Origin of the sequence: Yinghuangia sp. YIM S09857 (genome assembly GCF_051388915.1) — a bacterium.
GTDB lineage: Bacteria > Actinomycetota > Actinomycetes > Streptomycetales > Streptomycetaceae > Yinghuangia.
In genome coordinates this window covers 73739-129739 of record NZ_JBPKBH010000016.1, presented here as the reverse complement: position 1 = coordinate 129739, position 56001 = coordinate 73739, and the positions used below count along the sequence as shown (strand labels likewise).

At 67.6% G+C, this 56001-nt stretch carries 61 protein-coding genes and 2 pseudogenes; 38 read left to right on the top strand and 25 right to left on the bottom strand.

Going from position 1 to position 56001, the window contains the following annotated elements:
• Positions 1-204 precede the first annotated feature (204 nt).
• Entirely contained in the window at positions 205-624 is a 420-nt protein-coding gene (locus ACRX5S_RS29050; protein WP_436776100.1) for a DUF4307 domain-containing protein, read from the bottom strand.
• A 143-nt stretch (positions 625-767) separates the two neighbouring features.
• Between ACRX5S_RS29050 and mca the strand changes: the two genes are divergently transcribed.
• From mca to ACRX5S_RS29030, 4 genes are all read left to right on the top strand, one after another.
• The gene (gene mca, locus ACRX5S_RS29045) at positions 768-1643 is read left to right on the top strand and encodes a mycothiol conjugate amidase Mca (protein ID WP_436776099.1); all 876 of its coding nucleotides are present in this window, start codon (positions 768-770) and stop codon (positions 1641-1643) included.
• 161 nt (positions 1644-1804) lie between these two features.
• Complete coding sequence (locus ACRX5S_RS29040) at positions 1805-2089, top strand: hypothetical protein (RefSeq protein WP_436776098.1); 285 nt, start codon at positions 1805-1807, stop codon at positions 2087-2089.
• A 29-nt stretch (positions 2090-2118) separates the two neighbouring features.
• Positions 2119-4257: a thioredoxin domain-containing protein gene (locus ACRX5S_RS29035; RefSeq protein ID WP_436776097.1), complete on the top strand. Its 2139-nt coding sequence runs from the start codon at positions 2119-2121 to the stop codon at positions 4255-4257.
• Between the two features lie 120 nt (positions 4258-4377).
• The gene (locus ACRX5S_RS29030) at positions 4378-5745 is read left to right on the top strand and encodes a glycosyltransferase 87 family protein (RefSeq protein WP_436776096.1); all 1368 of its coding nucleotides are present in this window, start codon (positions 4378-4380) and stop codon (positions 5743-5745) included.
• A 45-nt stretch (positions 5746-5790) separates the two neighbouring features.
• Here the strand turns inward: ACRX5S_RS29030 and ACRX5S_RS29025 are convergent, their stop codons facing one another.
• The 3 genes from ACRX5S_RS29025 to trhA all read right to left on the bottom strand — a co-directional run bounded on the left by ACRX5S_RS29025 (position 5791) and on the right by trhA (position 9002).
• Positions 5791-6423, bottom strand: a complete 633-nt coding sequence (locus ACRX5S_RS29025; protein ID WP_436776095.1) for a TetR family transcriptional regulator — start codon at positions 6421-6423, stop codon at positions 5791-5793.
• A gap of 62 nt (positions 6424-6485) precedes the next feature.
• Positions 6486-8093, bottom strand: a complete 1608-nt coding sequence (locus ACRX5S_RS29020) for an MFS transporter (protein ID WP_436776094.1) — start codon at positions 8091-8093, stop codon at positions 6486-6488.
• 234 nt (positions 8094-8327) lie between these two features.
• Positions 8328-9002 (bottom strand): PAQR family membrane homeostasis protein TrhA, encoded by a 675-nt coding sequence (trhA, locus tag ACRX5S_RS29015; protein WP_436776093.1) that lies wholly within the window; start codon positions 9000-9002, stop codon positions 8328-8330.
• 243 nt (positions 9003-9245) lie between these two features.
• Here trhA and ACRX5S_RS29010 point away from each other — a divergent pair, with 243 nt between their 5' ends.
• The 4 genes from ACRX5S_RS29010 to ACRX5S_RS28995 all read left to right on the top strand — a co-directional run bounded on the left by ACRX5S_RS29010 (position 9246) and on the right by ACRX5S_RS28995 (position 15153).
• Complete coding sequence (locus ACRX5S_RS29010) at positions 9246-11066, top strand: phosphoenolpyruvate carboxykinase (GTP) (RefSeq protein WP_436776092.1); 1821 nt, start codon at positions 9246-9248, stop codon at positions 11064-11066.
• Positions 11067-11326: 260 nt separating this feature from the next.
• On the top strand, positions 11327-12088 hold the full coding sequence (locus tag ACRX5S_RS29005) for an isoprenyl transferase (protein ID WP_436776160.1): 762 nt from the start codon (positions 11327-11329) through the stop codon (positions 12086-12088).
• 405 nt (positions 12089-12493) lie between these two features.
• The gene (locus ACRX5S_RS29000; protein ID WP_436776091.1) at positions 12494-13810 is read left to right on the top strand and encodes a PhoH family protein; all 1317 of its coding nucleotides are present in this window, start codon (positions 12494-12496) and stop codon (positions 13808-13810) included.
• Positions 13811-14430: 620 nt separating this feature from the next.
• Positions 14431-15153, top strand: coding sequence for a transglycosylase SLT domain-containing protein (locus ACRX5S_RS28995; RefSeq protein WP_436776090.1), 723 nt, complete (start codon positions 14431-14433; stop codon positions 15151-15153).
• A gap of 680 nt (positions 15154-15833) precedes the next feature.
• Here ACRX5S_RS28995 and ACRX5S_RS28990 read toward each other — a convergent pair.
• Positions 15834-16994 (bottom strand): steroid 3-ketoacyl-CoA thiolase, encoded by a 1161-nt coding sequence (locus ACRX5S_RS28990; RefSeq protein WP_436776089.1) that lies wholly within the window; start codon positions 16992-16994, stop codon positions 15834-15836.
• A gap of 263 nt (positions 16995-17257) precedes the next feature.
• On the opposite strand from ACRX5S_RS28990, the gene ACRX5S_RS28985 reads away from it, so the two are divergent.
• Positions 17258-18529 carry a TetR/AcrR family transcriptional regulator gene (locus ACRX5S_RS28985; RefSeq protein WP_436776088.1) on the top strand — a complete coding sequence of 424 codons (1272 nt, stop codon included), beginning with the start codon at positions 17258-17260 and terminating at the stop codon, positions 18527-18529.
• Between the two features lie 174 nt (positions 18530-18703).
• On the opposite strand, the gene ACRX5S_RS28980 is transcribed toward ACRX5S_RS28985, so the two are convergent.
• Positions 18704-19234, bottom strand: coding sequence for an alkyl hydroperoxide reductase (locus ACRX5S_RS28980; RefSeq protein ID WP_436776087.1), 531 nt, complete (start codon positions 19232-19234; stop codon positions 18704-18706).
• Positions 19235-19237: 3 nt separating this feature from the next.
• Complete coding sequence (locus ACRX5S_RS28975; RefSeq protein ID WP_436776086.1) at positions 19238-19789, bottom strand: peroxiredoxin; 552 nt, start codon at positions 19787-19789, stop codon at positions 19238-19240.
• A 440-nt stretch (positions 19790-20229) separates the two neighbouring features.
• Between ACRX5S_RS28975 and ACRX5S_RS28970 the strand changes: the two genes are divergently transcribed.
• The 23 genes and pseudogenes from ACRX5S_RS28970 to ACRX5S_RS28860 all read left to right on the top strand — a co-directional run bounded on the left by ACRX5S_RS28970 (position 20230) and on the right by ACRX5S_RS28860 (position 35531).
• The gene (locus ACRX5S_RS28970; protein ID WP_436776085.1) at positions 20230-20514 is read left to right on the top strand and encodes a hypothetical protein; all 285 of its coding nucleotides are present in this window, start codon (positions 20230-20232) and stop codon (positions 20512-20514) included.
• On the top strand, positions 20511-21290 hold the full coding sequence (locus tag ACRX5S_RS28965; RefSeq protein WP_436776084.1) for a RecB family exonuclease: 780 nt from the start codon (positions 20511-20513) through the stop codon (positions 21288-21290). The genes ACRX5S_RS28970 and ACRX5S_RS28965 overlap by 4 nt, the downstream gene beginning before the upstream one ends.
• Before the next feature lie 47 nt (positions 21291-21337).
• The gene (locus tag ACRX5S_RS28960) at positions 21338-21805 is read left to right on the top strand and encodes a hypothetical protein (protein WP_436776083.1); all 468 of its coding nucleotides are present in this window, start codon (positions 21338-21340) and stop codon (positions 21803-21805) included.
• A 31-nt stretch (positions 21806-21836) separates the two neighbouring features.
• Positions 21837-22676 (top strand): DnaB-like helicase C-terminal domain-containing protein, encoded by an 840-nt coding sequence (locus ACRX5S_RS28955; RefSeq protein ID WP_436776082.1) that lies wholly within the window; start codon positions 21837-21839, stop codon positions 22674-22676.
• A 112-nt stretch (positions 22677-22788) separates the two neighbouring features.
• A complete protein-coding gene (locus tag ACRX5S_RS28950) occupies positions 22789-23157 on the top strand; it encodes a hypothetical protein (RefSeq protein WP_436776081.1) in 369 nt (122 codons plus the stop codon).
• Position 23158: 1 nt separating this feature from the next.
• Positions 23159-23347, top strand: a pseudogene (locus ACRX5S_RS28945) (CHC2 zinc finger domain-containing protein); the annotation flags it as partial.
• Positions 23348-23381: 34 nt separating this feature from the next.
• Positions 23382-24044 carry a toprim domain-containing protein gene (locus tag ACRX5S_RS28940; protein WP_436776080.1) on the top strand — a complete coding sequence of 221 codons (663 nt, stop codon included), beginning with the start codon at positions 23382-23384 and terminating at the stop codon, positions 24042-24044.
• A 34-nt stretch (positions 24045-24078) separates the two neighbouring features.
• Entirely contained in the window at positions 24079-24852 is a 774-nt protein-coding gene (locus tag ACRX5S_RS28935; protein WP_436776079.1) for a metallophosphoesterase, read from the top strand.
• 10 nt (positions 24853-24862) lie between these two features.
• The gene (locus tag ACRX5S_RS28930; RefSeq protein WP_436776078.1) at positions 24863-25447 is read left to right on the top strand and encodes a hypothetical protein; all 585 of its coding nucleotides are present in this window, start codon (positions 24863-24865) and stop codon (positions 25445-25447) included.
• A gap of 396 nt (positions 25448-25843) precedes the next feature.
• Positions 25844-26206 (top strand): DUF2493 domain-containing protein, encoded by a 363-nt coding sequence (locus ACRX5S_RS28925; protein ID WP_436776077.1) that lies wholly within the window; start codon positions 25844-25846, stop codon positions 26204-26206.
• A gap of 33 nt (positions 26207-26239) precedes the next feature.
• Positions 26240-26524 carry a hypothetical protein gene (locus ACRX5S_RS28920; RefSeq protein ID WP_436776076.1) on the top strand — a complete coding sequence of 95 codons (285 nt, stop codon included), beginning with the start codon at positions 26240-26242 and terminating at the stop codon, positions 26522-26524.
• A gap of 1549 nt (positions 26525-28073) precedes the next feature.
• Positions 28074-28340, top strand: a complete 267-nt coding sequence (locus tag ACRX5S_RS28915; RefSeq protein WP_436776075.1) for a hypothetical protein — start codon at positions 28074-28076, stop codon at positions 28338-28340.
• A gap of 31 nt (positions 28341-28371) precedes the next feature.
• Entirely contained in the window at positions 28372-28710 is a 339-nt protein-coding gene (locus ACRX5S_RS28910; RefSeq protein ID WP_436776074.1) for a hypothetical protein, read from the top strand.
• 79 nt (positions 28711-28789) lie between these two features.
• Positions 28790-28996, top strand: coding sequence for a hypothetical protein (locus tag ACRX5S_RS28905; RefSeq protein WP_436776073.1), 207 nt, complete (start codon positions 28790-28792; stop codon positions 28994-28996).
• Positions 28993-29247, top strand: coding sequence for a hypothetical protein (locus ACRX5S_RS28900; RefSeq protein WP_436776072.1), 255 nt, complete (start codon positions 28993-28995; stop codon positions 29245-29247). Before ACRX5S_RS28905 ends, ACRX5S_RS28900 begins: the two co-directional genes overlap by 4 nt.
• Before the next feature lie 311 nt (positions 29248-29558).
• Positions 29559-30053, top strand: coding sequence for a hypothetical protein (locus tag ACRX5S_RS28895; RefSeq protein WP_436776071.1), 495 nt, complete (start codon positions 29559-29561; stop codon positions 30051-30053).
• Positions 30054-30196: 143 nt separating this feature from the next.
• Entirely contained in the window at positions 30197-30919 is a 723-nt protein-coding gene (locus tag ACRX5S_RS28890) for a hypothetical protein (RefSeq protein WP_436776070.1), read from the top strand.
• On the top strand, positions 30916-31317 hold the full coding sequence (locus tag ACRX5S_RS28885; protein ID WP_436776069.1) for a hypothetical protein: 402 nt from the start codon (positions 30916-30918) through the stop codon (positions 31315-31317). The genes ACRX5S_RS28890 and ACRX5S_RS28885 overlap by 4 nt, the downstream gene beginning before the upstream one ends.
• Entirely contained in the window at positions 31314-31832 is a 519-nt protein-coding gene (locus ACRX5S_RS28880; protein WP_436776068.1) for a hypothetical protein, read from the top strand. The genes ACRX5S_RS28885 and ACRX5S_RS28880 overlap by 4 nt, the downstream gene beginning before the upstream one ends.
• Positions 31833-31930: 98 nt before the next feature.
• Positions 31931-32221 (top strand): hypothetical protein, encoded by a 291-nt coding sequence (locus ACRX5S_RS28875; RefSeq protein WP_436776067.1) that lies wholly within the window; start codon positions 31931-31933, stop codon positions 32219-32221.
• 169 nt (positions 32222-32390) lie between these two features.
• Positions 32391-32891 carry an Lsr2 family DNA-binding protein gene (locus ACRX5S_RS28870; protein WP_436776066.1) on the top strand — a complete coding sequence of 167 codons (501 nt, stop codon included), beginning with the start codon at positions 32391-32393 and terminating at the stop codon, positions 32889-32891.
• 160 nt (positions 32892-33051) lie between these two features.
• Complete coding sequence (locus ACRX5S_RS28865; RefSeq protein ID WP_436776065.1) at positions 33052-34536, top strand: DUF3987 domain-containing protein; 1485 nt, start codon at positions 33052-33054, stop codon at positions 34534-34536.
• Positions 34537-34868: 332 nt separating this feature from the next.
• On the top strand, positions 34869-35531 hold the full coding sequence (locus ACRX5S_RS28860; protein ID WP_436776064.1) for a response regulator transcription factor: 663 nt from the start codon (positions 34869-34871) through the stop codon (positions 35529-35531).
• Between the two features lie 59 nt (positions 35532-35590).
• On the opposite strand, the gene ACRX5S_RS28855 is transcribed toward ACRX5S_RS28860, so the two are convergent.
• A complete protein-coding gene (locus tag ACRX5S_RS28855; protein ID WP_436776063.1) occupies positions 35591-35788 on the bottom strand; it encodes a DUF397 domain-containing protein in 198 nt (65 codons plus the stop codon).
• The gene (locus ACRX5S_RS28850) at positions 35785-36615 is read right to left on the bottom strand and encodes a helix-turn-helix domain-containing protein (RefSeq protein WP_436776062.1); all 831 of its coding nucleotides are present in this window, start codon (positions 36613-36615) and stop codon (positions 35785-35787) included. Before ACRX5S_RS28850 ends, ACRX5S_RS28855 begins: the two co-directional genes overlap by 4 nt.
• Before the next feature lie 339 nt (positions 36616-36954).
• Between ACRX5S_RS28850 and ACRX5S_RS28845 the strand changes: the two genes are divergently transcribed.
• From ACRX5S_RS28845 to ACRX5S_RS28820, 6 genes and pseudogenes are all read left to right on the top strand, one after another.
• Complete coding sequence (locus ACRX5S_RS28845; protein ID WP_436776061.1) at positions 36955-37386, top strand: hypothetical protein; 432 nt, start codon at positions 36955-36957, stop codon at positions 37384-37386.
• Positions 37387-37732: 346 nt separating this feature from the next.
• Complete coding sequence (locus ACRX5S_RS28840; RefSeq protein ID WP_436776060.1) at positions 37733-37939, top strand: hypothetical protein; 207 nt, start codon at positions 37733-37735, stop codon at positions 37937-37939.
• A 509-nt stretch (positions 37940-38448) separates the two neighbouring features.
• Positions 38449-38619, top strand: coding sequence for a hypothetical protein (locus tag ACRX5S_RS28835; RefSeq protein WP_436776059.1), 171 nt, complete (start codon positions 38449-38451; stop codon positions 38617-38619).
• Between the two features lie 82 nt (positions 38620-38701).
• Positions 38702-39934: a JmjC domain-containing protein gene (locus ACRX5S_RS28830; RefSeq protein WP_436776058.1), complete on the top strand. Its 1233-nt coding sequence runs from the start codon at positions 38702-38704 to the stop codon at positions 39932-39934.
• A pseudogene (locus ACRX5S_RS28825) lies at positions 39835-40263 on the top strand (aldo/keto reductase); the annotation flags it as partial. The gene ACRX5S_RS28830 and the pseudogene ACRX5S_RS28825, both read left to right, overlap by 100 nt.
• Positions 40264-40449: 186 nt before the next feature.
• The gene (locus ACRX5S_RS28820) at positions 40450-40695 is read left to right on the top strand and encodes a hypothetical protein (protein WP_436776166.1); all 246 of its coding nucleotides are present in this window, start codon (positions 40450-40452) and stop codon (positions 40693-40695) included.
• Here the strand turns inward: ACRX5S_RS28820 and ACRX5S_RS28815 are convergent.
• The 16 genes from ACRX5S_RS28815 to ACRX5S_RS28740 form a co-directional block, all read right to left on the bottom strand.
• Positions 40681-41499: a hypothetical protein gene (locus ACRX5S_RS28815; RefSeq protein ID WP_436776057.1), complete on the bottom strand. Its 819-nt coding sequence runs from the start codon at positions 41497-41499 to the stop codon at positions 40681-40683. The genes ACRX5S_RS28820 and ACRX5S_RS28815 overlap by 15 nt on opposite strands.
• Positions 41500-42336: 837 nt before the next feature.
• Positions 42337-42570, bottom strand: coding sequence for a hypothetical protein (locus tag ACRX5S_RS28810; protein ID WP_436776056.1), 234 nt, complete (start codon positions 42568-42570; stop codon positions 42337-42339).
• A gap of 32 nt (positions 42571-42602) precedes the next feature.
• On the bottom strand, positions 42603-43484 hold the full coding sequence (locus tag ACRX5S_RS28805; protein WP_436776055.1) for a peptidoglycan-binding protein: 882 nt from the start codon (positions 43482-43484) through the stop codon (positions 42603-42605).
• Between the two features lie 40 nt (positions 43485-43524).
• Positions 43525-43791 (bottom strand): hypothetical protein, encoded by a 267-nt coding sequence (locus ACRX5S_RS28800; protein WP_436776054.1) that lies wholly within the window; start codon positions 43789-43791, stop codon positions 43525-43527.
• A gap of 3 nt (positions 43792-43794) precedes the next feature.
• A complete protein-coding gene (locus ACRX5S_RS28795) occupies positions 43795-44832 on the bottom strand; it encodes a hypothetical protein (RefSeq protein ID WP_436776053.1) in 1038 nt (345 codons plus the stop codon).
• 3 nt (positions 44833-44835) lie between these two features.
• Positions 44836-46050, bottom strand: a complete 1215-nt coding sequence (locus ACRX5S_RS28790; protein WP_436776052.1) for a Gp37-like protein — start codon at positions 46048-46050, stop codon at positions 44836-44838.
• A 12-nt stretch (positions 46051-46062) separates the two neighbouring features.
• On the bottom strand, positions 46063-47022 hold the full coding sequence (locus ACRX5S_RS28785; protein ID WP_436776051.1) for a hypothetical protein: 960 nt from the start codon (positions 47020-47022) through the stop codon (positions 46063-46065).
• A 5-nt stretch (positions 47023-47027) separates the two neighbouring features.
• Positions 47028-51578 (bottom strand): tape measure protein, encoded by a 4551-nt coding sequence (locus ACRX5S_RS28780; protein ID WP_436776050.1) that lies wholly within the window; start codon positions 51576-51578, stop codon positions 47028-47030.
• Positions 51579-51606: 28 nt separating this feature from the next.
• Complete coding sequence (locus tag ACRX5S_RS28775; protein WP_436776049.1) at positions 51607-51951, bottom strand: hypothetical protein; 345 nt, start codon at positions 51949-51951, stop codon at positions 51607-51609.
• A gap of 53 nt (positions 51952-52004) precedes the next feature.
• Positions 52005-52319, bottom strand: a complete 315-nt coding sequence (locus ACRX5S_RS28770) for a hypothetical protein (protein WP_436776048.1) — start codon at positions 52317-52319, stop codon at positions 52005-52007.
• A gap of 61 nt (positions 52320-52380) precedes the next feature.
• Positions 52381-53238 (bottom strand): hypothetical protein, encoded by an 858-nt coding sequence (locus ACRX5S_RS28765; protein ID WP_436776047.1) that lies wholly within the window; start codon positions 53236-53238, stop codon positions 52381-52383.
• 7 nt (positions 53239-53245) lie between these two features.
• Positions 53246-53635 carry a hypothetical protein gene (locus ACRX5S_RS28760; protein WP_436776046.1) on the bottom strand — a complete coding sequence of 130 codons (390 nt, stop codon included), beginning with the start codon at positions 53633-53635 and terminating at the stop codon, positions 53246-53248.
• A complete protein-coding gene (locus ACRX5S_RS28755; RefSeq protein WP_436776045.1) occupies positions 53625-53963 on the bottom strand; it encodes a hypothetical protein in 339 nt (112 codons plus the stop codon). The genes ACRX5S_RS28760 and ACRX5S_RS28755 overlap by 11 nt, the downstream gene beginning before the upstream one ends.
• A complete protein-coding gene (locus ACRX5S_RS28750; RefSeq protein WP_436776044.1) occupies positions 53956-54285 on the bottom strand; it encodes a hypothetical protein in 330 nt (109 codons plus the stop codon). Before ACRX5S_RS28750 ends, ACRX5S_RS28755 begins: the two co-directional genes overlap by 8 nt.
• Positions 54282-54839: a phage gp6-like head-tail connector protein gene (locus ACRX5S_RS28745; protein ID WP_436776043.1), complete on the bottom strand. Its 558-nt coding sequence runs from the start codon at positions 54837-54839 to the stop codon at positions 54282-54284. The genes ACRX5S_RS28750 and ACRX5S_RS28745 overlap by 4 nt, the downstream gene beginning before the upstream one ends.
• A gap of 2 nt (positions 54840-54841) precedes the next feature.
• Positions 54842-55804 (bottom strand): P22 phage major capsid protein family protein, encoded by a 963-nt coding sequence (locus ACRX5S_RS28740; protein ID WP_436776042.1) that lies wholly within the window; start codon positions 55802-55804, stop codon positions 54842-54844.
• Between the last annotated feature and the right edge of the window lie 197 nt (positions 55805-56001).

The window sequence follows — 56001 nt, the reverse complement described above, 5'->3', positions numbered from 1 at the left end:
CAGAGCCCCTTCACCATCCGGGGCGATGTGCGCCGCCGGCGATGAAGGGACGAAACCCCGAGCCTAACAATTTCCCAGTCGAACCGGGACTCATGCGTCCGGCCGACATGCGATGGCCACGGGGTCGGCGTACGGCGTGCGACGTGCCCGGATTCCCCGCGAGGCGCCGTACGCGGCGCCCGCACGGCCCGCCGGGCCGCCGCGTCATGCGATGCGGCAGCCGTCCAGTTCGGCGGTGTTGGGCCGGTCCGTGGTCTGCAACACCTCGGTGAGCGTCGTGTTCGCCACACCGGCCGGGATGCGGACCTCCTTGCGGCCCACCTCGGCGCCGTCCGAACCGCGCGAACGCAGCACGCAGACGGCCTCCTTGCCCTTGTCCTTGCGGACCTCGACCTGCACCTCGACGGAACGGTCCGAAGTCACCCGGTAACTCGGAATACTCGCCGTCACATCGCGGTTGGCCTGGTCGAGACCGATCCATACGGTCCCGGAGACCAGCAGCACCAGGAAGACGACGAAGGCGATCCGCAGCTTGCGGTCCTTGCCCTGCACGGGGGCGCGGCGACCGTAGCGGTCACGGGAGAGCGCGGCATCTGAACCGGCCGAACCGGCGGTCTGGGTCACTGGTCCACTCCCGTGCCTCGGTCCGCGGACCGGCGCGTTTCGCCCGGGCCCACTGCTTCGGCCACTATATGACGGGTCTCCGGAGCACAAGGGGGCCGCCTCCGCAGAACCCGGGGGCGCTATCAGGAGGAGCGACTTTTCCCGTGAGTGAGCGGCTGAGGCTGATGGCGGTGCACGCGCACCCCGACGACGAGTCCAGCAAGGGCGCGGCCACCATGGCGCGGTACGTCCGCGAGGGCGCCGAGGTCCTCGTCGTCACCTGTACCGGGGGCGAGCGCGGATCCGTCCTCAACCCCAAGCTCCAGGGCAACCCGGAGATCGAGGCGAACATCGACGAGATCCGCCGCAAGGAGATGGACGCCGCGCGCGAGATCCTCGGCGTGGAGCAGGCGTGGCTCGGCTTCGTCGACTCGGGGCTGCCCGAGGGCGACCCGCTGCCGCCCCTGCCGGACGGCTGCTTCGCGCTCCAGCCGGTCGAGAAGGCCGCGGAGCCGCTGGTACGCCTGATGCGCGAGTTCCGCCCGCACGTCGTGACGACGTACGACGAGAACGGCGGTTACCCGCACCCCGACCACATCCAGACCCACAAGGTGAGCGTCGCCGCGTTCGACGCCGCCGGGGACCCGGACGCGTACCGCGAGGCCGGCGAGCCGTGGCAGCCGCTGAAGCTCTACTACAACCAGGGCATTTCGCGGGCCCGCGTGCAGGCGCTGCACGAGGCGATGGTGGCGCGCGGCCTGGAGTCGCCGTACGGCGAATGGCTGGAGCGCTGGGGCGACCGCGACGAGCGCGACATCACCACGCGCGTGCCGTGCGCCGACTACTTCGCGCTGCGCGACCAGGCCCTCATCGCGCACGCGACGCAGGTGGACCCGGACGGCTTCTGGTTCCGCGTCCCGCTGGAGGTCCAGCAGGACGTGTGGCCGACCGAGGACTACGAACTGGTGCGTTCGCTGGTCGACACCGACCTCCCCGAGGACGACCTGTTCGCCGGCATCCGCGCCGCCGCGAACGTCTGACCCGCGGGAGCCTCCCCGGCACCCCGCACTCGCCCCCTCTTCCGTCCCTCTAACGAGCGACCGACGGCCGCCCCTCTTTTCTCATGCGCACAAGCACATGCGACCCTTGAGGGGCGGCCGTCCGCGTTCGCCCGCCGCATCCGTCGACTGGAGGAACCCCCATGACCGACTTCGCCCTACAGCTTGCCGCGCTGGAGGAGGACAAGGTCACCCCCGGCCTGCTCGGGTTCACCGTCGTCGCACTGCTCGCCATGGCGACCTGGCTCCTCCTCCGCTCGATGAACAAGCAGATCCGCCGCGTCAACTTCGAGGAGCCCCCGCCCCGCCGCGACGTCCCCACCCAACGCGACGACACCCCCGACGACCCGTCCAACCCCGAATCCGCCGCCGCCCCCGGCGACGAAACGTCCGACACCCGCGAGACACAGGACAACGGCGCCAAGTAGTCGGACGGGCGTCCTGCGAGGATGGCGGCATGAGCAACCGCCTCGCGGGATCGACCTCGCCGTACCTGTTGCAGCATGCGGACAACCCTGTCGACTGGTGGCCGTGGGGGGAGGGGGCCTTTGCGGAGGCTCGGCGGCGGGATGTGCCGATTGTTCTGAGTGTCGGTTATGCGGCGTGCCATTGGTGTCATGTGATGGCGCATGAGTCGTTCGAGGACGCGGAGCTGGCGACGTACCTCAATTCGCACTTCGTGGCGGTCAAGGTGGATCGCGAGGAGCGGCCGGACGTCGACGCGGTGTACATGGAGGCCACCACCCGCATGACCGGCCAGGGCGGGTGGCCGATGACGGTGTTCTGTACGCCGGACGGTGAGCCGTTCTACTGCGGGACGTACTACCCGCCCGCGCCCCGGCACGGCATGCCGAGCTTCCGGCAGTTGCTGGAGGCCGTCGTGGACGCGTGGCGTGAGCGCCGGGACGACGTAGTCGCGAGCGGTGCCAAGGTGGTGCAGGAGTTGGCGGCCCCGCGCGGCGGGCTGGTGGGGGCGCCGCCGCCGGAGGCCGAGGATTTGGACGCGGCGCTGCGGGCGTCCGTACGCGATTACGACGAGATGCGTGGCGGGTTCGGCGGCGCGCCGAAGTTCCCGCCGTCCATGCTGCTGGAGTTCCTGCTGCGGCACCACGCGCGTACGGGCGAGCGGTCCGCGCTCGACATGGTGGAGCACACCTGTTCGGCCATGGCGCGCGGTGGCATGTACGACCAACTCGGGGGCGGCTTCGCCCGCTACTCCGTCGACGCGGAGTGGGTCGTTCCGCACTTCGAGAAGATGCTGTACGACAACGCCCTGCTCATCCGCGTCTACACGCACCTGTGGCGGGCCACCGGGTCGGCCTTCGCGCGGCGCGTCGCGCTGGAGAGCGCCGACTTCCTGGTCCGCGAACTGCGCACGCCCGAGGGCGGGTTCGCCTCCGCGCTGGACGCCGACAGCCTCGACGCGTCGGGCAGGTCGGCGGAGGGCGCGTTCTACGCCTGGACGCCCGCCGAGCTCGCCGACGTGCTCGGGCCGGACGACGGGGCCTGGGCGGCACGGCTGTTCGCGGTCACGGAGGCGGGCACGTTCGAACACGGCATGTCGGTGCTGCAATTGCTCGCGGACCCCGACGACCCGGCACGGTACGACGCCGTGCGCGAACGCCTGTTCCGCGCGCGTGCCGAACGCACCCCGCCCGCGCGGGACGACAAGGTCGTGGCGGCGTGGAACGGCCTGGCCATCGCCGCGCTGGCCGAGACCGGGGCGTTGTTCGACCGGCCGGACCTGGTGGAGGCCGCCATCGCGGCGGGCGACCTGCTGGTGAGCGTGCATTTGGGCGCGCCGGAGGCGGCCCCGACGCATGCCCCGGCACCCGAAGGGGACGCCGCCCCCGACGCGGCACAGCACAACGGGCACGACCACGGCCAGGACTGGGGCGACCGCCTCGCCCGCACCTCGCGCGACGGCCGGGCCGGGCCGAACGCCGGTGTCCTGGAGGACTACGCGGACACCGCCGAAGGCTTCCTCGCGCTGTACGCGGTCACCTCGGACGACGCCTGGCTGACCTTCGCCGGCGTCCTGCTCGACGTCGTCCTCGGCCATTTCACCGGCGAGAACGGCGAGTTCTTCGACACGGCCGACGACGCCGAGCAGTTGTTCCGCCGCCCGCAGGACCCGACCGACAACGCGACCCCGTCCGGCTGGACGGCCGCCGCGGGCGCGCTGCTGTCGTACGCCGCCTACACCGGCTCCGCCGAGCACCGCGACGCCGCCGGCGCCGCCCTCGGCCTGGTCCGACCGCTCGGCCACCAGGCGCCGCGGGCGATCGGCTGGGGTCTCGCGGTGGCCGAGGCGTGGCTGGACGGTCCGCGCGAGATCGCCGTCGTCGGCCCGTTCGACGACGCCGACACGCGCGCGCTGCGCCGCGTCGCGCTCATGGCGACGGCCCCCGGTGCGGTCGTCGCGGTGGGCGAGCCCGCGGAGGGCGACGACAGCGGCCCGGTGGCGCTGTTGCGCGACCGTCCGGTGCAGGACGGGCGTCCGGCCGCCTATGTGTGCAGGCACTTCGTGTGCCGCGCGCCGACCGGCGACGCGGCGGAACTCGCCGCGCAGGTCGGCAGTCGCCACGCTGGGTAACGCTATCGTTTCATGACGTAACACCAGAATTCGCATGCCGTACATGCATACTCAGTATCGTTCTCGTGTGCATACTGAGTATGCCTCTCCAGTGGACCAATTCTGGGGGAATGACGGCTGATGCATGGATTTGTAACGCCGACACCGCAGGAACCGCAAGACTCGCACGAAGTCCAAGACCCGCACGATCCGCGGGAACCGCGGCAACCGCAGGAACCGCAGGAACCGCAACCGCAGGATCCACGGCAACCGCAGGCACAGCAACTGCCCAACCAGCCGAGCCGACAAGCCCCTTGGCTCCGCACCGCCGCCCCGCCCGCCTGGGCGCTGCTCCTCCTCGCCGGATCCGTCGCCGCGTACCTCGGCGTGCGCGGCCTGACCAAGCCGTCGATGGTCGACCTGGTCGTCTACCGCGCGGAAGGCGCCGCCGTCGCGGCCGGGATCGACCTGTACGGCCCGCTCGCCACACCGCACGACCTGCCCGCGACCTACCCGCCGTTCGCCGCGCTGCTGTTCACCGTCCTGATCCTGCCGCCGTACGAGGCCCTCCGCCTCGCCGTCATCGGCCTCAACATCGTGCTGCTGCTCGTCGTGGCCCTGCTGTCCTGCCGCCTCGCCGGCGTCGACGGCCGCCGCCGCGCGACCGTCGCCGTGGTCGTCACCGCCGTCGGCATCTGGGCCGAACCGGTGTTCACCACCTTCCGCTACGGCCAGATCAACCTGCTCCTGCTCGCCCTGATCCTGGTCGACTTCACCCGCCCGGCCACCGCCCGCACGCGCGGCCTCGCGCTGGGCATCGCGGCCGGGATCAAGGTGACGCCCGGCATTTTCGTCCTCTACCTGCTCCTGACCCGCCGCTTCCGCGAAGCCGCCGTCGCCACCGGCGCGTTCGCCGCCACGGTGCTGATCGGCGTCCTGGCGCTGCCGGACGCCAGCCGCCGCTTCTGGGGCGAACTCGTCTGGGACCCCGACCGGGTCGGCCGCCTGGAGAACGCGGCCAACCAGTCGATCCGCGGCCTGGTCGTGCGCATCACCCACACCCGCGAACCGGACAAGGCGTGGCTCCTACTGGTCGCCGCCGTCGCGGTGGCGGGACTGGCGTGCGCGGTCTTCGCCCACCGGCGGCTCGGGGACCGCTGGGGTCTGCCGGTGTGCGCGGTGACCGGCCTGCTCATGGCGCCGATCGCGTGGACGCACCACTGGGTCTGGTGCGTGCCGATCGCCGTGCTGCTGTGGGCCGACGCGCGCCGGGCGCTGGCCGCCGTCGCGGTCTTCTGGACGTTCGCGGTCTGGGCCGTGCCGCATGTCGCGTACGTGGAACTGGACTTCGCGCCGTGGCAGACCGCACTCTCGGCCTGGTACATCCTGTTCGGTCTCGGCTTCCTGGCGTTCGCCGCGTGGCAGGCGCGGCGGGCGGCCCGGCCGGTCGCCGCGGTCGGCGTGCCACGGCGGCCGGCCGCGTCGGTGAGCGGCACCCGGGCGCGTTGACCACCCCGGCACAGCGGCGACCGCCGCCGACACACCGGCAAACGGCTACAGCGCGGACAGCCCGTCCCCGAGGAACCGCAGCGCCTCGTCCACCACGTCGATCGGCTCGCGCGTGAACCCGCTCTCCGCCCACAGCAGCATCGACTCGTTGAGCACCCCGACGACCGCCGCCGCCGCGTAGCGCGGCTCCGGATCACCCGGATCACGCCCGGACCGCTCCGCGAACACCTCGGCCATCATCCGCATCGTCTCGCGCTGCTGGTGGTACGACCGCGCCTGCACCGCCGGTTCGGCCACCGTCAACCGCATCCGCAGTTTCATCTCGGCGCGCCCGGCGTCCATCATCCCGCGCAGCGGCCCCACGACGGCCTGCCGAACCGTTTCGACGACCGGGGTGCCGGGCGGGACGTCGCGCAGCGCCTGCACGATCATCGGGTCGTACTCGTCGGTCAGCACGACGTCTTCCTTGGTGGGGAAGTACCGGAAGAACGTGCTGGCCGACACCTCGGCCGCGTCGGCGATCTGGTCGATCGTCGTCGCGTCGTAGCCCTGTTCGCGGAAGAGCCGGTACGCCTCGCGCCGGATCGCCTCGCGGGTCCGCCGCTTCTTGCGCTCGCGCAGGCCGAGCGGGGGTTCGGGGCGCGCGGAGGACTGTGGCAGGCCGGCCTTCGAGGTCATGGACGCCATTGTCGGGCAGCGCGCCCGCCGCCCGGAACACGAGCGGGCGCGCGCCTCGCGCGTCACACCGAACCGACCGGCGCCGGATCCGCTGCGCCTCCGGCCGCCGCCCCCCGGCCGCCCGGAACCGTGCCCGATTCGGCGCCCTGAACACCCGAATCCGCGCCGCCCGCCGAGCCGTCTCCCCGAACGGCAGCCGCCCCCGCACGCCGTCCCGGCAGGAACACCGCCACCAGCGCCGCGACCGCCAGCGACACCGCCCCGCACACCACCAGCACCAGGTCCATGCCGTGCACGAACGCCGCCTGCGCGTCCGCCAGCAGCCCCGGGTCGCCGGTACGCGCCGCCTCCTGCGCCGCGGCCGCCACGGAGTCGTCCGCCGGGCCGCCCGCGTCCAGCCGTCCGGTGTACGCCGCGGCGAGCAGGCTGCCGAGCAGCGCGATGCCCAGCGCGCCGCCGACCTGCCGCATGCTCTGCAAGAGCGCCGACCCGACGCCCGCCCGCTCGGGAGCGATGGTCGCCATCACCGCGTCCGTGGCCGGCACCAGCGAGAGGCCGAGTCCGAACCCGGCGAGCGTGAGCCACAGCGCGATGCGCCCGTACCCGTCCGACACCCCGCCGGTCGCGCCCAGCAGCACCGCGCCGCCGAGCAGCACGAGCCCGGCCGGGACGACCACCCGGAAGCCGAGCCGCGGGACCAGGCGGTCGCTCAGCACCGCGGCCACGAGCAGCCCGCCCATCAGTGGAACCAGGCGTACGCCCGTCCCCAGCGCGTCGAACCCGTCCACCGAGGCGAACCGCTGCGGCAGCACGAACAGCACGCCGCCCATCACGAACGACGGCACGACCGCGGCGACCGAGCCCCACAGGAAGTGCCGGTCGCGGAACAGCCCGAAGTCGATCATCGGCGCCCGGGCCCGCGTCTCGCGCAGCACGAGCGCCGCCAGCAGCAGGACGCCGGACGCCGCCAGGACCAGCACCACGGGGTCGCCCCAGCCGCGCCGCGGCGCCTCGATGACCCCGAAGACCAGCGCCGCGAGGCCGACCGCGCCGAACACCGAGGCGGGCACGTCGATGCGTCCCGCGTGCGGGTCTCGCGACTCCGGCAGCAGCAACGCGCAGGCGATCCCGGCGAGGGCCACGAACGGCACGTTCAGCAGGAACACCGAGCCCCACCAGAAGTGCTGGAGCAGCAACCCGCCGAGGATCGGCCCGAGGGGCATGCCGAGGGCCATCCCGGCCGCCCACAGCGAGATCGCCCGGGAGCGCTCCGCGGCCGGGAACAGGCTCGGCAGGATCGACATCGACAGGGGCATGACCAGCGCCCCGCCGACGCCCATGAGCGCCCGGGCCGCGATCACCGTGCCGATCGAGTCGGCGAACGTGCCGAGCAGCGACGCCGCCCCGAACACCGCCAGTCCGACCAGGATCAGCCTCTTGCGCCCGAACCGGTCGCCCAGCAGGCCCGCCGGCAGCAGCAACGCTGCGAAGACGATCGTGTACGCGTCGACGATCCACTGGAGGTCACCCGTGTCCGCGCCCAGTTCCGTGGCCATCGTCGGCAGCGCGACGTTGAGGATCGTCATGTCGAAGCCGAGCACAAGCACGCCCATGACCAGGGCGCCGAGCGCCCACCAGCGGCGGGGGTCCGCCTTCGTCGTCGTGTCCATCCCACACCTCTTGGCAGTAGCAGTTAAATGACAGTAGCTCTCAAAAGATGTGAGCTGTCAAGATGGAGCGACTGTCACGGGGCTGCCGCGCGCAGGGCATGCGAAAGGGCCGAGGCCCGCATCCGTGGGGATGCGGGCCTCGGCCCTGAGAGCGCCTACTGAACGTACGTCTGCTGCGTGTGCGCCCTACTGTGCGTGCCTGCTCCTGCGTGTCCGTCCTACTGCGCGCCCGTCCTACTGCGTGTACGCCACCATCGACACCCCCACGTAATGCGTGGTGAATGCCGCCAGCGTGAACGCGTGGAACACCTCGTGGAACCCGAACCACCGAGGCGAGGGATCCGGCCGCTGGAGCCCGTACACCACCGCGCCGAGGCTGTAGAGCAGGCCGCCCACGACCACCAGCACCAGCACCGCGACCCCGCCCTCGCGCAGGAAGTCGGGGATGTAGAAGACCGCCGCCCAGCCGAGCGCGACGTACACGGGTGTGTAGAGCCAGCGAGGCGCGCCGATCCAGAAGACCCGGAAGCAGATGCCCGCGAGGGCTCCTCCCCAGACCACCCACAGCAGGGGGGAGTCGGAGCCGAAGAGCAGCAGCGAGAAGGGGGTGTAGGTGCCCGCGATGATCAGGAAGATGTTGGCGTGGTCGAGACGCCGCAGCACGGCCTCGCCGCGCGGGCCCCAGTTGCCGCGGTGGTAGAGGCCGGAGGTGCCGAAGAGCATCGCGGCGGTGAGCGCGAAGACCGCGCAGGCGATCCTGGCCTTGGCGGTGTCCGCCACGCTCACCAGCACGATGCCGCCGGCCACCGCCACCGGGAAGGTCCCGGCGTGCAGCCAGCCGCGTAGTTTGGGCTTGACGCGCGCCAGGGCTGGGCCGTCGGGCGCAAGGGCGTGTACGTCCACACTCATGCGGGAAGTGTACTTACGGGGACGTAGGTTACCTACGGGTAGGACGTGAAACTCATCACGGAATATCCGCGCCGAACCGGGGTTCTCGCACCGATCTTTGGGTCATCCGCCCGTTTTGGGGGCACAACTTCCCGGCGGGGCCCCTCCCGCCCGATCCCCCATGTGGGTGACCGCGTTAAAATCCCCGCAACCCTCAACCCCGACGCCGGGGGCTCGCCGTCCCCGGCGCGAAATGGAGCGATCGTGGCGTACGAGGCCCTTGGCCTGGACAAGGCCCCGACGAAACACAGTGAGCTGATCGAATGGGTGCGTGAGATCGCCGAGCTCACCCAGCCGGACCGGATCGAATGGTGCGACGGTTCCGAGGCGGAGTACCAGCGCCTCGCGGACCTGCTCGTCGAAAAGGGCACGTTCAAGAAGCTCGACGATGTGAAGCGTCCCAACAGCTACTACGCCGCGTCCGACCCTCGGGACGTAGCGCGTGTGGAGGACCGCACCTACATCTGCTCGGAGAAGCAGGAGGACGCGGGTCCCACGAACAACTGGGTCGCCCCGGCCGAGATGCGCGCCAAGTTCGGCGAGCTCTTCAAGGGCTCCATGAAGGGCCGCACGATGTACGTCGTGCCGTTCTGCATGGGCCCCCTCGGGTCGCCGCTCGCCGCCTACGGCGTCGAGATCACCGACTCGGCCTACGTCGCGGTCTCCATGCGCACCATGACCCGCATGGGACAGCCGGTGCTCGACATCCTCGGCACCGACGGCGACTTCGTGAAGGCGGTGCACACCCTCGGTGCGCCGCTGGAGCCGGGTCAGGCCGACGTCCCGTGGCCGTGCAACGAGACCAAGTACATCTCGCACTTCCCCGAGGACCGGGAGATCTGGTCCTACGGTTCGGGCTACGGCGGCAACGCCCTGCTCGGCAAGAAGTGCTACGCGCTCCGCATCGCCTCGGTCATGGCCCGCGACGAGGGCTGGATGGCCGAGCACATGCTCATCCTCAAGCTCACGCCGCCCTCCGGTGCCGAGCCGAAGTACGTCGCGGCCGCGTTCCCGTCCGCGTGCGGCAAGACCAACCTCGCGATGCTCCAGCCCACGGTTCCGGGCTGGAAGGTCGAGACCATCGGCGACGACATCGCGTGGATGCGCTTCGGGCAGGACGGCCGCCTGTACGCGATCAACCCGGAGGCCGGCTTCTTCGGTGTCGCACCCGGCACCGGCGAGGAGACCAACGCCAACGCGATCAAGACCCTGTGGGGCAACTCGGTCTTCACCAACGTCGCCCTCACCGACGACGGCGACGTGTGGTGGGAGGGCATGACCGACGAGGCGCCCGCCCACCTGACCGACTGGAAGGGCAACGACTGGACGCCGGACTCGGAGACGCCGGCGGCGCACCCGAACGCCCGGTTCACCGTCCCCGCGTCGCAGTGCCCGACCATCGCCCCCGAGTGGGAGGACCCGGCGGGTGTGCCGATCTCGGCCATCCTCTTCGGCGGCCGCCGGGCCAGCGCGGTCCCGCTGGTCACCGAGTCCTTCGACTGGCAGCACGGCGTCTTCCTGGGTGCCAACGTGGCGTCCGAGAAGACCGCCGCGGCCGAGGGCACCGTCGGCGAGCTGCGCCGCGACCCGTTCGCGATGCTGCCGTTCTGCGGCTACAACATGGGCGACTACATGGCCCACTGGCTGGAGATCGGCAAGGCCACCGACGCCGCGAAGCTGCCGAAGATCTACTACGTCAACTGGTTCCGCAAGGACGCCGACGGCAAGTTCGTCTGGCCGGGCTTCGGCGAGAACAGCCGCGTGCTCAAGTGGATCGTCGAGCGCCTGGAGGGCATCGCGGACGGCGTCGAGACGCCGATCGGCGTGCTGCCCACCCAGGACTCGCTGGACCTCAAGGGCCTGGAGCTGAGCGACGCCGAGCTGGACCTGCTGCTCACCGTCGACCGGGAGATCTGGAAGCAGGAGGCCGCACTGGTCCCCGCGCACCTGGAGAAGTTCGGCGACCACACTCCGCAGGAGCTGTGGGACGAGTACAACGCGCTGGTCTCGCGCCTGGGGGCGTGACGTACCCCGCACGGCGCACGCCGCCCAGGGCGCGTGTGAGGCACGCGGCCTGACGGCACCCGGGAAACCGGGGGCACGAGGGGCGGAACGTGTGCGACGGCCCCGCCGGAATACCCGGCGGGGCCGTTTCGCTGCATGACACGCGGAGTCTTCACGGACTCTTCACGCCGCTCGGCGTTCGGGTGATTCCCGCTGGTCCGGTTGCGGGAGTAGGGTTTCCGGCGCGGGTGATCCACAGGACGGAGGAGCGGCAGGTGGACATGAGCCTGCGGGACCTCGTCTACGGCGCCTACGGGCGGCGCATCGAGACCTCGCTCGACCCCACCGACGTACCGCGCCACGTGGGCGTGATCCTGGACGGCAACCGCCGCTGGGCCAAGGCGTACGGCGAGCAGCCGGCCGAGGGCCACCGCAAGGGCGCCGACAAGATCCACGAGCTGCTCGGCTGGTGCGAGGAGGTCGGCGTCGAGGTCGTCACGCTGTGGCTGCTGTCCACCGACAACCTCAACCGCCCGCCGGACGAGCTCGCCGACCTGATGGAGATCATCGAGAACGCGGTGCGCGACCTCGCCGCGACGCGCCGCTGGCGCGTGCACCCGGTGGGCGCGCTCGACCTGCTTCCCGAGCACACCGCGACGGTCCTCAAGGAGTCCGAGGCGGCGACGTCCGACATCAAGGGCGTGCTCGTCAACGTCGCCGTCGGGTACGGCGGCCGCCGCGAGATCGCCGACGCGGTCCGCTCGCTGCTCCAGGAGCACGCGGAGCGCGGCACCTCGATCGCGGAACTGGCCGAAGTGCTCGACGTGGAGCACATCTCCGAGCACATGTACACGCGCGGGCAGCCGGATCCGGACCTGGTGATCCGCACATCGGGTGAACAACGGCTGTCCGGATTCCTGCTCTGGCAGAGCGCGCACTCGGAGTTCTACTTCTGCGAGGCGTTCTGGCCGGACTTCCGCAAGGTCGACTTCCTGCGCGCGCTGCGCGACTACGCGGCGCGGCACCGCCGTTACGGCGCCTGACCTTTCGCGGCGGCCAAACCTCGGCCATACGTACATCGGCTGCATGCCGGTTGCACGTTGGCTGCACGTCGGCTGCATGTCGACCGAACTTCGGCCAAACGTCACGGCAGCAAATTCGGTGGCTGATACCCCGTCCGTTGCGAACATGAACGCGCGGCAAATGATCGCCCAGATTGTGTTGCGGCGCATCTGGTAGGGAATAACCCCGCCAGACCTGGCGGCCACCCGCCGGGTGTCGCAACACAGGTGACCCCCCGTCACCTGCCAGGGAGGCCCTTCCGTGCGGATACTGCACCACTGTCCACGGCGACAGGAGGGCCAGGCACCCGGCCCTCGGGCCCGGTCCTGGACTCCGAGCGATCAGGGCGTACGGTGCGCGCGCCCTGAAAGGGGGCGAGGCATTCCGTGGCCACGAACCAACGCCGTGCTCCGCAGCGCCGCACGTACGTCCTTGACACCAGCGTGCTGCTTGCGGACCCCGCCGCATTCCTGCGGTTCGACGAGCACGAAGTGGTCCTGCCCGTCATTGTGATCACCGAGCTGGAAGCCAAAAGGCACCACCCCGAGCTCGGTTATTTCGCCCGCCACGCATTGCGCAGTCTGGATGAACTGCGCACGCGGCACGGCCGCCTCGACGCGCCGATCCCCATCGGCGAGGCAGGCGGAACGCTGCGGGTGGAGTTGAATCACATCGACGCGACCGTCCTTCCGCCCGGATTCCGGCTGGGCGACAACGACTCGCGCATTCTGGCGGTGTCCCGGCACCTCCAGGCGGAGGGCCACGACGTCACGCTCGTGTCCAAGGACGTGCCCATGCGGGTGAAGGCCTCGGCGATGGGCCTGAACGCCGAGGAGTACCTCGCCGAACTGGTCAGCACGTCCGGCTGGACCGGCATGGCCGAACTCCAGGTCGCCGCCCAGGACATCGACGACCTGTTCGAGCACGAGCGCGTGCACATCGAGGCCGCGGCCGATCTCCCGTGCCACACCGGGCTGGTGCTGGTCAGCGAGCGCGGCAAGGCGCTCGGACGCGTCACCGCCGACAAGCAGGTGCGTCTGGTGCGCGGCGACCGCGAGGTGTTCGGCCTGCACGGTCGCAGCGCCGAACAGCGCATCGCCCTGGACCTGTTGCTCGACCCGGAGATCGGCATCGTCTCGATGGGCGGCCGTGCGGGCACCGGCAAGTCGGCGCTGGCGATGTGCGCGGGTCTGGAAGCCGTGCTGGAACGCCGCCAGCACCGCAAGGTGATGGTCTTCCGCCCGCTCTACGCGGTGGGCGGCCAGGAACTCGGCTACCTGCCCGGCACCGAGAACGAGAAGATGGGCCCGTGGGCGCAGGCGGTGTACGACACGCTGTCCGCCGTCACGACCGCCGACGTCATCGAAGAGGTCGTCGGGCGCGGCATGTTGGAGGTCCTGCCGCTCACCCACATCCGCGGCCGTTCGCTGCACGACGCGTTCGTCATCGTCGACGAGGCGCAGTCGCTGGAGCGGAACGTCCTGCTCACCGTGCTGTCGCGAGTCGGCAGCAACTCGCGCGTGGTGCTGACGCACGACGTCGCGCAGCGCGACAACCTGCGCGTCGGACGGCACGACGGCGTGGTCGCGGTGGTCGAGAAGCTCAAGGGGCACCCGCTGTTCGCGCACGTGACGCTCAGCCGGTCCGAGCGCTCGCCGATCGCGGCGCTGGTGACCGAGATGCTGGAGGACCTGCCGGCGTAGCGCGGTCGGGGCGGAGCGGGCGGTACGGGTAGTACGGGGGCTCCCGTTCGCTGTCGGCTGCTCCGCGCACGTTTGTCCACAGGTCCGGGGACTCCCGTCGGTGGGGTCCCCGGACCGGGGCGAAACTCTCTTCGCCTCTGTGACGAAAGTCCCGGTTCGCCATGGCGCATGCCCTGTTGGGAAGTTGGCTGCGCTTTTATCCGCATGTGTGGGAATCGGTCCGTGCCGCATTGTGCGGGGCCGAAACCACCGAGCGTAAGCCGCGCCGGAAGTCCCGTACGGGAGAACCGTTTTGTTGCCCCGGGGAGCGCTGATGTGACTTTCGACACGTGCACGAAAATTGCCTTCGCGCGTCGCCCTGAGGCAGGCTCGGTGACTTGTAGGACCCCGCGTACGGCTGGGTGGTTCTCCCGCGAGGGCGGACCGACCGGTGAGAATTCGCCGCAAAGCCCTACCGAGCGACATGTTCGGCGCCGTACGCCGCCCGCACGAACGGGCCGCCCCTGACCGGGCGGACCCGGGCCCGCGTCTCCCGTGACCAGCACGAATGGGGAGGCCAGCGACAGGGGTGAGGCACGTCTGCCGCCGTCAGGCTGCGGGCGACTGCGGAAGGAAAATGTGTGAGCCGGGTTTCGGTCCGGGGGATAGCCGTGGCCTCCGCCACGGCCGTGACGGCGGTCGGCGCTGTCGTCGGTATCACGGGTACCGGTGCGTCCACCTCCAACGCCTCGACGGTCGACACCGCGAGCAGCACGACGAAGCTGCTTGACGTGCCGGGCACCGCCCAGGCGCAGCAGGTCAGCACCGGTGTTCTTCAGCAGGCGGACGCGCAGACCGCCGCATACGACGAGGCCCAGCGCTTCGCGGCGGCCGAGGCCGCCCGCATCCAGGCAGAGCAGAAGGCCGCCGCCGACAAGGCAGCGGCGGAGAAGGCCGCCGCGGAGAAGGCTGCCGCGGAAAAGGCCGCCGCCGAGAAGGCCGCGGCCGAGAAGAAGGCCGCCCAGGAGCGCGCCGAGGAGGCCGCGAGCCGTTCGGAGACCCGCACGCCGGTCACCACGGGCGACCCCAAGGCGATCGCGCGGTCGATGATGAACGCGACGCAGTTCCAGTGCTTCAGCAACATCGTCCAGAAGGAAAGCGGCTGGCGCGTCACCGCGACCAACCCGTCCTCGGGCGCGTACGGCCTGGTCCAGGCCCTGCCGGGCTCCAAGATGGCCTCGGCCGGCGCCGACTGGCGCACCAACCCCGCGACACAGATCAAGTGGGGCCTGAACTACATGAACAGCCGGTACGGCAGCCCCTGCGACGCGTGGGCGTTCTGGCAGTCGCACCACTGGTACTGAGGTACCCGGCCGCAAAAAGCCACGACGAGCCCTGTCCGCGCCTCTCAGAGGCCCGGACAGGGCTCGTCGCATCTTCCGTCATGGAGGCGCTCGCCGGCGCCGCACAGCGCTCGCACCTACGCCCCGACGCTTCGCAGCGCCGCAGATCTCTTTTGCTGGACCGACGGTGGTGACCAGCGCACCGCTCGGTCCGGGTGAGGCGTACGAACCGGGGAAAGGAAGCCCGGCCCGCACGAAACCCGTGATACCCGGACCGGTACGGACCAAACCAGGCGGATCCCACCGGATCCCTCCCGGACCCGAAGACAGCACCGATCCGCCCCCGCGCACGTTGCCCCCGCGCGCACCTCGCGCGCACTGCCGCCCCCACGTACTCCCCCCGCGCACTCTCTCCCCCGCGTACCCGGGCGGCACGCTGCTGCGGCACGGAAGAACCAGGAGGCGAAGCCGTCCGGGCCGTGCAGGAGCGGCAGGGTCTGTTACAGGTTGCCGGGCGGGCGTCCGTCGCCGGAGGCGCGGTCGGTGACGCGGGGGTAGAGCCGGGGAGGCCGAGCCCTTGTGATCGGCCAGGTGCACCGGCCCAGACGGGCGCAACCGGGCACGCCCCGCCGTTCCGGGGAACGGGGAGGGGCCCGCCGGGATCGGGTGGATCCCTGCGGGCCCCTGCTCGGTTCGGTGGGTCAGATGCGTTCGATGATGGTGCCGGAGGCGTTGGCGCCGCCGGCGCACATGGTGACGAGGGCGGTGCTGCCGCCGGTGCGCTCCAGTTCGTGGAGGGCGGTGGTCAGGAGGCGGGCGCCGGTGGAACCGACCGGGTGGCCGAGGGCGATCGCGCCGCCGTTCACGTTGAGGCGGTCCATGTCCGCGCCCTGGACCTTCGCCCAGGACAGGACGACGGAGGCGAACGCCTCGTTGACCTCGTACAGGTCGATGTCCGACAGCTTCATGCTGGAGCGCTTGAGCAGGCGCTCGGTGGCGTCGTTCGGGCCGTCCAGGTGGTAGTACGGGTCGGCGCCGACGAGGCACTGCGAGACGATGCGGGCGCGCGGGCGCAGGCCCAGCTCACGGGCCTTGTCCTCGTCCATGATCATGACCGCGGCGGCGCCGTCGGAGATCTGCGAGGAGTTGCCCGCGGTGTGGATGCCGTCCGGCAGCACCGGCTTGAGGTTCGCGAGGCTCTCCGCGGTGGTGTCGCGCAGGCCCTGGTCGGTGGTGACGGTGTGGGTCTCGCCGGTCGGCTTGCCCTCCTTGTCGACCGCCGGCGCCTCGACCGGCACCACCTGCGACGTGAAGCGACCCTCCGCCCACGCCCGCTTCGCGTTCGCCTGCGAGCGGACGCCGAGCGCGTCCACGTCCGCGCGCGTGATGCCGCGGTTCTTGGCGATGCGCTCGGCGGAGGTGAACTGGTCCGGCAGGTCGATCTCCCAGTCGTCCGGCTTCGACTTCTGGGGGGGCCGCTGGGCGTGGCCGAGCGGGTTGCGGCTCATCGACTCGATGCCGCACGCGACGCCGACCTCGATGGCGCCGGCCGCGATCAGGCCCGCGATGAGGTGGACCGACTGCTGGGCGGAGCCGCACTGGCAGTCGATGGTGGTGCCTCCGGTGCGTTGCGGGAGGCCCGCGTACAGCCACGCGTGGCGCACGATGTCGCCGGACTGCTCGCCGGCCTGTGTGACGCAGCCGCCGATCGCCTGGTCGATCTGGTTGGGGTCGATGCCGGACCGCTCGACGACCGCGAGTTGCGCCTTGCTCAGCAACTGGATGGGGTGCAGCCCGGCGAGATGGCCGTTGCGCTTGCCGATGGGGGTGCGTACGGCCTCGACGATGACGGGGTTGCCCACGCTGCGCTCCTTCGCGTTGTCGCCAGGACTTCGGTTCCGTTGACCGTGTTCCGAGACTGTTCTATGACTTGGTCAAGGATATGCCCGATCACGGTACGGCGAGCGGGCGGGCTGGACAAGCCCCAGTGATGTAACGCTTGGTGTTCGTGTGATACGGGATAATCAGTGTTGTTGGAACTGACCGTGGGTCACGAGTGGCGTATGTCCGCTCTCCGATTACGCTTCGTAGCGTGAACGACGACGGGGCTCGCGGGGGGCCGCAGATGCATACCAGGCCCGCCGACCGCCGTTCGCAAATCCTCCGGCACGCGTGCACGCTGTTCGCCCGCCAGGGCTACGGCGCCACGACGGTCCGTCAGATCGCGGACGCCGCACAGTTGTTGTCGGGAAGCCTCTACCACCACTTCCCGTCCAAAGAGGCGATGCTGCTCGACATACTGGAGGAGTTCTTCGCCGGGGCACTGCACCGGCACCGCGCGACGCTGGCCGCGACCGACGACCCGGTCGTCGCTCTGCGTGGCCTGATCCGCGGCAGCCTGACGGTGATCGCGGAGAACCCGGACGCGTCGATCGTGGTCGTCGCCGAATGCCGTCGCCTCGCCCAGACGGAACGCTTCCGGTGGCTTTCCGAGCGGACCGCGCGGACGAGCGCGATGTGGCGGTCGGTCATGGAGGAGGGCGTACGCGCCGGTGTGCTCCGCGCCGACCTCCGGCCCGAGACCACCGCGCACCTCGTGCAGTCCACCGTGTGGGCGATGGCGCAGTGGTACCGCGGCAACGGGCGGTACGACCCGGACGAGGCTTCCGGCCTGCTCGTCGACCTCTTCGTGCGGGGCATCGCGAAACCGGGCGCCTACCGGTCGCGGGCACTCGGGCCCATCCTCGGCGGCGCGGGCCCGTCGCGCCCGGCGGTCGGCGTCGACCCGGACGGCTACGAGGCGCCGCGCATCCGGCTGGCCCGCCTGCTTCCGGACGGCGCCGACGCCCGCATGCGCATCGGCTACGCCGCCGGGCTGCTCTTCGCGCAGCAGGGCTACACGGTCACGACGACGCGGCAGATCGCGGAACTGGCCGGCGTGCCGGTGGGCAGCCTGGCGCACCACATCGGGAGCAAGGAACGGCTGCTCGCGCACATGCTCACGGGGTTCTTCCAGGAGTTGCTGGCCGCGTTCGACAAGGACGCGGCGGCGCGGCCGAGGCCGATCCGGCGCGTCGAGGGGCTCATCGCACGGACGGTCGACGCGCTGGCCGGGCACGGGGTCGCGTCGGTGATCCTGCTCAACGAGCGCGCGACCGAGGACGTGCCGCAGTCGGAGCTGTACCGGCTGCTGGGCGCGGTCGAGGGCGTGTGGACGCGGGCGCTGGCGGACGGGATGCGCTCGGGGGAGTTCCGGGCGGACCTGGACCCGGCGTTCGTGCAGCGGGTGTTGCGGACGGCGATCTCCACGAGCAGCGGGGCGTACCGCGGCCTTGGGGTGCACGATGTGGCGGGGCTGTACCAGGAGATCGCGCTCGGGGGGATCGGGGCGCGGTAGGGCTGGTGGGAGTTGCGAGGGGCTGCGGACGTTCGGCTCGGCGAGGTTCGCGGGGGTGCGCCTTGCCGACGCCGCGAGAGCGCGCGGCGCGGGAAACGCGAACGGGCGGTACGCGGGGGCCGGTTCGGCCTTGCGTACCGCCCGTCGGCGGTGGTGCGCGGTGGCGCGGGCTCGTCAGACGAGCTGCGCCTCGGACTCCAGGGTGACGCCGACGGCGTTCAGCACCGCGGCGATCTTGATCGCCTCCTGGACGGTCTCGCGCGGCACGCCCTCCTTGCGCAGGACCTGCTCGTGCGACTCCAGGCAGCGGCCGCAGCCGTTGATCGCGGAGACCGCGAGCGACCACAGCTCGAAGTCGGTCTTCGGCGCGCCCGGGTTGGCCATGACGTTCATGCGGAGCCCGGCACGGAGGTTGCCGTACTCGGGGTCGCCGATGAGGTGCATGGACCGGTAGTACACGTTGTTCATCGCCATGACGGCCGCGGCGGCCTTCGCGGCGTTGAACGCCTCCGCGGAGAGCCGGCTCTTCGCCTCCGGCTCCAGCTCACGCAGCACCTTCGGGCTGCGCGAGGCGATCGCGCAGGCCAGCACGGTGCCCCAGAGCGTCTGCTCGGGGAGCTTGGAGTTGCCGACGACCGAGCCCAGGTTGAGCTTGAGGTCCTTGGCGTACTCCGGCAGTTCGGCCTTCAGGACGTCCAGACCCATGGGTCAGCCCGCCATCAGCGCGGCGGCGTCGAGCGTCTCGCCGCCCTTCTGCCAGTTGCAGGGGCACAGCTCGTCGGTCTGGAGTGCGTCGAGGACACGCAGGACCTCGTCGGGGTTGCGGCCCACGGAGCCCGCGGTGACCATCACGAACTGGATCTCGTTGTTCGGGTCGACGATGAAGACCGCGCGGTCCGCGACACCGTCGGCGTTCAGCACGCCGCAGGCCTCGGCCAGCTCGCGCTTGAGGTCGCTCAGCATCGGGAACGGGAGGTCGGTCAGGTCCGGGTGGTCCTTGCGCCAGGCCAGGTGGACGAACTCGGAGTCGGTGGAGACGCCGAGGACCTGGGCGTCGCGGTCCGCGAACTCCTCGTTGAGACGGCCGAACGCGGCGATCTCGGTGGGACAGACGAAGGTGAAGTCCTTCGGCCAGAAGAAGACTACTTTCCAACCCTTCTCGCCCCACTTGGGAGTGATCTGCTCGAACGCCTTGTCGGCGTCGATCGACACGACACCCGTGAGGTTGAAGTCCGGGAACTGGTTACCGACAGTAAGCACTGGGTCTCCTCCGCGATGGTGCCCGGGGCGGGTGTGCGTGCCCCGGTTGGACGTACGCGATCAAGGTGCCACAGGTGCTATTGATCAGGGAAATAGCCAAGTCAGTGAGTGTTGATAGCCAGGCTTTATCAGTGCGCTGGGTTCGGCCCCCGCTCAGAGAGACCTATGCGCCGTAGGTGTTTGGTCACAACCTAAGGGGAGTCGCGCACGAGGGGTCCCGAGGCGGCAGGGGCGGCGAGCCCCTAAAAACTAGGACGTTGGGACTCTGTGCGTTCAGGATAGACCGGCGTTCCGGGGCCTTGGTCCGCTGTGTCCGTTTCAGTCGCAAGGGCCCCGGCGGGGCCAACGGCAGGGCTGTGCAAACGTTTCGCGGCGACTAGCTTCCTCGGTATCGCCTCGGTCGAGGTGATCCCCGAAGCACTGGAGGCGCGTTGTTGACCATGACCAAGCAGGACCAGGAGAGCGGCCAGGCGAACGCACAGCGGCGGCTGCTGTACGGGGCTCCGCACGAGATCGGCGGGGCCGTTGTCCTCGTCCTCTACGCCCAGACGATCGAGCTGTGGGTGATCACCCACACGGAGACGACGCCGCTCGACCTGTTGGCACTCAAGGCTCACATCCCGGCCGCTGCCGAGTACGTCACCCGGACCGAGGTGCCGGAGTTCGCGGTCCATGACCGCGATTTCGCGGCGGTCGACTACTACGTTCTGAACGAGGCCGCATGAGCCTCCATCGGTCCGTCAGCCAGGTGACCGGCTACGCCGGATGCGGCGAGCGCTACCGGCTCGAACGTGTCGCGAAGGTTCCGCAGCGGCCTGCGGCGTGGACGATTCAGGGAACCGCGTTTCATGCGGCAGTGGAGTACTTCGAGCGGCACCAGGACGACCCGCTTAGTACTTACTACGACACGTATGACACGGCGATCGCTGCGGCGAAGGAGGCCGAGCCGGATCTGTCGCGGTGGATGCGCGGTGGACGCAAGAAGACCGAGAAGGACATCAGCGATCGTCGGGAGGCTGGCGCGGAGCAGGTTCGCGGGTATCTCGCGTACGCGGCCGACGTCCCGTTTCGGATCTGGCGTGACCCGGACGGACTCCCGGGCATCGAGTACGAGTTCCGGGTGAGGCTGGGCGGCGTCGAGGTCCTGGGATACATCGACCAGATCCTTGCCTGGCCCAACGGGGCCGTGACGGTACGGGACTTCAAGACCGGGAGCCGCGAGAACAACAAACCGTTTCAGCTGAAGGTCTACGCGCTCGCGATCGAGCAGATGTGGGAAACCCCGGTTCGTTACGGGGACTTCTGGATGGCTCGGGACTCGGCGCCCACCAAGTTCTACGACCTCGCCACGTTCCAAAGCGGGGAGGTCGAGAGGCAGTTTGAGAACATGGACGCAGCCGAGAAGGCGGGGTTCTACCTCGCGAATCCCGGCAGCAACTGCTTTGCCTGCGGTGTGAAGGACCACTGTGCGTGGTCCCGTGACGGGATGATCGACGCCTGACGCTCCGCAGGTCCACAACTCCATAACAACCGAATAGGGATCGCCTCTTGTACCAGCAGAACCCTTCCCCACTGCCTGACTCGCCGCTGTCGCTGAACATCCGCCCGGCGAGGGGCGCGGACGACGCGCAGATCACCATCCGGGGCCTGACGGTCGCTGACTGGCTGCCGCAGATCGACGCCGTGTCGCAGTCCGGCGCGAAGATCGGCGAGGCCGTCAGCCACCTGTGCGCCGCCTACAACGTCGGCTCCGGATTCGCCGACACGAACACCCCCGCGCCGCAGGCGCCTCCGGCCGGTCCGCCGACGAACGCGCCCGCCCCGTCCTACGCGCAGTCCTACAACGCCCCGCCGCCGCAGGCCGGGCCGCCCGCGCAGAACGCGGCTCCGTCGTGCGCGCACGGGCCGCGCGTCTACCGGGAGTCGAAGCCCGGCGCGGCGAAAGCGTGGAAGGCGTGGATGTGCGGAACCCCGCAGGGCACGCAGGGCCAGTGCCCGCCCGAGTGGATCAACTGATCTGCCGCTCCCTTCTTACTACTTCCGACCGATGACACCCGTGGGGGCGCCCTCGTGCGCCCCCACGCGGCAGGGGTGGATCATGCTCACGTTTTCCCAAGGACTTCGGAAGGCTGGTTCGGCCGGCGAACCGTTGCCCACAGTCTTCAAGTGCCTCGACCGTATGGGGCTCATCTTCAGGCGCGGCCAATTCGCCCTGGTGGCCGCAGGTCCCGGCACCGGCAAGTCTGCCGTCGCGTTGACGCTTGCGATCAAGTCCGGCGCCCCCACGTTCTACTTCTCGGCCGACTCGGACGCGTGGACCCAGTACGTCCGAGGCGCCGCCATGGTCACCGGATGGACCACACGTCAGGCCGAGGAGGCAATTCAGCGCGGTGACACGAGCGTTCTCGATGCCGCGCTGGCGTATCACTCGCGAGTCCGTATGTGCTACGAGGCGTCGCCCACGATGGAGGACATCGAGGACGAGCTGACCATGTACGCCCACGTGTACGGGTGGCCCGCGTTGATCGTCGTCGACAACATCACGAACATCGTGAACCCGAACGGCACCGACGGGCACCAGGGCCTTGAGGAGGTTTGCGACTACCTTCACGCCCTCGCCCGGATGACGCGGGCCTGCGTCATCGCCCTGCACCACGTGACGGGACCGCATAACGACGGCACTGCGCCGATCCCCTTGTCGGGCCTGAAGGGTCAGATCGGCCGTGTCCCGGAAATCGTGCTCACGCTGCATCGGGGCGGAGACGAGATCGACGGCACCACGATCAACGCGTCTCCGGTGAAGAATCGCGGGGGCAAGGCCGACGCGTCCGGCTACACATTCGCGTCGTTGGAGTGGACGCCGGACAGCATGCGGTTGGTGGGCTGATGCCGACGATCACGACCGTCGTTTCGTGGATCTTCGCCGCGCTCCTGATGGCGGTAGCCGCCGCATACCTGGCGTTGTGGGTGCTCCTGGTGGCGCTGGTGTGGGGGCTGCTGTGAGCGACCCCGGCATCCGGAAGCGCAACCGGCAGAACAAGCGCAAGGGATATCAGTGGGAGAGCGAGATTTCCCGCTTCATGAACGCGGCGGGATTCAAGTGGAAGCGCAACGGTCAACGGTACGGCGGGGCTGACCAAGGCGACCACGACACGGGTCCTGTGGCGCTGGCAACGCAGGCCAAGGATGTGGAGCGGCTGTCGATTTGGGCGACCGCTGAGGACGCGGCCGAGCAGGCTGGTCGCAAGGGCGTGCAGGACTGGGTGATCTTCCTGAAGCGACGCCGCTTCACCACCGGCGAGGGCCTGGCGGTCGTCCCGATGTGGCTGTACCGGGAGATGGCACGCCGGTACTACCTGGGGGAGTGACGTGGATCAGGAAGAGAAGCCGCCCATCGCTCAGGTGATCCGCCACTACTTCCCGGATTGGACCTGCCAGGAGCGCGACCGCTGGGAAACGGTGCGTTGCCCCTGGCACGGCGGATCCGACTCGGCCCGCGTGAACACCGCTGCGAACGTCTTCCACTGCTTCGCCTGCGACGTTGCCGGCGACTCGTGGGAGATCATCATGCGAGAGGAGCAAACCGATTTCCGTGGTGCCCGAGCCGTCGCGGCTGAGCTTTTTGGCGACAGCTACGGCGACGTACGCGGAGCAACTGGCCCACAGCCAGGCCGCCATCGACTATTTGGCGTTGAGACGGGGCCTGTCCGAGGACAGCGCTCGATCCTTCAAGCTCGGATACGTCGCCGACCCTTTGCCGGGCCATGAGAAGTACCGGGGACGCATCGCGATCCCGTACCTCAACGCCCTGGGAACCGTCTCCATTCGGTACCGGTGCATGGCGGACCACTCGTGCAAAGAGACTCCCGGACACGCCAAGTACCTGAGCGAACCGGGCGACGAGGTAAGGCCGTTCAACGTCCACGCGCTCACCCTTGCCTCTCCCCGAATCGCTGTTGCGGAAGGTGAGTTCGACACCATCGCCAGCGTCGAGGCGGACATCCCGACCTTTGGTCTGCCAGGCGTCGAGAGCTGGAAGAAGCTCCGCCGGTATCTGCGGCGCGCACTCGCCGGATACGACGAAGTCATCGTCCTCGCGGACGCCGACGACGACGGCCAGGGCGAAGGGCTCGCCGAGCAGATCATGACGGACGTCAAGACGGCCCGGTCACGGCCGATGCCCAAGGGATTCGACGTGAACGCCTACTTCCTCGACTCGGGGCCGCAGGCCCTACGCGAGCGAGCGGGCTTCTGAACGACTGCACCACCACAACTGAATAGGAGGTTCTGTGAGGCGCATCGTCGTCATCCCAGACACGCACATCCCCGACCACCACGCGCCCGCGGTTTCCGCGCTGCTGGGCTTCATCGAGGCGACCGCCCCGGACGAAGTCGTTCACACCGGCGATCTCATGGACTACCCGCAGCCGTCGCGGTGGACTCAAGGGACCCGCGAGCAGTTCGCGGGCTCGGTCAAAGCGGACTCGAAGCGAGGCCGGCGATTCCTCGGCGCGCTCCGGGAACGCCATGACGGGCCCGTCACGCTCATCGGCGGCAACCACGACACCAGGCCCCATGCCAAGCTGCTGGCCGCCGCGCCCGAGCTGGCCGAGGGCGAGGAGTTCCACCCCCGGACGCTCCTTGACCTGGACGCGTACGGCGTGACGTACGTCGACGGGTTCCACCCGATCGCCCCCGGATGGGTGGCCACACACGGCCACCTCGACATCCCGCTGTCGCGAATCGCGGGGCGGACCGCTGGCAACGCTGCCGCACGCCTGCGCACCAACGTGGTGATGGGCCACACCCACCGACTGGGACTCATCCCCGAATCAGGCGGCTACAACGGGCGCCTGACCACCTATTGGGGCCTGGAGGTCGGCCACATCAGCGACATCCGCAAGGCGAACTACCTCAAGTCCGGGGCTGCGAACTGGCAAATGGGTTTCGGCCTGCTGTACGTGGACGGCACCCACGTCACACCGCACGCCGTGCGCATGAGCAGCGACGGCCGATTCGCCGTCGAGGGGCGCGTGTGGGCACCGACCGGAATCCGGATTTGAGGGGGAGCCGATGAGCAGCGAAGAACTCGACTGGGACGACATCATCGACGCCGCCCGCAAGGCGGCCCGGAGCGTCGCCCGCCGGAACTGGGACCTGGACGCGGATGACATCTACGGCGAGATCATCACCTGGGCCGTGGCCAACCGGCCTCAACTCGACAAGCTGAGCCCCGGCATGCAGGTGAAGGCCCTCGGCCGTGCGGGATCGACCTGGGCCGAGAAGGAACGCCGAACGGCGATCGTGAGCCGCGGCTACTACATCTACACCCCGGACGTCGTCCGCAAGGTTCTCGCGGAGTGGTACTACGACGAAACCGCGCGCGAGACGATGCCCGGTCGCGAGGAGCCACACGGCAGCAGCGACTACAGCAGCCCTGCAATCACGATCTGGGACATCGATCAGGCGATGCTGCGCCTGTCCGAACAGCACGTGACGGCGATCGAGCGGCGCTACCTCCTCGGCGAGGAGATGCGGGCACCAGCCGAGCGCAAGGCGGTGTCCCGGGCCGTTGAGAAACTGACGTGGACGCTCAACTACCGCTTGGTGGACCGAGCCGACGACGCGAACGACTGTCGGGCCGTCCGAGCGGCGTAGCGGGAAGAGTGGACAACTGAATATGAACGACCGTGAGGAACGGCGGCGAACCAGCCGTAACGAACGGGTGCTCGGCTACCTGAAGCGGGCCGCCCGTCGCCAAAACGCCTGGGTGTCTACCGCCGACCTGTCCGCCGAAGACATCGGCGGTACCGGGGCCCGGACGCGAATCAGCAATCTTCGTGCGGAAGGGCACCGCATCGAGTCTCGGCGCATGATGGGCGCCCACCAATTTGAGTACCGGTACGTCGGCAGTGCCATCGCGACTGACGCTGTACTACCGGGTGACCGTGATGACGGACAACCGACTCATGAGCGGCGAACGAGCCGCCGGCCAAAGCGTCGCGTTGGTGCAACTGGGGCCGACGGGCCCATGGCGACGATGGCCTTGTTCTGATGGGGCCCTACCGCATCCTCATTACCGGGTCGCGGGACTGGGACGACGAGAAGGCCGTAGCGGACGGCATCGGCCATATGGTGGCGCGCTACGGGGACATCATCGTTACGCATGGCGCGTGCCCGACCGGGGCGGACGCCATCGCCGAGCGGGTTTCGGCCCGGCTGGGAATCCCTACCGAACCCATGGCCGCGGATTGGCGCCGAAAGGGACGCGCGGCGGGCCCGGCCCGCAATCAGCGGATGGTCGACCTTGGGCCCGTCGTGGTCCTGGCGTTCCAGCGACGCGGATCCCGAGGCACCGCGGACTGCGTTCGTCGCGCCAACGCCGCCGGGATCCCTGTGATCCACCGCGTGAAGTAGCAAGCCAAACAACTGAATACGGAGAGACCAATCATGAGTGATCTGCTCGACTGGCAGGGGCGCCCCATCGAGCCGGGAGCGACTGTCTACTACCCGACCAGTTTCGTCGGACGATCCACAGAGATGGTCGTCGGCCGCGTCCTGGAGGTCGGTTTCGAGACCGAACGTGACTACGACTACGCGTCGGGCACGTGGAGCGAGCGCCAGACGTCGCGCCCTCGCGTGAAGGTCATGCCTCGGTGCGGCAGCCGCAGCGGAGCCAAGTCCGGCACTCGGCCGGCGTTCCCGTCGGTCCAGAACCTCACAGTGATCTCGTAGGATTGATTTTGTCGAAGATCAGTAGGTGAGGATCGCCACCAAACCTACCCATTTCGACTTGGAAGGGCCCCGAAAGGGGCCCTTTTTCAATGCACTTCGTGGAGCGAAAGGGGGCTCTGCGCAGGCGGATTGATTGATTCTTACTATCTCCGCTGAATGCCCAGACCCGTACGCATTTAGAAAACCGCGCCTCCCGCGGGTTCCATTATTAAGAAGTAGGGTATTACCCCCAGGGGGTAGGGGTGTGCGCGTGCATTCATTGATTCGACGTGAATTGCTCGGCGCGCCGCGCCGTAGGGCGTAGTAAGAAGAGATCACGGAACGATAACAATCGGCCTTCTTACTACGTGCGACGGGCACGGAAACGGCGCGATTTGGGCTGCTGTCTGGGAATCAATAGGTCTCACATTGTGAGAATCGTGGTTACCGGCAGGTAATTTGTCAAGTGATCTGGATCACGTTGTGTCAACGGCGTTGACTGTGCAACGCGCGGCTTCCTTTAGAGAAAACGGGATGAGTCGGACACGTACTCTCCCACGACGGCAAGACATGGGTTGCGAAGTAGGCAAGAGATGGGTTCTCTACTCCCAGCAACACCACCGCCCAACCGGGGCCGAGAGAAACCGGGGGGAAGCGGTCGGAGATTGAAAACTCAACAGCGAGTCAAGCGAGACAGTCAGCGCCCGATTGACGGGCCGCTGAAGGGCCGATGATCGGCCGATGAGACGCACGGCCGGTAGCCACTAGTCCGGTCACCTGAAATCCCCTGTACGGGCCGTACAGCGGTTGAGCGGGTGCCTGTCAGAGAGTGGCGAGGATGCCAGTAAGACCGTGCGAGCAATCGGCAAGAAGTCGAGCCGTAGGCGGTAGCTGACTGTCAGGCCAGGAGCGGCAAAGCGCGTCGCCCTCCGTTTCCAACGGAGAGGCTGACGAAACCCGAGTGAGCCACGGTTAGTAGCCAAGTAAAGGGTGCAGCGATGATGACGCCGAAATGGCCTAGAGACCAGTTCCAGCAGCAATCGCGCCACCATTCGCGCACTCAGTGAGTCGGTGGCAGTGCGCGCGAGCGGTAGACGAGTGAGGGATACGCGAAGGGCCCGCGCCGTGGGCTAAACCGCGTTTCTCGTGTCGCCGTGGCTGCCTGTAGGCCGTCCATTCACCTTGCGCGGACGGCGAATGCGGGCGGGTCCGGAAGGGCCCGCCCGTAGCCAATGGTCGGGCAGGAACGGCAGACATTCAGTCGTCTGTCTGTGAGTTCCCGTACGGCAATTGGGGGTTTGTCATGTGGGATGCGCTTGATGTCTGCGCGACGTACGCGGATGCGGCTTTCAGTCGGAAGCTTTTGAAGCGCTATTTGAAGTCCATGGAATGGGACCGCGTTTACGCCTTGCGGATACGCCGCATGCGGGACGCGCACGGTGTTTCCTTTGTGGTCGCACTTGAAATGCGTAACCGCGTGAAGGTCTGAATCTGACGGGTGCGTATCCCGGACCGCGAACGCGTGGCCCGGGGTACGGACTTCTCAGGTTGAGAAGCCGGAAAGGGAGCCGTGGTTTCGCTGGAAAAGCACACGATCATTTACATGTTCAGTCTCGGCCGGTCACAGCACATCGACCGAATGACGCTGCGGGCGAGGGAAGCGGGTTCGTCTATTACCTGGTATCGCCGTGATGGCCAGGTTCGTACGTCCGATTTCAATTGGGCCGCGCCGGAAGCGGTGCGGAACGTGCTTCGCATTGAAGGGCCGTTCATTACCACTGCCATGGTCGTTTGCTCGGAGCGCGATTGCTCGGTTCACACGCGCGTTCTCGTCTGACCGGCTGACCTGTTCGATTCAAGGGGGAAATATGACTGTCTACGGACTGTTCTACTGGGGCGGCGGCATGCCGCAAATGATGGAAGAAGAGGATCTCGAAGTCTGGAACACCGTTGACGATGCCCGCCGGTCACTTATGGACCGGTACGGCATCGGGCGGGACCGCGTGGAATATGTGTGCGGTGAGGGTAGCGGGACATTCGATTTCCCGTGCGTGCCTGCGGATGCTCACATGCTGGTGTGGGTCCGTCGAGGTCGTCATACGGCGAATTCCGAAGTCCCGAGCGCGCACGACTACCCGGATGAGATATGGACGCTCAAGATTTCCCAGGGTTGGGGCGTCTACGGAGTGAAGCGCCAACGCTGCTGACTTTGAATGGTTCCCGTCCGGGCCGACTTGTGCGGCCCGTGGCGGAATCCATTCACGGTGAATGGAGGGAAGGGGCATTGTGAAGTTCAGTCGGTCGGAGATCAAAATCAGAGAGGCTGTGGATTTGGCGGGTAAGGCGTTGGCGCCTTACGACCCGGACAACGCGACCGCCGTGTCTGATTTGCTCGCAAACCTCATGCACTACTGCCGCGAAAAGGGAATTGACTGGGACGAAGTGAAGCATCGGGCGGACACCACCGTTCTCCTGGACATGATGGGGGTGTGATGGCGACCGAGTACACGGTGTCCGTCGCCGGTCCGGAACGACACGACGGGGAAAGCCCTTACACCTACGCCGTGCGCGCCGATTCGCTGGCGCAGGCAATCGCGTGGACGCTGATGGTCCATGCGTTCTACGAAAACGTGCATGACGTAATCCCGATTCTCGGAAGCGAACACACATACCAGGGGCGGCCCGGAGTCGGCGTTAGCTACCAATGGATTGACACGACCGGAGTGATGCCCGATGGCCGGTAAATACACACTGGAACAAGTGTCGGTCGCCGCGAATGATGCGGCGGACATGGTGCGGGACGAACTCTCCCTAGGGGAACGGGATTCCGACGTCTTGAATCTTGCGGTCCATGCGTTCCTGGCTGTGCTCGTGAATCCCCGAGTCAACTTTGACCGCGTAATCAGTTCCAACTACGCGGAACCACCCGGCGAAGTCCGGTCGTGGTGGAGCAACTGGTCATGATCTAGCCGCTTTGGTGGGTGCCCTTCCCGGAGGGGAAGGGCACCGGCCATGGCCGCTAGCCCAACACCACAACAACTCGATAGGGGGCCGAATGCAGGTCATTGACGGCGGACGCTGGTTTTACGCCCAGGAAATCATCCCGCACACGGACGTCATTCTCGTAGGTGACGTGGAACGCACGATTCGACACTCCAGCTACGTCCGGCCGCTCCCTGCGGTACTGCTGCCCGCCTACCGGCTCACGAAGTTTGTGGCCATCTCCTGGGAAGGGCTGGAAACCCCGCTGATCCTCGCGGCCGAACACCGGCTGTCGGTGCGGCGCATGTGCATGACCCACACGTGCGATGAGCCGTCCACGCGCACGGTGGCCGTGGAATCGCTTACCCGCAAGGGGGTGGTTTCCCGCATCGACTACTGCGAAGGATGCGCGGTCAAGCGCTGGAATCGTCGCAGTGTCCTATCCCGGTACCTGGGCTCAGTCCGCATCGATACCCCGCACCGTCGCTGCGGATTCCGGTACGGCTCGTACCGGTGCCCCGAGTTGGCGGAGCCGTCGGGGGTGTGCCCGAAACACAACACCCTTTGACGTCGTCCACGACCCTGCCGAAACCGCCTTCGGGCGGTCGTGACACGGGTGGCACCCGTGCGCCTGACGAGGCAAGCCGCGTCGGTCCCGCCAAATCCACAAGCAAGCTTGGGGGTACCTCCATGCCTGAAATCGGAGTACGCGTGTACTCGCGTGATCCCGAAGGGCAGTACTGGCAAGACGAACACGGCCGACCGATCGTGTTCTACGTCGTGGCCGTTGACGACGAGTGGGTAACGCTCGGGTCCGAGAGTCGGACGGGTCGCGACTACTGCGAGGGACAGCACCACGCGGATTCGCTGGAACCGGTCATGACCGTGAAGCCGTGGCTTATGCGGGCCGTGGCCGAGACAGGGGGACGCGTGACCGTCAACCACCACTACGGCGGCCCTTTGGTCGTCGGGGACCGCGTTCACGTGGCGTCCGCGCTCGGCGGTAGTCCCATGGTTGATCGGGACACCCGTAGGCCCAGCGTTTGGACGGTGGCACAGATCGGCGACGGACCGGACTCGCGCTTTCCGGTGCGGTTGGCCGAGACCAGGGGCGGGGGAGTGCAACCGCAGTTCGAGTTGTACGACCCGATCGAGCGCCTGTGGCATCACCCGCGCACGCTGTTCCCGGCGGCCGAAATCAAGGGTATCCCTGACGGGCCGTGGGTGCGGATGACCGCACGCTACGTTCAGGGGCCCAGGGAGGCGGCGCCGCGTCACGCGACGTGGCACCGGAACACAGCGGCGGCCTACCTCTCGGATGCTTCCCGTCAGATAGTCGACTCCGTGGGTTGCTTCGTCGAAGCTCACGCACTGGACAACTTCTACGGCTGGGGTCACGTCGCGTCCATCACCTACATCGGGGAGGGCGCATGAAGATTCGTCATGCCGACAGTCGTTGGTCTTTCGAGCTGACGCAGTACCGGGACGCCGACGGCGGATACTCCGTGACCGTCCGCCTGTTCGGCAAGGCCGAGCACATGGCGGAAGCCACGGATCCGCACGTGGCTATGACCTTGGCTCTCGGGTGGGCGTTGGAACGGGATGGGAAGGTGCGGTTCTCCCGCGTGTACGCGATCAAGAACGGTTGCGTCATACCTGAGGGCTCGGTACTTGTGCATCCCAAGACAGCGGCACATTTTGAGTTCACGCACCTGTCGGCGACGCGAACGGCCATGGTCGGCCGAGACTCCAAAGGCGAACCGGTGTCGTACCGTCCGGCCGAGTTCGGCCTAGAAGTCCGGGACGAGTGGGAACCGGAGGCCGACCAATGACCGAGGCCGAGCCCTTCGAGAGCCATCCGTTTCACGGAGTCATGCCGTGCCGGAACGGCGCATGCAACGGCAACGTCGAAGTCCTGCCCCGAATCGCGCTCGAAATCGAAATGGTCGCGGGAGTCGTGCGCCTGACTCCCGTGTCCGTCGAGATGGACAGCAGCGTCATGGAGTGCCGGGAATGCGGTGCCTCGCACACGCCTGAATCGGCGCGCATGGCGCGGTACCTGCGTGACGCGATTGATGACTTGGCGTACGCCATACGCGATGACTTCGTGCCGCGCACGCGTCCACGCGTCGAGGCCGCTGGTCGGGCCGGATCGACCGCCCGCCTGACAGGCGCGGAGATCGAGCAGAACGCGGCCCTGTACCCGGAGGCGTTCGGGATGTCCGACTGCGACGTGTGCGGCGTCGTGCTGGTCGCTCACCAGTGGGTGGACATTCGCCGAACCGGTGCCGACGTGTGGGCGGGTTGGCGCGTGATCGCCTGCAACAACGATCCGCCGTTCAACTGACCCATCCCGCGATCTGAGGCAGGGCCCGCAATGAGGGCGGGCCCTGCCTCCCCCCTTCTATCACCCCGGGCGAACGCCCGACCTTCCCTAGGAGCCCCATGCCCATCAGCGTTGATGCCCCGTGCCGAGTCGTCATGGCGAAGCTGGCTGTGCCTCTGAAGCCTCACCGTGAGGGTGACCACTGGTGGTGGATCCCGCCTTTCAACGGCGTTGGCGTCGTCTACACCGTGACGCCCACTCGTGACGGCCGGAACACCCTTGCCGAGGTGATCCACGCACCGACGCCAGAGGACGCAGACGCGGTAACCGTGCAGCAGCTCGGCGACGCGGAGTCGCTTCCCGAGGCCGCTCGGATGCTCGCCACCGCCTTCCAACGCGACTACTGCTGACCGGTGTCTGACCGGCCCCGGCGGGCCGCTCGTGTCCGCCCGGGTCGGTGAGGTTCCGGCCGGTCCTCGACCCCAACCCACACCCAACCTCGGGAGACATCAGCTCATGGAAAAGATGGTTCAGGCCCACGTTTGCGGTCCGTGCCTGCGGAAGGACAACATCCTTACGGTGGCCATCCGACAGTTCACCATCGACCTGTCCGCCGGGTGGATGGGCGCGGCGGATGAGGACAAGCGCAGCGAGGGCGTCATCAGCGTGTGCAGCCTCCACGCGGCGCACTTTGACGGGCTCATGGACATGCTGAACGACGTCACCGACGAGACGCTGACGGTCGCGGAGGTCAACGCGACGGCCGATGACCAGGACGACCAGGACCAGGACGATGAGGACGACGACCGCGACCAGGACGACGAGGACGACGAGGACGACCACGAGCCGGAGGAGCAGCGTCCCGCGACCGGCCGTCAGCGCGGGCGCCGTTCGGGTTCGCCGGCCCCCGCAGAGCCCGAGCCGGTCAAGCGAGACAAGGAGTACAACAGGGCGCTTCGAGCGTGGGCCCGCGACGCCGGGTACAACGTGCCAAATGCCGGGCGCATCAATGACACCCTGCACGCCGGGTTCTCTGCGGCCGGATACCCGGGGCTGACCCTGATCGGTCGACGCTCGTAACACCGCACTAGTTCCATCCGGGCAACCGCCCGACCCATAGAGCAGCAATGCCATGCAGGTTCCGGGGTCGGGCATCGTGCCCGGCCCCGGCCTGCCCGGACACCGGAGCGCACTTATGCCCAGCCCCGCCGTAAACCCTGACGCCGTCGACATAACCTCGATGAGCACCGGCGCCCTCCTTACCGCCATCAAGGCCGTAGAGCAGCACACGGAGGCCGACCCTGTGGGGGTCCTGGCCGCCCTTCTGTCCATCACGTCGTGCGCTCTGTCCCGGCCGCGCCTGATCATCGGACAGAAACGACACCCTCTTGGCGTGTGGACACTCCTTGTAGGCGAGACCGGCCGAGGTCGCAAAGGCACCGCGCTTGGCATGGCACGTGAACTGATGGACGGGGCGTACCCGGACTTCATGGACCTGCACGAGGCCATGGGCATCACGTCCGGTGCGGGCGTGATCAAGTATCTGGCCGAACGGCAGGGAGAGGCGGCCGAGGCGGCGGCCGACGCCGACGAGCGCGGCGAAACCCCGGCGGGCCTGAATCCGAACGATGGGCGAGTGATCTTCCTCGAAGAGGAATACGTCACCGTGATGAACCGCGCCAAACGCGACGGCAGTCTCTCTGGAGTGCTCCGCCAGGCTTGGGACGGCAACACGCTCGCGTCCATGACCGCCAAGAACGGAGCGCGAGTCAGCGGCGCTCATGTGGTCATCCACGGGCACACGGTCCCCAGGGAATTCCGCACCGCGATCTCAGGTACCGACATCCAAGGCGGCACGTACAACCGTCTCTTGACCTTTCATGTGCAGCGATCCCGCAGACTCCCCATCGGTCACACCATCCCGAGTCGGGCTCTGGAAACGGCGCATGACGCGCTGCGCGCCGGGCTTGGGTTCGCCCGCAAGGTCAAGCGAGTCGGGTTCTCCTCTACAGCGCTCGACCTGTTGAACGGGGAGTTGAGGGAAGAGATTGAGTCGTGGGACGAAGGCGACGACACGGTAAGGGCCTTCGCGAACCGGGCCGACGTTCAGGTGATGCGCATTGCAGCGCTGTACGCCCTCATGGACCAGCGCCGGCAAATCGAGCCGCGCGATCTTCGCGCCGCCTGGGCCCTCGTCAGGTACGCCCTGGAGTCGGTGGCGCACCTCATGGGAGCGGGAGCCGCGGACGGCCTTGAAGCACGAATCCGAACCTTGGTGGTACAAGCCGGAGCCACCGGCATCAAGTCCGCAGAGCTGTACCGCAAGCTTGGGCGGCTGGCTGACTCGGCCGCCATTGCGACCGCCATAGACGCAATGCCAGAGGTCACGCGGGAGACGCGCCGGGGCGCCGGAAGGCCGTCCACGATCTACCGGTGGTCCGTCGTCGCTCCCACGGCGCGAGAACCGGAACCAGTCGTTGAATCACGCGTTCGCCCGCCCGCTGCCGCAGAGCAGGAACGGCCGGAGCGACCGGCACGACGGACGCCTTCCAGCCAACGACGTGAGGAGACGACAGCGGAGCCGCGTGCCCCTCGCACACCCCGCCGTGCGGCAGCGGCTGCCCAGCCTGGACCGTCCCGAGTCACGGTGGCGGTGCCGGTGTCGCGCCGCACCAACGGCCCTCGCAGCAATACGCCAGAGGATCCGTTCGCGGGACTGCTGTGAGTCTCGCGAGGCTCTGACCTGCGGGAAGTCAGGCCAACCATTGCAAAGTTCGGCCAAAGAGATGAGAATCGGGAACTCCGTGGAGGCTCACAGAACCTCCACGGAAAATCCCGTCCTGGTGTCAGGAGCAACCGCTACGGTGGGGATGCTTCTTGTCACATCGGACGAGTACGGGGGCGTGCTTTGGGGAGCGCGGCCCTGCCTGGAAACAGTGTGTGCGGCTGCGGGTCGGGAAGCCCATGAGACCCCGTACGGGGCGCCGCTCTAATGACGGCTCCGCCTGTCCGGGGGGAGTCCGGTCCGGCGACGGACCAGGGCGAAGGAACGATACTTTGAACCAAGAATCCCCGTGGAAAACCGGTGACACGATTCGCGTTGTCCTGGTCGACGACCACGACATTACGCGTCGCGGGGTCGCCGAAGTGCTACGCCACTCCGGCATCGAAGTCGCCGCAGAGGCCGAGACCGCCAGTGCCGCCATGGGCCAAATCCGTTTGGTACGACCAGACATCGTGGTGACCGCCGGGATCCTGCCCGACGCCGACGCCGCACAACTCATTCGCGACATCGGCAGCGACTACCCAGACATCCGATGCCTGGTGCTCACTGGCGAAGTGAACGACGTCCTGGCCTACGAATGCATGTTGGCCGGCGCCTCCGGCTTCCTGCTCCACACCGTGCCCGGCGCATCTTTGGGGCACAGCATCCGCGCCATCCAATCCGGCATCGGCGTGTGGGGCATTGGCGTTGCTGACGGCCTGCGCAACCTGATGCGCCGCGAACGGACCCTTGATCAGCTCACGCCGCAAGAGCGCAAGATCCTTGGTCTCATCGGTGAGGGCCTAACGAATCGCCAGATCGGTTCCGAGCTGCGCCTGTCCGAGCGCACCGTGAAGAACTACGCCAGCGCTGTGATCCGGAAGCTGGGCGTTAGCAGCCGCGCGGCAGCCGCGTCTTACGCCACCCGCATGACCTTGATGCGCACCGCCATATAGCTCCTGTCCAACGCGAAACCGCCCCGCCCGGAGATCAGGGCGGGGCGGTCGCGGGCGAGTCAGCCTGTTGCCTTCAACGTCGATGTCAGCGACGACCAAGACGACGCGGGGACAACAAACGTGCCCCTGGCGATGTCCTTGCTGTCACGTACGGCCATAGCGGCCGCCATGGCCGCCGTCTCCACGCAGTCGCCACCCTGCGCCGTGCTGTGGGACGACTTGAACCAGCGAGGGGCGGGGGTGTGCTGAGCGTTCACAGAGTCTCCATTGTCGCGCGAATCCACTCGGCCGTGTCTGTCGGCGACAGCGCTGCGGCCTTCAGGCGGTCGAACCGGCGCTCTGCGTCGGTCCGTGTCACCGGATCGTAGGCCACGAACCCCTGCCCGAAGGGCTCCAGGTACACACACTCGTCACCCTCATCGAAACCCATGATCGTGATCGGGCCGTCCAGCATCGTGTGTAGGCCCATGTCGAGCGGCGCCACCTGAATGGTGACGTGCGGCAACGCCCCCACCTTGAGGAGGTGTTCCATCTGCTCGGTCATGAGCCCGCGATTCTGTGGTCGTCTGATCAGAGCGCACTCGTCCAGGATGAACGACAGTTCCGGCGGGTCCTCGCGCTGGATGATGTTCTGCCGGTTCAGGTGTTCCTCTAGCTTCTGCTCCATCCAACCCTGTGGCCTGCGGGCCAGGCCGGTTGACAGGACCGCACGGGCGTAGTCGCCGGTTTGCAGCAGACCCGGGATGACTTGCACGGCGTACTGTCGCAACGACGATGCGCCTGCCTCCAGTTCGAGAACGTGCTCAAACCACTCTGAACCGGGGGGCTCGTTCATTTCGTCGCGTAGTGCCACGAGTGCGCCGCGCGCGTTGAATGCATGGTCGATGACTTGGACGAGGTCCCTGGCTGGCGGCTTCGTCCCTGACTCGATGGCTGAGAAGTGCTTGTTGGAAATGTGCGCTTCGCTCGCGGCCTCGGTCTGTGTCATGCCCTCCAGTTCCCGGTACCGGCGGATCTGTCGACCTAGGAAGTCGAGGATCCAGGAGGGCCGTTGAGGCTCCACATCCCTACGCCGACCTGCCATGTTCTTGCTCCCCCGAGCATCAAGGAGACTTTTCTCCTAGCCACGTGGCGGACCAGTTCACCTGTCTAAGAAGTGACCGCCACCCCGTAGCCCAACGTACCCCGGCGGGTGTTCCCTCAGTAGTGGAACGGTCACGCGGGAGGCTGGAATGGGCCGCGAAGGGGTACCAGGGCGACGCGAGAGCCGCATGACGATCCGGACGTACGAGGCCGACAGCGGCCCCGAGTCCGGGGCGGATCGGCTCTGGGTGATCTCGCCCCGCGATCCCCTTCTCAGCTCGACCACCGCTCTGCGATGGCCGCCCTGCCATTGCCGACGATGCACAGGGGGAGAGCGCACGTGAGCGCGAAAGTTGCGGGCATGACGGCCACACGGCTGGGGCCGGAGACGGTGGCCGGTCTACCGCACCCGGAAAAGTCCGTGGAGGTTGGGTTCGCGCGGGCTGCCATCGAACAGGACGGCGGCGGCTACCAGATCGGCCCCTTGCACCTGCGAGCCTCGGACCTAGAAGGTGCCGTTCTGGCGGTGAGACTTGAGGCCGCGGTGGGACCGGAGACGATGGCCCAGGCCCGTCAGCTCGTTGCCGACGAGGAGGCCCAGCGGGCCAAAGAGGAGGCTCGCCGGCTCATCGAGCACGACCCCGGACGCACTCCCACCGGAGTCCTCTACAGGCTCCGGGACGGACTTCAGGCATGGGGTGAAGTGCCGACTCTGCCGCCGACTGGCGCGCCGGACAACTCCCCCGAGACACAGGGGCGGGACGTCGCGTGAAGCGCGCGTTTGTGGCCCGCATGGAGGGCGGCGGTCACGAGTTCTCCATCCGTGAGCGCCCCGCGCCAGACCGAGCATCCGGACAGGAGCAGCCGGACGATGCGGCACGTCCGCCTGAGGCTCACTGGTCCTTGGGGCAGCGTGTGCTGTTGCCAGGCGGCGGCGTCGGCGTCGTCCAACGAGTCGACGGGAGCATCGCGTACGCGGTGACGTCCGAGGAGGCCAGGGAAGTTCCCATTCCCAAGCACCTCGTGCGGCCGGTGGTGTCATGACTGGGCGACGCAGATTCGGAATCGTCGCGCTGGGGGCTGCGGCGTTCGCGTTCTGGTGCCTGTGGGTGGGCGGGGTGATCGCCGCCATCGGAATCAAGTTCTACGACGCGATGGGGGAGGGCTACACGCCGCGCTCCCGTGCCGTCGCTTCTTCAGCGTTCATTCTGGTCGCCGGCTACCTCGGAGGCGTGGTCGGAGGCTTGGTCTTTGAGAAGTACCGGGCATGGGCGAACGCGATGCCCACCCAGGCTAAGAGTCCTCAAAAGGGCGCGGCGTGGTGACCGCGCCCCGGTCGACTCAGCAGCGGATTGACGACGCATATGCCCGCTTCCGGCGGTCCAGGACGGCCGCTTTCGCACGACTGGACGCTGCACGCGGACCCCTGAGCAGCGAACGCCATGACGAGCAGGACGCCGCCCGTTGGGACGACGACGGAGGACGGCCACGCCCCAACCCGGACGAGACAGGAGCGTGAGTGATGGTCGAGTACCGCGAATGGCTCGTTACCCAGGAGCGACGCGACGGCAGACGGAAGGCACCAGTCGAGCTGAACAGAGACGCCGCCGACTCGAAGTCGCTTACGCCGTCGTCATCGTCCTCGTCGCGGCCGCACAACTCGCCTGGCAGTTGAGGCACCCATGAGCGACGGATGTCCGCAGGCCCAGGGGGTGAAAGCGGCCAACCGTGTCCGCGCTCCTCCGAACTGTTGTTAGGCCAAGTCCAGGCACCGCACCATGAGTTGGGCCCATTGAAGGCCCGGACCACCGCTCTACCGCGAAGGAGCCAGCCGATGAGCGAATCACGCACGGAAGTCGTCCCCGGCAAGGCCCAGGAGTGGGCCGTCACCATCGAGACGCTGGGCAGCGTCCACGACCGCACCGACGCCAACGTGTCGGACCCGCCGCCCCACGCAACCGGCGACAGCCAGCCGGACGGCGATGGACTCAACCACCCCGAGTAGGAACTGAGCAAGAGAGCCAGCAGGGCCGCGCGGATTCCCGCGTGGCCCTGCCCGGTCATGACCCCAACCTACGGAGGCAGCCATGCGACACCGCCTGGTGGAGGCGATCGAAACCGCGCTCGACTGGGACGGCCCTTCCAAGCTCGGGAAGGAGTTCGTGCGCGGAACCATCACCGATCGGTCCCTGCTGACGCGCATACTCACGCCCACCCGGCTCCTGGAACTGGTGATGCGCCGCAGCCTCGGCAACCCGCAGATTCGAGTCTTTCGTGAGGGAAACGAACTTCACCCCCGGGAGTACCTGACTGCGGCCGGCAACCGGCGCGGCCAACACATCCCGATGGTCAACATGCGCCATTTGGGGGCGCTGCTGGGCGAGGGTGCCACGCTCGTACTCGACGGCGCCGACGTGTTCGACCCCACCCTTGAAGTTGCTGCCCGCGCGATGCAGTGGTGGGCCGAGGAACGCACCCAAGTCAACCTCTACCTCACCACCGCGGAAGCGGCCAGTTTCGGGCTGCACTGGGACGATCACGAAGTCGTTGTTGTGCAACTGGACGGAGAGAAGCAGTGGGAGGTGCGCGGCCCGTCGCGCGTCGATCCGATGTTCCGCGACGTCGGCCGCAACGACACCCCCAGCGAGGAAGTCTTGTGGGAGGGCGCGCTTTCCGCCGGTGATGTGATGCACATCCCGCGCGGTTACTGGCACAAGGCCACTCGTGCTGATTGCGGGGACGGCCACAGCTTCCACATGACGATTGGCTTCACCCGGCGAACCGGGGCCGCATGGATGGAGTCCCTGGCCGAATGGTGCCGGGATGACGAGCTGTTCCGGCGGAACCTCGAACGCGACGTGTCGGAGGAACAGGTACTTCAAGCGCAGGAACTGATCAAGGCAGCGGCTGCGTTGGCGGCTGAACGAACGCCCGTGCGCTACCTGGAGCAATTCCCGCTGGAGACCGTCCCCGCCAGACAGGTGCCGTTCCTGCCCACGTTCGGCCCTTTGGAAGCGGTGGTGTGTACCACCCCCTTTCCGCCCTCGATCGCGGTCCATGACGGCCAGGTCGAATTCGCTGCCGCCGGGAAACGTCTGTCCCTGACCGCCGATGCTGAAAGTGCCGTTCGGCTGCTCCTGAGCGGCCACCCCGTACGGCTCGGCTCAGACGTCGACGGCCTGACCCACGGCCTGGCGGACCTACTGGTAAAGGAAGGCTTGTGCGCCACGCTGACCCCCGAATTGTCCTCGGGCTACACCGGTCTGGTCATCGACGGAGCATCCTCGTCAACGCCCTTGACACAGGAATCTGGGCTATAGACACGGCCACCAGCTACGCGAACTTTGGGTCACACAGCGCCCTCGCCGCCGTAGCGTCGGATCTCCTGCCCCGGTTCGACATCTCCACGAAGGTCGGGTTCTTGCCCGGCGCGCGGCACACCTTGGATCCGGTGACATTGCGCAAGGCGATCGAGCAGGCCGGTCGCGACCTCGGGCGAGAACCGAACGCGGTACTCCTGCACAATCCCGAGCAGTCCCTTCGCGGAAGGGAACCCGCGAGGGCACAAGAGGAGTTCGGTCGCGCATGCGCGGCCTTGCAGGAAGCGGCGGCCGAGGGATTTTGTGAGACGTGGGGCGTTTCGTCGTGGGACCCACGGCCCCTTGTGGACATGGGCGGCCTTGCTGGACCCGTGCCACCGCTCACAATGGTCCGCGTCGGCCTACTCGTTCCGATAGACGTCCTTGACGCCTCAGACGCGCTCATGACCAGGTGGAATGTTCACCCCGAACACCGTTGGGGGATGAGCCCCTTCGGGTGTCGACCACATGATCCCGTGTGGAGCCAGATTGACCCCCGCGAGTTCCTGACAGGCGGCGATGTCGCTCGGCTCGAAGGCGCCTTTCGCGTCGCCTACCACCTGCCGGACGTCTCCGCGGTGGCCGTGGGGTCGGACAACCCGGAGCACCTGCAAGGACTCGTGGCGGCGCTCAAGAGCACCCCGAACCTTGAACTCCTGGCCGCCTACCGGGAAGCACTCCGCGCGCGCACGCGGGGCCAACGCCCACTAACCCAGGAGTGATTTCGCAGCGTGGCGGGCGGGCCCGTAGAGCGGATCTTCATTTGAACCGTAGGCAATGACCTTGGCGAGGTTGAAGAGGGCCATGACACGGCCGTCGTCGCTCTCCAAGTCCGCCCGCCGCTCTGCCCACACCCGCGCGGCCAGGTCCGGCACCGCCAGCGAATCGACCCACAGGGTTGCCGCGTCGAGCCCCCGAGGTGCAAGGCCCCAGTCTTCCCAATCCAGGATCGACAACGATGGCCCCGTAACGTTCGCCCAGTTCAGATCCGCGTGCGCTGAATGCCACGTCCGCAGCGACGTATCGCCGGCCTCCGGGAACGCTTCGGCGATCGTTGCCGACACACTCCCCTGAGTGACCACTTGCGTGTCTGGCGTGGCAATCCTGGTCGTGGGTTGCGCCCCCAACGCGTCCAAGGACACGGTGAGTACTTCCCACCAATCCTCAGGCAAGCAAGGGGCCGCAAGCAGTCGGCCGCCCGATTTCACCGGCGACTCGAACACCATGTCGCACTCGTCGGCGTGCCACATCGCCTCATCGTCGCCGCGCCATGACGTACTGGCCCGCCAAGTCGGCATTGCAACGCCCGTCAGAACGGCCGCAGCCTCTACGCCCCAGCCCTGGCCGTCAATGCGAGATGTAGGCCGCCGCTCGATCCTGACCCACGTACTCCGGTCGCTGGCGGCACCAAGCGAACGACGCTTGATGATCACACTGTCTCGATCGAGACGTACATTGAGGGCCCGGCTCACGCGGTCCATAACACTGGTGACATCAACCCGCCGTAGATCCACCGCGTCGCGCATGGAGCGAATCTACAGCGGCCTGCGCGGCGGAAGGGTGACCATCACACGGCAACGAACGTAGCCCGGGTATCCGTTGAACTCGGCGTCATCGAACTGCATCACCTCGACGGCCCCAGCGCTCAACCGCGCAACCGCTTCCGCGACAGCGGCAGGCGGACCGACCAGGTCAGCCGTCGCGGTACAGGGTTCCGGGAAGTCGGCCATGCGGTGACAACGATGGCGCCGGCCAAGGAGTCACAGGCGGGGATTCCAGCGCTTCCCGTTCAGGGCCTCCTCGACCAGGCGCACCTCGCGCTCAAGGGCGGCCGTCTTCGAGCCCTCGAACTCGTACATCCGCATCACCGCCTCAACGGTATGAGCGTCGACGTCCCGCAAATCCGCCCGCGCCGTTCCGTAACCGTGCCGAGCTGCTTGCAGCTCGGCCTCAACGTGCTGCCGCGCCATTCTTGCCAAAAGACACGGGTGCCGCTTCAGAACCTCATGGCGTCTGTAGCCCGGCGGGCACAGGTCATACAGCCAGGCGACTGCGGTCCTCTCCCAATCGTCCACCCCAGGAGGGCGGACGCCTCGCGGCCAGCCCGGCGGAGCGATCCCATCCTGACCCCGAGCCCGCTCGAACCGGCCAGGCTTCTCCCAGGCGGGGCGGTCAGCGACAGATTCGCTCATACGTTCGATGATCGCACAGAGGATGCGTTCATGCAGTACTGACCTTGCGTATGTAGTAAGAAGGTCGGCGCGGCCCTGCCCTGTGGCCATTGGCTAGCTGCGGTGTCGTAGTAAGAAGACTCGAGAACGCAAAGAAGCCCCCCGCTGGAGCGGGGGGCTTCTTACTACGTCCTACAGCCAATCCTCGTCATCCTCGTCGAGGTCGTTGTATGCCGGATCGGCGAACAGCGCTTCGCGAGTCTTGGCGTCATCCGCCATCTGCACGGTCTCACCGAGACCGAGCACCGCGGCGACGACGGCGAGGATGGCCGCGTCAGGCAGGCCGGGGACGTAGACGAGAACAAGGGTGACGACAGCCGCAGCTACGGCGTAGATCCGCGCGGCGTACTCACGGGCGAAAGCCATGATGGAACCTCCGTATGAAGTTGTGTGGGTGGTCAGGTCTTGGGAATGCGGAGCTTCGCCCACGATGTCGGCCCGGGGTAGCCGTCCGCATCGGCCCCGCTGTAGCCGAGCTTCCGCTGAAAGGCTGCGTACGACTGGCGGTCGGCCTCGGTCCATTCCGGCCCCGGGCCGGACTTGTAGCGTCCGCAGCCTTCGGCGACGAGGCGGCGCCCCATCTCGGTGATGATCTGGGAGCGTCGGCCGACCCGGAAGAACGTCGCGCCGGGGAAGGGTTCCAGGACGGACGGCGACGGCTTCGGCGGGGTAGGCGGCTTGGGGGCCGGCGAACTGTTCAGCCGTGCTGCGACGTCTCGGCGGAACTGGTCCATGGGGAACGACGGATCGACCTTGCGGCGGGTCCATTCGCCGTGACCGATCACGGACTGAGCGGTCCAGCCGTGGGCGCGGCAGATCGCTGCGGCCCACCTGACGGCCTGGTCGTACTGCGCGGCCGGGTACGGGTCGCGACCATCGCCGCGGTTTTCGATTTCGAGGCCATACATACGGCTGTTGCCGTCCACTTCATCCGGGCCAGGGCGGAACGGCCCGCCGGACTCAGCGATGACCCGGTCGAGGATCGCAGCGGACCCGGATCCCGCGTGGTTGGTGCGGCCGTGACCGATCAGATGGGTCCTGGCGTCCTTCGCCGCGAACCCGTGGCATACAGGGCCAGGCAGGTCCGAGGATCCGCGCGAGCAGTAGTCGGCCAGGCCCGATCCGACACCGGCCGTGTGGTGGATGACGATTCCATGGACGGGACCCCAAGCCCCCTTGTGGTTGCGGTTGTGGGTCTCCCAGCCGGGCCGAGCAACGATGTTCACCCCCTCGGCCAGGAGGGCGGCGTACATCTGGGCAGCGGTGAGCGGCGTCGCCAAGTTCGTTCCTCTATTCAGTTGTTGAGCGGTGGATCGTGGTTCAGGGCGTCCCGTTGTCCGGGGACAGACGGGAGATCACCGCGACAAGGCGGCGGTTCTCCTCTTCCAGCGCGGTCAACCGGTCTTTGATCTGGGCCAGTTCGTCGGCGAGTCGTTCGGCGCGGGCCTGCCAGGCTTCCGCTTCGCCCTGCCAGATCTCGGCGGCCTGGGCGCGAGACGCGACGCGCGCGACCATCAGGACGGCGATCAGGGCGGCGAGGATGGAGACTCCGGCGATGGCGCCGAAGACGAGATTGATCAGGTCCATGTGTCAGCCCCGCGCCCTGAAAGCGCTGTCAACCCACACGGGATCCACGATGTACGTGCCGGTGAAGGCCAGGTACGTACCCGCGGGCGGATTGGTGAACGGGGCGAGTTCCGTATTGGTCGCGGACGGGGCCACGTAGGCGTCAGGGTCGCCGCCGTCCCAGAACAACGCTGCGGGTCGCAGCTTTGCGTTCGTCGACGTCCACATGAATCCGTGGGTGACTTGCGGGAGAGTGCTCGTGGCAAGCGGTGAGATGGGTGCCTCCGGAGAGACGGACCCGGTCCATGCCTGGGCGAAGAAGAGGTTGTACGAGACGTGAACCACGTCCTTAGCGACCAGTCGCCACTGGCATGAGGCGGTGAGGCCGGCCGGTGACGCGCCGTTGACCTTGGGCGTGAACTTGTGGAGTGGGCCCAGGTCGGCCACCACGGCCACGCTGTTCTGAACGTCCAGCGGGTCCAGCTTGTCGACCGAGCTGAGGACAGGCTTTGTGAGTCCGAATCGCCGGTCGAAGACCAGCCGTCCCCGCGCGCGCAGCGAATATGGATACTCAGCGTGGGACAGTTCGGCACTGGGACCGACGAAGATCCGATCACGGGTGAGCCCGCCCTGGGTCATGATGCCGCTGGGGTCGACGCCGATGAATCCGAGACTGATCTCCCAGACGTTGCCCTGGCCGGTGGCAAGCGCGGGCGGTTGAAAGTAGTTGCCCAGGACGCCCACCTTCAACTGCACGCTGATGCGCCCAAGGTCGCGTTCGAGGCGCACGACGATGCGATCGAACCTGAGGTTCGACGCGGGGACGGCGGGGACGTTAAGCGTCACCGTCTCGGTGAGTTGGTAGTGGAAGCCGCGGATTGCTGCCCTGCCGGGGGACACAGTCAGCAGCAGGGTGCCAATCGAACCGTCGACTTGCAGTCCCGTCGGTGTCTCGCCGTCTGCGCCCAGGAGGACGCCATCCACGGCGTGGGGGGATGTGAGGTATTGCCATTCCTCGGCGCGAACCTGGGATGTGGCGAACGGGTATGAAAATTCGGGCACTTGTCACCTCCAGCCCTTGGCGCGGCCGAGGGCGGTCCAGAGCTTGCGGACCTGCACATACAGGTCGGGGGTTTCAGTGGCGTCCTGGCCGCCGATGGTCGGTGAGATCTCGAACCCTTCGGCGGTGTCAGAGATGGTGACCTCGCGGACCACGTCCACGACGTCTAGGCCGTTGATGGAGCACGACACGCGGTCGCCCGGCCAGTAGTCGCGGCCGAACCGGATCTGTTCCGTGTCGATCGGCGTCACGCTCAGGTATCCGCCTCCACGGTTCTCCTCGAACTCCTCGCGTGAAGCAGCACGCAATAGGCGGTAGTTCGCGTCTCCGGAGTTCGGAACGGCGGGCGGATCGACGTCGTCGCGTTCGGCGTACCGCTCCACGCGCCGGCCCCATTCCGGTCCGGCCGGGTAGTCGGCGGTGTGGTAGTAGCGACCGGTGTTTCCGTCGGTGCCCTTGCTGGCGACGATTACGTGCGTTGCCTTGGGCGACGAGAACGAGTATTGAGCGGAGGTCAGGTTGCCGATGTCGCGGGAAAACCGCACATACGGCGAGCGGTCCCGCGACGGCCACATGTCGAGCACGAACGAGTACGGATCACGCCCGACGACCGGACGCGGCAGGTCGGGATCCTGCACCAGGCGAAAGGACAGGCCGCCCTCGTCGGCGACGGAAGTCACCGCGTCATAAAGGCTCCCGAATCGGAACGTCCGGCTGACCGGCGCACCCATCTCGGTCGTGCTGTCAGGCCCGACGACAAGATTGGGATGCCTTCGGGGGGCGAGCGCGTAGGGCCCGACGTTGTACTTGATCAGTTCGGCGATGAGGGCGCCCGCCTGCACGTTGTCCCGAACGAATTTGGTGACGGCCTGGGCGTTGATGTCGCGGGTGGGGTCGGGAAAGACTACGGCGCGTTTCAGTACTGCTGTGTCGCAGACTCCTTGAGCCACCAGGGTTCCGGCGTCGGTGGTCTCCTGCCCGAGCGAGACCTGGAACGCCTCCGCCGGTCCGGTGAGGAGCGGCCGGGCCACGCCTTCCATCCAGATCGTCACGCGGTGCCCGGGGGCCAGGAGCCGGGCGTTCGGGTCGTCAGCGCGAATAGTGATCGTCCAGGACGACACGCGGGAAGCCCGGAGGATGACGTTCGCGTTGCGGTACGAGTCGATTTCGCCGATCGGACGGCGGTCGGGCCCGTGCGCAACGATGCGCAGCCGTCCCATGATCCTCCAAGGTCAATGGCCCAAATACCTGGGTATGAAGGTGACTTCGATGCTTGATTGCGGATCTGCTCCGTCGGCGGAGACGTCGATCAGGTTGACGCCGCCGGTCAGTGGCCACAGGTCGGCGGACTCCACCGAAGGCCAGGCGTTGACGGGCACCCCGGAGACCGGGATCAGCTCGACGCGTTTGCGGCCGGGACGGGTATCGATCTCCAGTACCTCGCCGGGGCCGACCATCGCATTCACCGTCATCGTGCGGCCGGAGGTCAGGTTGGCCAGGCGCATGGCCGCACCGAAGGGGCCGACGAACCGCCAGATTGGCCAGGTGTCCGCTTCGGAACCGGAGTCGATGTTCTGGCCGCCCAGCAGGAGCGAAGGACTGATCCGCAGCGGAAGGAACGGTGTCGGGGTGCCGCCGTCGAGATGCGTCAGGAACGGCGTCCCAGGCACCATGCCGAACCGCATGCGCCGTTCGCTGCCGTACCAGAACGGATCGGGAGCCATGAGCTGAACACCGGTGCGGGCCCAAGTCCGACCAGCGGAATCCCGAGCTTCGTCACCCTCGAACCCGCCTGTGTATACGGCAGTGCAGTGCCGTTCGCTGCCGTCCGGCTCGGTAACGCTGATGGTCACTCGCCCGCGTTGCGGATCCAGGGCACGCCGCAGGCCACGGCGGATCTGCATGAACGCTTCACGAGTAGGCCCCTTCACGGCGACAGCGAAGGCCATGCTCCGTGTCGCGTATCTGATCCGGTTGACGGCTCCGCCGTCCAGGAGGGCGTAGTCCTCAGTGGCGATGTCGGGCGGCGGCATGTCCAGACCGGTCGCGCCGGGTTGCAGGAACACCCCCGCGGCTTGGCCGGACACGGGCGCGGACAGATTCCATACGGATCCATCCGCGCCCGTCATCACAACCTGGGCCCGGCCTGCCGAAGGGCCGCCCGCTCCTGGTGCGGGCATGGTCATCTCCATTCAGGTCATGCCGAGCCGTACACCATGTCCGCGAACCGCAGCGCGTTAAGGAGCTGCTTCTCGGTGGGGGTGTCGGGAGCGGCGTACATGTTGACGGTGTGGCCGCCACGGCTGATCAGTCCGGCCTCGCGCAGCAGCTCGGCCATGCGCTGGGGGCGGTTCAGGGGAAGAACCAGTTCGGGGCCCTCCTCGCCGACCATCGCCCAGGTAGGTGATGTCACAAGGCCGCCGTTGGCGTACTGCGGTGCGTTGGACGCGGCGACGCTCGCAGCTCCTTGGCTGCTGTCCTTGCCCCCGACCCAGTCGAGAATCGGGTTCACAGCCCAACGCAGGGGAGCGGTGGCCACGGTGACCCCCCACGGGGAGAAACCGGCCCCCCGCGCCCAGGATTCGGCTTTGCCGGAGATCCCCCGCACCAGCGGTTCGACCATCTTCTTGACGCCCTTGCGCGTCAAGTCCTCGATTTCGTCGATGACATCGCCCACCACATCGGTGGCGCCGTCCCAGACGTCACCGACGATGCCGCCGAGACCGAACTTCTGGATGCCTCGCCCCGCTGCTGCGGCTGCGTTCCACGCGAGGATTCGAGCGGACCCGAGCCAGCGCACGACCTCGGGGCGCAAAACCCCTTCGCCGGGCGCGAGCATCGCCGGCACCTGGTCCTTGCCAGGGGCGTAGCCCGGCACGATCCCGCCCTGGGCGAACCCGGGAATGGTCGGAACGGAAACGCCGATCCAGTTCAGGAACTTGTTGATCCCGCCGCCGCTCCCGTTTTCCGGGCCGATCAGCTTGTCGTTGATCCACTGGACGGTTGCACGAACCGGCGAGGCGACCTTTTCCTTGATCTTGTCCCAGGCTTCGCCGATCACGTCCTTCGCGGAGGTGAACGCGGCGCCGACCAGGCCGATGGCTGCGCCGAGGCCCGACAGGGCCGGGGAGATGACCCAGGTCCAGGCCCACGAGATCGCGGAGCCGATCCCGGACATCACCGGTTCCACGATGTCCCGGTACAGCCAGGTGAGGGCCGGTCCGAGGATGTCACGTAGGAACCACCACAGCGCCTCAAGGGCGGGCTTGACGCTTAGCGACCACATGACCGAGACGGCCCAGCCGAGCAGCGCGAGAATGGGCTGCGCGATTTCCCACAGCACTCGCAGCGCGGCCACCACGAACCCGAGGACTGCGACCAGGGCGTCAAGGGCCGGGGCGATCACCTTTTGCCAAGTAACGGTGACGACGTCGCCGATCCAGGTGAAGACCGTCCAGAACTTCGCCCAGAGATCTTCCAGGATCGGGATGACGTGCTCGCCGAGGAAATCCCCGATGGCCTTGAGGGTCGGCCATATTGCTTGTCCCCAGGCTGTGGAAACCACGGCGCCGATCGCGCCGAACACGGTGACCGTGACCGACCACAGCAGTTCGAGCGCAGGAACGACAACCGTCGTCAGCAGCGTCGTGAGCGCCGAGAACGTGGGCTGAAGGACCTTCAGCCACAACGCCTCGACCGTGGGGATGACAGCGTTGACGACCGGCTGAACCCACGTGTTCCACAGGGCCGCAACCGCCGGTGCGACCTTGTTGACGGTGTAGTCGTGAATGCCGTCGTAGGCCGGGCGGATGTGCCCCGTCCACGCGGTGGAAACCGCGTCGGACATGCCTCCCCATTGGCCGGCGATCCACGGGCCCATCTCGGCCACGCCGGGACGGCCGGACTTCGCCCACCAATCGGAGAACTCGGCGAAACGCGGTCGGATCCGGTTCGTCCACGCGGACTCGACGGCGTCCGAGGTGCGGTTCCATGCGTCCTTGGTGTCGGACCACATTTCGGCAACCGCCGGTCGACCGGATTCGCTCCACCAACCCGCCACGCCGTCATAGGTCGGCTTCAGGTACCGATTCCACGTCGTCGACGCGACGTCTTTCACACCGTTCCACGCCTTGCCCGTGAACTCGCGAAATTCCTCCGAGTTGCGGTATGCGATGACGAGGGCGGCACCGATGGCAAGGATCACCGCAACGAACGGATTCGCCACGATCAGGCCGAGCGCACCGGCGAAAAACTTCGTGGCCACACCGACCGCCATCAGCACCGGCCCGAGGAACGTCAGACCGGTGACGGCGTCCTTCACCCAGCCCGGCGCGTCTCGCAGCCAGGTCAGGGCCTTGTCCGCGACCGTGAACACGGCTTCCGCGATCGGAACCATCTTGGCGAGTGCGGAAATGAACAGCGGCAGCGACAACTCAGCGAGGTGATCGACCTGCCCGATCAGCTTTTGAAACTGCTTGCCGAGCGGCGTATAGACGTACTCACCTTGCGAGTTCATCGCCACGAACATCTCGGCGAAGGTCTGCCGAAGCTTCTCCTTCATGTTGTCCCAGGCGCCCGTAATGGTGGACGACGCGGTGACAGCCGCTCCGGCGGCGCGGTCGAACTTCGGTTGCAGTGCCTCGATCAGCGTGTTCGCGCTGATCTGCTCGCCTTTGGCGAGTTTCTGGCGAAGCTCGCCGATGGACATTCCCATCTTGTCCGCGAGCGCCTGCCACGCGTTGACGCCGTTTTGGGACATCTGGTTCATGTCCTGGGTTTTGACGACGCCCATGGTGATGACGTCGGTCAAACCCTTCAAGGCACGGCCGTACTTCGCCGCATTCGTCACACCCACCGATGCGGCGTAGTCCGAGAACTGCATGAGCAGCTTCTTGGACTTCTCCAACCCCATTCCGGAGTCGAGGAGTTTCGGCATGGCATTCGCCATGTCCTGGAACGTGTACGGCGTCTTGGCCGCGAAATCGTTCAACTCCTCGATCGCGGCGCCGGATTGGCTGGTCGCGATCCCCATGGACAGCATCCGCTTTTGCAGGGAGACCAGTTCGTCGCCCATGGTGGCGCCCATTTTCACGGCGGCCTCTGTCGCGCGGACAAACGGCATCGTGAGTGTGTTGGTGAGGATCTGCCCCGTCGTTGTCGCTGTGTTCGCGATCCGGTGCAGTTCGGACGTCAGCGCATTGCCGACGTAACCGAATGCCGACGACAGGGACCGCTGATAGGTGTCCGCCGTGCGACTCGCGGTTTGGGAAACCGACTGACCGGCCCGTGCGGCGGTGGCCGCCATGGCGGTGGTGGATGCGGCAGCGGCCCGACTGCCCGCGCCGATGTGCGTGGAGATCGCCGTTCCGGCCGCCGCGCTGCTGGTCGTCGCGAATGTCCGGGCGAGGCCGAAGGTGGGAATCAGAGTGCCGGTGATGTATCCGGCGGCGGTGGTGACGTGCCCCCGAACCGCGGTGACCAATGGCGCCAGAAGGCCCGTGGCGGCGGTTCGGACACGGGTGAACGCGGAGGTGAATGGGGCGGCGATCCCGGCTCCGACGCTGGCCGCCGCCGAGCCGATCCGGCGGATGTCGCCGACGACTCCGCGCACGCTGGGGTGGCTGCGAATCGCGGCGAACCCGGCCACGATGGGGCCGGTGATGGTGGCCTGAGCTGCTGACGCGAAGATCCGCAGATCGCCCAGCAGTTCCCGCGTGAGCGTCGAGGACCACGCCGCCCGAAACGGGCGGGCGGCCTGCGTACCGAGCTGCGTGCCGAGACTGGCCAGGCGTGGCCGCAGGACGCGCCCAAGATCCTGGGCAATGGTCTGGCCGACAGACGCGAGCCCGAGAGCAATCGGCCGAACGATCGAGGTCTGGACGGCGCCGGTGACCTGCGGGGCGGCGGCCCGGGTCCCCGTGGTGGCGCCCTGGCCAATCGACTGGCCCACGGTGGTGCCGGTCTGCCGCGCGGACGCGGTGACCTGGCGGTAGGCCGCAGTGAGGTGCGTAGTAAGAAGGCGTCCAGCGGTGCGGCCCGCACTGGCGTGGCCTTGCACCCAAGCCTGTCGCGTCAGCCTGCTTTGCAGGCGCGCGGATTGGGTGACCTGGGCGTGGTCGGCGAGGATTCCGCGAGTCGCGGCGGCCGAGGCGTCGCGTGTCTGCTGGTGGGCGTCGCGGGCGAGGTTGCCCGCGCTGATCGCAGCCGCACCGGCCCGGGTGTATTGCAGTCGGAAGGAGCCGCCGACCCGTCCGGCAGCGGCCTCGGCAGAGTTGCCAACCCGTTCATGGACGCGTTCGGCAACGCGGCCCAGGCTTTGGATGGCGCCGCCGACTTGCTGACCGTAGGCACGCGAGAAGACCCGCGCGGAGCGGGAGGCGACCCCTTCCAAACGGGTCGCGAGGCGGCCCAAATTCCTTTCGATGGCGGTGACTTCGCGGCTGAACGCACGGGCGAACTCCGCCCCGGCCTGTCGGCCGGCGTTCCGTCCAGCCTCAGCGGCCCGAGTCCGCACAGAGGTCAACGCGCGGTTGATAGAAGTTTCCAGGGCGGAGGCCAGGCTCCTGCCGATGGCGTTGCCCATGGCCTCGCCCAGGCCCCGCATGTCGGTGGACAGCCCGGATTTGAGCTTGGTGAAATCGGCCTTGATGACCTTGGGGCGGATCTCGACGTAGCCGACACCTACGCGGACGCCGGAGACTGCGCCCCGGCCGGAGGCCCCGCCTCCCGAACCTCCGGCCGTGGCCATAGAACTCCTATTCAGTTGTGTGTGCTGCTCAACCCGTGAGCTGCTGCAAAAAGCTGTGAACCTCGGCCGCCGACGCGAACTCAGTTTCCGGTTCGGCCGGTTCGACGCCTGGGCGCGGAAACCGTTCTGGCGGATCGATGCGCCGTGACTCTTCGGAGTTGACGCGCAGCGTCAGCCAGTTCGCCAGTTCCATACGGTCGATCAGCTCGGCTGTCAGATAGTCCGTCGCAGTCCACGCGTTGGCCGGGTGCATGGCTTCGGCTAGAGCGGATCGGCCAGGCATGCGCAGCAATCGCGCGACGAGCACGACCAGGCGGCGGATGGAGACGCGCCCGCGCGGGACATCCAGTACATCCACGTCGAAGAACTGCAAGAGGTCGGCTTCGAGTTCGTGGGGAAACCGATGCCAGGCGCGAGCGGCGGCCGTCAGTTTCCCTGGCTGCCCAGGCCCGAGGCGGAGGCCAGTGCCTCGGCGAACTCGGCCAGGTCGCGGAGCGTCGGCCGCAGTTCGCGGAAGCGGTTCCATTCCTCGTCGCCGAGCATGAGCCGTACGGCCGTCAGTCCGTTGCCGGAGTCCGCAGCGTCCAGGATGTCAACGGACATGTCGAGCGCCGGGAGGGTGCGGAACTGCACACCCCGGAAACCGAATTCGATGCCCTCGTCGGCTGCCTCCGCCTCGACGGGATTCGTCGGCCGCTTCGGCGCGGTGCTGCGGGTGCGGTTGTTCTTCTTCTTACCCATGCGGAGCGGTCTCCCGGTATTCAGTTGTTGAACGGTGAGGCGGAGGAGGTACGTCGGCGGATCAGGTCACGGCGAGGGTCACGGACTTCGTCCCCGCGGTGCCCGTCGCCTGAATCGTGTAGGTGCCGGTCGGCGCGTCGGCCGCCACGGTCACAGTCGCGGAAATTGCGCCGCTGGTGAGCGTCACGGTTCCCACGGTCACCTTCGTCGTGCTCGGGCCGGTCACGGCAACCGTGGGAGCCGTACCGCTGCCCCAGTTCGATCCGGTGAGGCTCGCCGTGCCGCCCTTCGCCACCGAGGTAGGAGCGACCGCCAGCGTCGGAAGGACGATCGGCGTCGTCGGCGCCATCTGCGGATCGTTCGACAGCACGTAGCCAAGCACGCCGGAAGAATCGAGGGCGTCATACGTCACGCCGAGCGACTGCGCGTCGGCACGGACCAGCTTGAGCGCGTCGCGCGAGGACACCATTCCTCGCGGAATCACGAGCATGTTGGAGACCTTGGCGTCGCCCCACTGCACAATCATCGCCAGTTCGGCGAGGGTTGGATTCGACGCGATCGGCAGCCGGAAGACCCCGGGAACCTCCTGGCCTTGGGCGTCGGTGACCTTCTCCCATTCCGCACCGAAGTAGAGAGAGGTGGTCGCCGGGTCGGTCTGCAAGAGCGTCGCCTTGACCTGGAGCGAGGCCGCGGTGACGGTGTGCATGACCGGGGTCGCGGACTGCCAAGCCTCAAGGGCCTGCGTCTCGATCGCGGGCGTCAGTTCGACGCCATCCGAAGAGGCGTAACCCAGAGCGAGCCACTCCGGACCGAGGTCCGCTGTCGGATTGGTGGGGAAGACGGGGTTCGACGCGAGCGAGGCCACGTACATCTGACCACGCGGCGCGAAGCGGATTGCGGCGGTGTTGTTGAAAGCCACTGTGTCCCTATGCAGTTGTCTCGAACAGGTAGATCGCGAAAGCGAAGGTGTAGCGCGACTCCCGTGACAGCTCGTCCGGGGTCGGCGTCGGCATCATCAGTTCTTCGGCGTCGGCGACCTGGACGCCGTGAGCGACGTGAGCCGGCAGGCTCGACAAGGCGGCATCGCGCAGACGAAACGCCAGAGCGGATGCGGCTTCGCGGGTGGCCGCGTACACGTGGATGACGAACTCCGCGCGGTCCATCCGATCGCGGACAACGCGGTATCCGCCGTCGAAGTCAACGATGACCGCCGATTTGCCTTCCGGCCTGCCGATCCAGTCACCGGACACGTAGACGCCGGGACCCGCGTGTTCAATCATGAACTCGGCTACCAGCGGGGTGGGTTCAGTCAGCACCGGACACCTGTGATTCCCGCAGTGCGCGCGTCAGGATCTTCTTGCCCCGGTAGGACTTGCCGGTTCGGTAGTGCGTCCACCCGTACTCAAGAACGACCGCGTGACGCGTCGCCACGACGGCAGCCCAGCGGCCGGACGAATCCATGCCGTGGCGGATGTGCAGGCTCCGCGCATAGGCTCCAGCGCGGCGGTCCTCAGCTCGGTTCGCGAGCTGCATCGCCCGGCCGCCGACACGTTGAGCAGCAGCCGTGACCAACGGCGAAACGCCAGGCAGCCGCGACAGCTTTTGCTCAAGATCCGGGTCCCAGTGAATCACCAGGTCAGCCATCGTCGGCCACCTCCTGGACCACGGTCCGGACATGGGCGCGACTGCCTACGCGCCATTCCTCGGGGTTCTCGATCACCTCGTACCAGTCGGACCCGCAGCGAATACGGTCCCCTTGCCGCACAGCCATGTAGGCCGGGAGATAGGCCCGGCCGACCATGGGTGAGGACTCGTTGACGACCTGCGTCCTCGCTGCCGTGTCCGGCTGAACGGATCCCAGGACAGCGGCAATCCGTACAGCAGCCCCCCAATCCCGATGCCGGGACAGGGGGCCGTCGACCAGCGGGGCCCGCCACAACTCGATGCGATCCGTCATCAGCGTCATGTGCGTTGCACCGCCACCGATGCCATGCGTGGCCGATAGCGGGTCAAGCTTCGCCGTACCTGGGCGGAGAGTTCGCCGGTCGCCCCGCCCCCCGCGTAGGTGACTTCAAGATCCCCGACGCGTTCCGAGTAGACGCCAGGGGACAGGGCGATCAGCCGCATGGCCTCGGCCGCACAGATCGCAGTCACGTCCGCTGGTGTTTCGCGGTATCCCCATGACGCGGTGACGTCGACTTGTTGGCCGTCACGCCGCCATCCGCGACGGCGATACAGGGCCAGGCCATCCGCCCACCAGTCGGTGACTTCCTCTCCGTCGACCAGGACGCGGGACACCCCGTGCAGGGGCCGCATCGAGGACGGCAGATCGAGGGCGATCCCGACTCGGGATGTGAGCTTCACGGCCTGGTCCAGGTGCTCGCCGAAGTCAATGCCGCAGTGCCCCCGGATGAGGGCGGACACGTCATCGAGGAGAGCCTGAACGCGGGCCGCCTCCTCATCTGCGAGAGGGCGGCCCAGGCGTACCGCGATGTCGGCGACCGTAGCCAGGGCCGCCACGCTCACGCCTTCGGCAGGAGCTTGATGCGAACGGCCCGCTTGATCTTGCCGTCGTCCTCAACGGTGGCCTTCAGGCCCGCGAAGGTCGAGATGATGGAGCGGTCCTGAAGCATGTCCGGGTCGTAGTCCATGATCCAGCGGGCCGCGATACCTGCGACCGACTGACCGGCACCGAACGGCACACCACGCGGAACCACGGGGGCCCTGGTCGCGAGGATCATCGCGGTCTGATGCATCGCGAAGATCACGGCACCGCTGGTGACGTTTTCGATTTCGTTGCTCACAACGATGTCGAAACCGCCGAGACGACCGATCACGGCCTCCCGCAGCGCGGACGTGCTGCCGCTGAAGTCCGCGGCAACGAAATCCGGGTCCTTCAGCAGGATGGCCTCAGCGGTCGGCCCCGCCAGCAAGAACCTGCCGTTGGCCGGCACCCCGTTCTTGTTCATGTCCGCGCGGGCGTCGATGATCGCCTCACGCACCGCGCGCGCCGAACCGGTCGAGTCCGCGGCGAGCTGCGCAGAGATCTCCTTGACGCCTTTTGCGGGAACGAAGTCCGTGTTGATCTGCGCGGCGATCTTCTTCTCGAAGTACTCGGCCATGCCGCGAACCTGCGGCCTCAGGACCTGCGAACCGAAGTTCGCGATGTCCATCGCGGCCTGCTCGTCGGTGACCTTGACGCCGTTGCCCGGGTACAGGTCCAACTTCACCGGCATGGTGGTCTCGGTGATGTCGTTGTACTTGATGTTGCGGCCCGGGGTCGGCTTCTCCGCCCCCCGGTAGCCGATGTCCTCGGTGGGGGTCCCCCTGGCGGGCCTCTTCACGTTGATCGTGTCGCGGTAGCCGCCGGTGAAGTCGAACGCCGAATCGCGGTAGCAGACGCCCGGCAGAACGATCTCCTGCTCCAGGAGACCAAGCGCCGCGACTACGACCTGCTTCTGATCGAGATTGAACGCGTGAACCATGTTGAGTTGTGGGTCCCTCTATGAAGTTGTGGCCCGGTCGTCCAACTCACGGGAGACACGGGTTGTACGATGACGGCGCGAGCACAGCAGACCCGATACTCAGCCGTATCGCGTCAAGTGGTCTGCTGCGCCCTGGGGTTGCCCCGGACTTGCAAACCGTTGGCTGCGGTTGGTCCGGTGCTGCCCGCCCGGACCAA

What these genes read in the sequence shown, in the direction of transcription:
- ACRX5S_RS29040 (WP_436776098.1), top strand. Translation starts at nt 1,805, where the DNA reads ATGACCGACTTCGCCCTACAGCTTGCCGCGCTGGAGGAGGACAAGGTC.
- ACRX5S_RS29035 (WP_436776097.1), top strand. Translation starts at nt 2,119, where the DNA reads ATGAGCAACCGCCTCGCGGGATCGACCTCGCCGTACCTGTTGCAGCAT.
- ACRX5S_RS29030 (WP_436776096.1), top strand. Translation starts at nt 4,378, where the DNA reads ATGCATGGATTTGTAACGCCGACACCGCAGGAACCGCAAGACTCGCAC.
- ACRX5S_RS29025 (WP_436776095.1), bottom strand. Translation starts at nt 6,423, where the DNA reads ATGACCTCGAAGGCCGGCCTGCCACAGTCCTCCGCGCGCCCCGAACCC.
- ACRX5S_RS29020 (WP_436776094.1), bottom strand. Translation starts at nt 8,093, where the DNA reads ATGGACACGACGACGAAGGCGGACCCCCGCCGCTGGTGGGCGCTCGGC.
- trhA (WP_436776093.1), bottom strand. Translation starts at nt 9,002, where the DNA reads ATGAGTGTGGACGTACACGCCCTTGCGCCCGACGGCCCAGCCCTGGCG.
- ACRX5S_RS29005 (WP_436776160.1), top strand. Translation starts at nt 11,327, where the DNA reads ATGAGCCTGCGGGACCTCGTCTACGGCGCCTACGGGCGGCGCATCGAG.
- ACRX5S_RS28985 (WP_436776088.1), top strand. Translation starts at nt 17,258, where the DNA reads ATGCATACCAGGCCCGCCGACCGCCGTTCGCAAATCCTCCGGCACGCG.
- ACRX5S_RS28980 (WP_436776087.1), bottom strand. Translation starts at nt 19,234, where the DNA reads ATGGGTCTGGACGTCCTGAAGGCCGAACTGCCGGAGTACGCCAAGGAC.
- ACRX5S_RS28970 (WP_436776085.1), top strand. Translation starts at nt 20,230, where the DNA reads ATGACCAAGCAGGACCAGGAGAGCGGCCAGGCGAACGCACAGCGGCGG.
- ACRX5S_RS28965 (WP_436776084.1), top strand. Translation starts at nt 20,511, where the DNA reads ATGAGCCTCCATCGGTCCGTCAGCCAGGTGACCGGCTACGCCGGATGC.
- ACRX5S_RS28955 (WP_436776082.1), top strand. Translation starts at nt 21,837, where the DNA reads ATGACACCCGTGGGGGCGCCCTCGTGCGCCCCCACGCGGCAGGGGTGG.
- ACRX5S_RS28930 (WP_436776078.1), top strand. Translation starts at nt 24,863, where the DNA reads ATGAGCAGCGAAGAACTCGACTGGGACGACATCATCGACGCCGCCCGC.
- ACRX5S_RS28925 (WP_436776077.1), top strand. Translation starts at nt 25,844, where the DNA reads ATGGGGCCCTACCGCATCCTCATTACCGGGTCGCGGGACTGGGACGAC.
- ACRX5S_RS28920 (WP_436776076.1), top strand. Translation starts at nt 26,240, where the DNA reads ATGAGTGATCTGCTCGACTGGCAGGGGCGCCCCATCGAGCCGGGAGCG.
- ACRX5S_RS28910 (WP_436776074.1), top strand. Translation starts at nt 28,372, where the DNA reads ATGACTGTCTACGGACTGTTCTACTGGGGCGGCGGCATGCCGCAAATG.
- ACRX5S_RS28895 (WP_436776071.1), top strand. Translation starts at nt 29,559, where the DNA reads ATGCAGGTCATTGACGGCGGACGCTGGTTTTACGCCCAGGAAATCATC.
- ACRX5S_RS28885 (WP_436776069.1), top strand. Translation starts at nt 30,916, where the DNA reads ATGAAGATTCGTCATGCCGACAGTCGTTGGTCTTTCGAGCTGACGCAG.
- ACRX5S_RS28880 (WP_436776068.1), top strand. Translation starts at nt 31,314, where the DNA reads ATGACCGAGGCCGAGCCCTTCGAGAGCCATCCGTTTCACGGAGTCATG.
- ACRX5S_RS28875 (WP_436776067.1), top strand. Translation starts at nt 31,931, where the DNA reads ATGCCCATCAGCGTTGATGCCCCGTGCCGAGTCGTCATGGCGAAGCTG.
- ACRX5S_RS28865 (WP_436776065.1), top strand. Translation starts at nt 33,052, where the DNA reads ATGAGCACCGGCGCCCTCCTTACCGCCATCAAGGCCGTAGAGCAGCAC.
- ACRX5S_RS28850 (WP_436776062.1), bottom strand. Translation starts at nt 36,615, where the DNA reads ATGGCAGGTCGGCGTAGGGATGTGGAGCCTCAACGGCCCTCCTGGATC.
- ACRX5S_RS28835 (WP_436776059.1), top strand. Translation starts at nt 38,449, where the DNA reads ATGAGCGAATCACGCACGGAAGTCGTCCCCGGCAAGGCCCAGGAGTGG.
- ACRX5S_RS28830 (WP_436776058.1), top strand. Translation starts at nt 38,702, where the DNA reads ATGCGACACCGCCTGGTGGAGGCGATCGAAACCGCGCTCGACTGGGAC.
- ACRX5S_RS28815 (WP_436776057.1), bottom strand. Translation starts at nt 41,499, where the DNA reads ATGCGCGACGCGGTGGATCTACGGCGGGTTGATGTCACCAGTGTTATG.
- ACRX5S_RS28810 (WP_436776056.1), bottom strand. Translation starts at nt 42,570, where the DNA reads ATGGCTTTCGCCCGTGAGTACGCCGCGCGGATCTACGCCGTAGCTGCG.
- ACRX5S_RS28800 (WP_436776054.1), bottom strand. Translation starts at nt 43,791, where the DNA reads ATGGACCTGATCAATCTCGTCTTCGGCGCCATCGCCGGAGTCTCCATC.
- ACRX5S_RS28790 (WP_436776052.1), bottom strand. Translation starts at nt 46,050, where the DNA reads ATGGGACGGCTGCGCATCGTTGCGCACGGGCCCGACCGCCGTCCGATC.
- ACRX5S_RS28785 (WP_436776051.1), bottom strand. Translation starts at nt 47,022, where the DNA reads ATGGAGATGACCATGCCCGCACCAGGAGCGGGCGGCCCTTCGGCAGGC.
- ACRX5S_RS28780 (WP_436776050.1), bottom strand. Translation starts at nt 51,578, where the DNA reads ATGGCCACGGCCGGAGGTTCGGGAGGCGGGGCCTCCGGCCGGGGCGCA.
- ACRX5S_RS28770 (WP_436776048.1), bottom strand. Translation starts at nt 52,319, where the DNA reads ATGGGTAAGAAGAAGAACAACCGCACCCGCAGCACCGCGCCGAAGCGG.
- ACRX5S_RS28755 (WP_436776045.1), bottom strand. Translation starts at nt 53,963, where the DNA reads ATGGCTGACCTGGTGATTCACTGGGACCCGGATCTTGAGCAAAAGCTG.
- ACRX5S_RS28750 (WP_436776044.1), bottom strand. Translation starts at nt 54,285, where the DNA reads ATGACGCTGATGACGGATCGCATCGAGTTGTGGCGGGCCCCGCTGGTC.
- ACRX5S_RS28740 (WP_436776042.1), bottom strand. Translation starts at nt 55,804, where the DNA reads ATGGTTCACGCGTTCAATCTCGATCAGAAGCAGGTCGTAGTCGCGGCG.